Raw genomic sequence first — 42406 nt, forward strand, 5'->3', positions numbered from 1 at the left:
CTACCAGGGCATCCGGCCAGCCCCCGGCTATCCGGCCCAGCCCGACCACACCGAGAAGATCACCCTGTTTAGGCTCCTGGAGGCCGAGAAGGACGCCGGCGTCTCCTTAACCGAGAGCATGGCCATGTGGCCGGGATCATCGGTATCCGGCATCTACCTGTCGCACCTGGATAGCTATTATTTCGGCGTGGGCAAAGTCGAGCGCGACCAGGTCGAAGACTATGCGGCGCGCAAGAGAATGCCGGTCGATGAAGTCGAGCGCTGGCTCGGACCGATCCTGAATTACGTGCCGGCAAATTTCGCGGAGGCTGCAGAGTAGTCTTAACTGTCGTCTGTACCCGGGACGGATCTCACTTTCGTATGTTCACGTTCCCCGACCGATGCTTAAATCATCATGTTCAAGGTGCTCTCCGCCCGCCTCGAAGGCGGTTATGCGCGCGAGCGTGCCGTGCTGCCCTTTGGAGTCCCGGCAATCGACCGGTTGCCGGGAGGAGGGCTGGCGATAGGGGCCCGCATGAGGTTGCCGGGGGTGCCGATGACGCACTGGACGGGGCGGCCCCGCGGCGCTAGTGGCGGCCCAGTCCGCTCGTTCTTGCCACCGGCTAATCCGGCCTTCGAATCGAAATCACGTTCTCCTGCTGGTTTTCCTGCCGCTGTTGGCGCGCCAGCATTTGTGCAGCGATTCGGGCAGACACTGGCCGGCTGAAGAAGAAGCCTTGCAGCTCGTCGGCACATTTTTCCCGATTCAACAGTTCCGCTTTTTCCTGGTTATCGACCCCCTCGACGGTGACTGTCATACCGATTTCCGAAGCGATCTTGGAGACGCCGCGCAGGATGTTCAGCGCCTTTTCGCTCGTGCATGCTTCATCGATAATCGTCTTGTCGACCTTGATCTTGTCGATGATGAATTGACGCAAATAATGAAGGCCGCAATAGCCGGAGCCGAAGTCGTCAAGGGCAATGCGTATGCCCATCCAGCGGAGTTCGCTCAAGATTGGATCAATGAAGGTCGTATCGCTAATCAAGACCGATTCTGTAATCTCGAGGTCCAGCCGATGAGGAGACAGCCCCGTCTTGGTCAGGATTCGTTTGATAGTTGCCAGCAGATCGCTGCGAAAGAACTGTACGGGTGACACGTTGACAGCGACACGCACGTCCTCTGGCCAGTTGTGGCACTCCAGGCATGCCTGCTCCAGTGCCCGTTCGCCTATTTCCACGATCGAACCGGTTCGCTCGGCAACAGGAACAAATTCACTCGGGGAAATCATCGTACCATCAGACAAATTCCACCGAAGCAACGCCTCGACGGCGATGATGCGCTGCGGGCGTGTCCTTTGCACGATTGGCTGAAACACAAGCGACAACTGTCTTTCCGCAAGGGCGGTTGCCAGCCCGACCTCGATTGTCCTTCGCCGGCTTGCAACCATTGCCATTTGAGGTGCGAACAATTCGCCGGTCGTGCCGCGGGATTTGGCTTTGTAAAGCGCCAGGTCGGCAGCCTTGAGAATCTGGGTGGGCTCGTCTGCGTGCAACGGAGCGAGCGCGGTCCCGATTGTAACCTGGACGGCAATCCGATGGGTTTCCAGACCGTAGGTGGTCGAGACCGCCTGCCTAATCCTGTTCGCGAAATCGATAGCTTCCGCCTCAGACGAAACCCTGTTTTGCACGACGACGAATTCGTCTCCGCCGAAACGCGCGACAAAATCCTTTGTCCCAACGCTGTGGCGCAGCCTCTCGGCGATCGCCTCCAACACGGCGTTGCCCACATGGTGGCCGAGCGAATCGTTGACCTGCTTGAACCTGTCCACATCGACAAAGTGGACGGCAAATCCCTCGGGCTGCTGGCGCAACCGCTGCTCCAGCGCATCTGACAATGCAAACGAGTTTGGCAGTTTCGTCAGGTGATCCGTGAAGGCCTGTTGCTTGATGACGCTGTTGGCGAGGCGCAACCGGTGGGAAGTCCTGTAGGACGGGTATAGAAAAATCGGCGCCAATATCGATGCGATAAACAGTGCGGCAAAGATCTGGTACCAGATGTTGGGAAAGTGCACGCCGATCGTGACCCAAAGTCCGGCTGACATCGCCACCGCCAGCAGGGTCACTACGACGGACTGGATGACGGTCAGGCTGGCAGGTTCGGCATCCAGACTGCCGTCGAAAATTGCTTTCGCACTTTTCCACATGGCGATGATTTTGGTTCAAAAGCATTCAATTAAAGGTTGTTGCAGTCATTAAATTCTTAAAAAGGGGTGCCCAAATCGAGTATTTCCACTCGCAGGCAGATTGCTGGCTCACCTCCAGTGAGCGCGGCTATATTTGCAGCGAAGCCCCAATTCGCAGAGCAGCTATGCCTGCTCCACCCGGTCCTGGAACGCAGGTGGCCACTCTCTGCGTTGGCCCGCAGGTGAATGGCTCTGACGGCGTGATAGTCTGCTGATCAAAGGCGCGAACTTTGGCGCCCGCGCCATTTTCTGGGCAAACTTCCGAATGGCTCGCGCAGGTGGCCTTGCTGACCTGGTGTTTCAGAAATCTGGGATCAGAATTCCAAACTGATCGGTGATGGGCGCCTCATCCAAGAGGCTCGACTCGCACCGTCTTGCCCTGGTTCGCGGATTTCAATGCGGCGTCGGCGAGCGTCAGCGCGACCAGCCCGTCATGGCCGGTAGGCGACGGCTTCGCGCGGGAATTCACCGCGGCGACGAAGCTTGCGATCTCGTTGGCGTAGGCCTCAAGGTAGCGGGTCATGAAAAAATCGTGCAGGGGCGGGCGGGTGTAGCCCTGTCCGTTGGCGATCTCGATCGACACGGGGCGCTGGTTCTCGGCGGCGATCATGCCCTTCGAGCCGTGCACCTCGATGCGCTGGTCGTAGCCATAGGTGGCGCGGCGCGAATTCGAGATGACGCACTGCTTGCCCGAGGCCGTCGACAGGATGATGCTGACGCTGTCGAAATCGCCGAGCTCGCCTATCTTCTTATCGACGAGCACCGAGGCATGCGCCGACACCGAGACCGGCTCCTCGCCGAGCAGGAAGCGCGCCATGTCGAAGTCGTGGATGGTCATGTCGCGGAAGATGCCGCCGGAGCGGGTGATGTAATCGTAGGGCGGCGGGCCCGGATCACGCGAGGTGATCGTCACCATCTCGACCTTGCCGATGGCGCCGTCGTCGATCGCCTTGCGGACAGCCATGAAATGCGGGTCGAAGCGGCGGTTGAAGCCGACCATCAGCGTAGCGCCGGTCTTTTTGACCACGGCGAGGCAGTCCTTGACCCGTTTGACGTCAAGGTCGATCGGCTTTTCGCAAAAGATCGCCTTGCCGGCCCTGGCGAAGCGCTCGATCAAATCGGCATGGGTGTCGGTCGGCGTGCAGATGACGACGGCATCCACGTCCGGCGACTTTTCGACCTCGTCAATCGAACGCACCTCCGCGCCGTAGGCTCCGGCGAGGTCGCTGGCCGCCTTTTCGAAAGCGTCGGCCACCGCGACCAGCCGCGCCTGCGGGTTTGATCCAACCGCCTTGGCGTGAACCTTGCCGATGCGCCCGGCGCCCAGCAGTGCAAAGCCGATCGTCATTCCCTCACCTCGTGAAGCAGTGTTGTGCCCTGCTCAGCGCGTCGTTTCGCAACTTTTTACAGCCGAGCTCGAATGAAAGCGATGCTGTCGGCGAGCGCCCGCGCGGGATCTTCGAGCGCATGGACGGTCGGCGAGAACGGCTCGAAGGAGAGCGGGCCGGCATAGCCCGCGCTCCGCAAGGCACGGATCTGCCCGACATTGTCCAGGCGGTCTTTCTCGTCCAGGATTCCATCCAAGGAATGCACGGCTTCGCTTGCGGTGCCGGCGATCACCTCCTGGTGGAGCGGCGCATACCGGTCGGTGACTGTGATGTAGATCTTGACGATTGGGTCTTGCCCGTAATGCGCGTTGACGCCGCCGGCTTCGCCCGGTCCATCGAGAGGCTTGCCCATCCCAGGCACGGGCTGAGGGACGCATCGGAGGCCGCCGCAGGAAGATCGACCCGAACAAACCTCGGGAAAATCGCCGAAAGTGTCTTGTCAGGCCGCGAGCGCCTCGCAAAAATTGGCGTGGCTTTTCGTATCAGCGGGCCGACGGTCCCGTACATAATTGCCGAACACCGCCAGAACCTGGAGAAATTCCATGCCGACCAGCCATGATCTCAAGGGGCTGATGAAATTCCTCGCCCGCGATGATTGGCGCGGCTGTTTCGCGCAGGTATTCGACGATCACTTCGGCCCGGTGCTCGAGGCTGGCGACATGGAATTCGAGGACGTCGCCGAAATCCTCGGCGACGAATGGGCAATGACCCTTTGGGGCTGCGCCTTCGAGGATTTCCTGACGCGAAACTTCGATGTTGCGGGCGGCAATATTGTCGACGAGTATCTCAAGCGGCGCGGCTGGAAGGAAAACGCGCAAACGAAAGCCTACATGAAGGCGCTGCGGACATCGGTCATAAGCCTTTACGAGGTGAGCGACATCGTGCCGGGCAAATCGCTCATGGCGCGCGATCTGATCCTTGGCGGCGATCATATCGCCGTCAGCGAGGGAACGGCAACGAAGACCCTGCAGCAATGGGACAGGGTCGCCGCCCGCATCGTTCCGGTCATGGGCAAGAAGATCTTCGCGGGCGGCCTTTTGCCCTTCACGCCGCAGGCCTCGGAGGCGCTGTTCGAAGGCCTGAAACAGATACTCGGGAAAAAGAACGCAAAGAAGCTCCCCGCCATTCGGGACGAAGACCTTCAGACGGTCGCCCCCATGTTTACGCTCTCATGGTTGTTCGATGCGCTTGATCGCGCCATGGAATTGCCGCCGATGCAAAACTCAGATGGCGACGATCTCCTGTTCCACGATGTCAGGTTCCCGCTGGCAAGCGGCGTGACACAGAAGGATATCGCCTCGCGGGTGAAAGCCATTCCCGGAATGTCGCAGGAGAACGCAAAATTTTGGAACTGGCTTGAGGACAAGCCGAAGGGCAGAGGACAACCGAAAAAAAGCGGTGCGCTTTCCTTCGATACTACCATGGATAGCGGTCAGCGCGTGCTGGGTAATGTGGAGCTGAATGGGCGTTTCCTGCACCTGTCGGCCAATTCCGCCGCGCGCGCGGAGAAAGGAACGGCTCTCATCCGGCACGCTCTCGGTGATTTTGTACGCGAGCCGCTCACCGAAATCCGCACCGTCGAGCAGATGATGGCCGATAGGTCGGCCAAGGACGGCGAAGCTCTTTCATCGGATGTGCCGCCGGAAATCGCTGAACAGCTCGTCCACCAATTCCTGGACCGCCAATATTGGGGAACCCTTGATCAGCCTGTCGGCATGCTTGGGAACAAGACCCCGCGACAGGCAGTGAAATCATCCGCCGGTCGCCAGAAGGTCGCCGAGTGGCTCAAATATCTCGAAAACCAGTCCGCCAGGCAGCCGGACCCCGCCGATCCCATGGCGACCTACAATTTCGAATGGATGTGGAGGGAACTCGGCGTCCAAAATTTGCGCCAATAGTACTTCCTACCGCATTTTTTGGTGACATTGATGCGGAAACGATCGCGCCGGCGCTGATATTTGTGGGTCATCTCGGCCGAGGCGTGACCGAGTTGCTTCTGGACGTAGCGCTCGTCGACCTCGGCCGCGGGTCTCGATGACTTTGCGCGCAAACTGGACGGCGGCGTCCCGCTTCGGGTCGCTGGCGTGGCCCTTCCGAGCGAGCATGATTTCATCGGCCGGCAGCTTGGCCATACGCTCGGCCGTAAAGCTGTGAACCGTCAGGCAATAGTTGCAGCCATTCACTTCGGAGACAGCAAGGCCGATGCTGTCACGCGTCTTCACGTCGAGCGCCTTACTCAAGGAGCCGAGCAGGGCGGCCCATGCGTTGAACGCGATCGGGCTCTGCGCGAAGCTCGCCATCATATTTGGGGTGAAGCCTATGTTCTTGGTGAACATATCGAGAGTCGGCTTCGAATCGACCGGCACTTGTTGCGGTTTTAGAGCTGCGGTTCTTGCCATCGTAGTCTCCGACACAAATAATTAAACGAGATCCAGCACCTCGGCGACCGGACGACGCGGCTTCTGAGCCCAGTTTCCCGGACGCTCCGCGCCTACGGACAAGAGCATGACCGGTACTTCGTCCTTGGTCAGTCCGAACTCGCGGTGTACCGCTTCGGCATCGAAGCCGATCATCGGCGTCGAACCCAAGCCTAACGAGCGGGCCGCATAGATCATCGCCGCCGCGCCGAAGGTGCCGGTGCGAACTGCCTCGTCGCGCTGGCGCTGCGCCAACCCATTTTGGAAAGATCGAGGGGTGGCCAACCAAGCCACCGCGCCAATAGAAAGTCTGCTTGGCAAATCAGCAGGGCGACCCGCAACCTGGCCGGCGATTCCGCGTTTATCCCGGGCAACGGGATCGCCCCTATGGACAAGCTTCAGTTCATTCTGCCGATACGCATCGTGACCGAGTGGGGCGCGCCTGTAACGGAGATCTACAGCGTGGAGGAGGCACTCACCTTTCTTGACAATTATCCCAAAGGGCGAGAAAGCCCGGTCTACCAGCGCGCTCTGAATTCCTGCTTTGCCGCGGGCGCCGGTGAAGATTCCGCCGACAATGCTCGTAAGGCACTTGTTGCCTTTTCGAGAATGATGGGCATTCTCGCCAAGGATTCGGCAGGCCCGGCTTGGTGGGACCGTTCGGACGATTCTTTCAAACCGTTGGTGAACTGAGGGGAGCTCTTGGCGGGCGAGTTGGATACGAAGCGTTGGAAAAGCTATGTCCGTGTGGAACTGGGCGGACGCGATCAAAGGATCAACATCCCCTCCACCCGAGCGGCAGCAGAATGTCTTCTCCGCAGCTGGCCGCAGGAATGGGGCCCACGGCACAAGCAGGCCCGCGAAGCCTGCATTGCGGTCCTGAAGGGCGAGCAGCCGCCTGAATTCGCGCGGCAGGCTTTCGTCGAGGCCGCCCGCGAGGCCGGAATACTGGTCGTGGGCGTTTTTCCCGGCTGACGCGTCTCACGATTCGTTCCCGAGGCGATCGCGGAGGCGGCGATGATCTGGCGCCGCATGATTGCTTCGTCCTGCTCGCCGGAGAGGCGATGCGCATTCCGATAGCCCCGTTCAGTGACGTGCTTGAGCAAAGGCCCACTCTGCGGCTGTCCTTTTTGCGCTTCGTGCAATGCCTGATCATTCAGACCAGCTATACCGCTCTCGCGAACGCCCGGCTGCGGCTCGAAAGCCGGCCGCCCGCTGGCTCCTGATGTGTGAGGATCGCGCCGGCGCCGAGCTGAACATCACGCACGAATTCCTGTCGGTCATGCTCGGGTGAGGCGACGATGCTGCTGGAGCGGCAGCGCGGCAAGCGTTCCCATGATTGTCCAGAACGACAGCTGATCAGCCGATACCTCAACAACCGGATCGAACAGGATCGTCGAAAAGTTACGCGGCGGGTCCGGCCGATGTTGGGCTTCAAGCCAACAAGACCACGCCTGAGACTCTGTCCAACGTTGCGATACCAACAGGCTGGTTAGATACCAACAAAAATACCAACAACTCGCCGCCCTGCATTGAGGAGGCCAGGCGCCTTCGAGAACACGCTGAAAGTGCGCCCAGGATCGAGGGTTCAAGCAAATCAGCGGGTTATGATGGGTGAAGCTATTCAAATACGCCTTAGAAGGAAGTGCCTGGGGAGACGAAATGTGGAATCGCATCAATGTTGCAAGTAACTGAAATAAAAGGATAAAATATGTCAGCACAGGAAATGGTGCCCAGAGGCGGATTCGAACCACCGCCTATGTGGCTGTTTCTGAATACATTTTTGACGCGAAAAGAGCCGCCGATACCAACATAAATACCAACAGAATTTTTCTGTGGATTGGTGCGGTTCCCAATTATTTGCGCGGTAAGGAGATCGACATCCTCGTATTGGCAGCGCTGGGGGGCGACGAGACGCTGTCCCAAGGGTATCTGGAGATCGCAGCGTCGGGGGCTGTCGATGGGACGTGGATGCTGTTCGTATCAACGGCGAGACGGCGCATGACGTTCATCCGGCATCCCGTGCGAGGTCATTTGAGCGTTTGTTGTGGACCAAGCATTTCGACCAAGCTTCCTAACGTCAGCGCGCCTTCAGGCAGTGCCGATATGTCGACAGTCATGCTGTCCATCGAAACGCGACCGACGATCTGTAAACGAACCGCTTCATAATAGACTGCGGCGCGTTCGCTAAGGCTGCGGGGCAGGCCGTCGGCGTAGCCGGCTGCCCGCCGCGGCGGCCCCGACCTGTAAGATCCAACGAGGCGGAAGAGGCGGACAGCGCGCTGATCCGCCTCAAGCACAGCAAGAGGCGAAGGGGCTACCACGACCCCGACCCGCCGGAAGCCTAAATCAGCTTTCGGACCCTTTGCGGCCATTGACAACCGATACGATGGACGACGCGATGGACCCACAGCTGGGCAGATGAGCGTCCGTCAAGTTAAAAGGTCGGCCGTCTGAAACGAGGATGTCCCCATGCGCATGTATCAGGTAGACGCCTTTACCGATCGGCTTTTTGCGGGGAACCCTGCTGCTGTTCTGGTGCTCGACGACTGGCTGCCAGATGACCTGATGCTTGCGATCACCCAAGAGAACAATCTTGCCGAAACTGCTTTCGTCAAAGCGCGGTCGGACGGCGCGTGGGATCTGCGGTGGTTTGCTCCGGCGCATGAGGTCGATTTCTGCGGCCATGCCACCCTCGCGAGGCGCTGCCCCGGTCGCGGCAATCGCTTCCGGCGCGACGACGCCCTGGTAGGCGATGATCACGCTGGCGTTCGGTCCGGGTGACCGCCACCCGGTCCTGCGGACGCAGTGCAGAGTAATAGAGCGCAGTCATGATCGTGCCGAGAGAGGCGGAGGAGGCCTGGTGGCCACCAACCTTGATCTCGTCGCCTTCGCGGACGTGGTTGGCATGGTGGATAGTCCATGCGGCAAGCCACGAGACGCAGCGCTCGATCTGGCTGAGATAGGCGAACTTCGATGTCATCCAAGTCTCCGCAACTGATGCGTCGCATCGGTGCTTCCGGATAGGGAGCTGTCTTCACAGATCGAGTCTCAGCACGCCGGTTGCGCGTGATACGCATGGGATGAACCGATGTGTCCGAGCCTCCTTGGACAGGACAGCATCCCGATGGATCGGCTGCCCTTCCAGAATTCCGCATTCGCAGGTCCCGCAAATCCCGTTCTCGCACGACGCCATGAGCAGTACGCCGGCGGCGCGCAGCGCTGCCAGTGCCGAGGTATCGGCCGCGACAGGAACGACTGTCCCATCGCGGAGGGTGATCGTGAAAGGTTCGGGTGGCGCACCGTCCTGCTGCGGCGGCTGAAAAGCCTCGGAATGCACGGTTCCTTCCGGCCAGTGCTCGGTCGCCCGATCCACGGCCGTCATTAAGCCCGGTGGACCGCAATAATAGAGCTGTGCGTCGGAGGAACGCGTCGATAGCAAGGATTTAAGATCTTGCCTGGTCTTCGGTTCGTCGTCGAAATGCAGCCACACTGTGCTGTAGTCGAGCTCCCGCTCGACGACCGACAACAGAGGCGTGAGTGCTCGGCTGCGGGTGAAGTAGTGCAGCTCGTAAGGCTTACCTTGCCGCTTCAGGGCGCGCGCCATTGCTAGGATCGGGGTGATCCCGATGCCTCCCGCCAACAGCAGGGTTGTCCCTTCGCGTTGGGCAAGCGGAAAATGATTGCGAGGAGCAGAAACCGGGAGTGTGCATCCAACGGCCACTGCTTCGTGGATCCACGCCGAACCGCCGCGACCAACATTTTCGCGCTTCACCGCGATTGTGTAGCGGCTCAGATCTGTCGGATCGCCGCAGAGCGAATACTGGCGCACTTTCCTATCAGGCAGATGAACATCGACGTGGGAGCCCGGTTCGAAGGGTGGCAGCAGAGGTTTGCGCGCGTGTTTCAGGTCGATGACCAGGACGTCGCCTGGCTCCTTGCGGGCGGCGGTCACGGTCAGTTTCATGATAATGCGGGGCGAGGCCATATCGGTTTACCCGTCAATTGGAAGAATCGGATCACCGGGGCGGATCACGCCGCCCACCTCGATCGCGCAGTTCAGGCCGGAGCGGTTCAAAAGCCCCTCGTAGAGACCGGGAATGCCGAGCAGTTGCTCGATATACTTGCAGGGAAAATTCATCCGCGCCGCCCGCAGGACGGTTTCCCCGATCCGGAGACGTTTGCCGACCAGATGACCGAGCGGTACGCCGCGCGCGGTCAGGTTCCGCCGATGATCTTCGGGCGCGAGCACGGCCTTGAAACCCGGAATCTTGGGCTCACCCTGTGCCATGGCTTCCAGAACTTCGACCTCGATCAGCGTCACTTCGCGCACGTCGGGTTTCGGAGAGTAGGTCCCCGTTCCAAGATAGTACCGGTCCCCGACAATGCCGCGCCCGGCAACGAGTTGTGCCTCCATCAACTCCTCCATTTCGTACGATGCGGCTGGCGCGACATGGATGTGGAGCAGCGTTCCTTGCCACGTCATGTTTCTTCGCCCTCTATGACCGCAGTCGCGGCGTCCAGCTTCCAGCCGGATTTGGGGGTATCCTCGAGATGTCCGTTCGCCATGTTTTCTTCCGCGCTCCGGGGCAGGGTCACAGCCTGATCCGGGCGAAACCTCTGCCCGCGAACTGGCCTGACTGACAGAGCCAGTTTTTGCGATTTTGCCTGATCCAGTCATCAATCCCGCAGATCGCCGAACGTCATAAGTCAGGCCCGTTCCGCCGTGCCGGCCGACACATTGCGTGGAGCCGAAGTGTCTTGAGAGTTCCTTCTCACCCGTTCGACAGCGTCCGTGAGGAATCGAACGCCGTTCTCGATTTGCCCTGTGGTCAAGGCGGAATAGCCCATCACCAGCCCGATCCGGTCGGCGCGGCCTTCATCCGTTTCCCGGCCGTAGAGCGGCGATATTGAATGGACACCCACGCCTCCTCGTCGCGCCTCTTCAACCAGCACGTCTTCCAATGACCGACGGAGGTCCTTGAACCAGACGACGACATGCAGCCCGGCATCAGCGCCTTCGATGACGATGCGGTCTGCGAACGCGCGTCGAAGGGCGGCGAGCAAGGTCTCTCGGCGCTCGCCGTTCAGACGGCGGACGCGGCGCACATGGCTTTCATAGCCGCCGCTCTCGATGAGCGAGGCCAGGGCCTCCTGCTCCGCCACCGGAGAATGCCTGTCCAGAAGCTGCTTGGCTGTCGCGAAGACGTCTTGCAATTCCGGCGGAACCACGAGGTAGCCAATGCGCAGCATCGGCGACAGCGTCTTGGAGATCGTGCCTAGATAGATGACGGAACTGCGGTCCTCCAGCTTGTGCAGCGGGGGCACCGGACGAATGTCGTAGCGGTACTCGCCATCGTAGTCGTCTTCGATCACATAAGCTTCGTTGCGCCGGGCCCATTCAAGGAGCTGATACCGGCGCGAGACCGGCAAGACGCCGCCGAGCGGAAACTGATGCGACGGCGTGACATAGGCCAGCCGCGCCGTGATCCCCTCAAGCAGTTCCGTCTTCATCCCATCTCCATCGACGGCGATAGAAACAGGCCTCGCGCCTGTGCTGGCAAAGACCTGGCACGCCATCCTGTAGCACGGGTCCTCGACCACGAAACTGTCGGAAGGATCGAGCAGCAAGCGCGCGCAAAGATCGAGACCCTGCTGCGAGCCGCTTGCGATGATGATCTGCTCCAGGTCGCAGCTCAGCGTTCGGGCGCGCCACAAATATCCCTGCAGCGCCTGGCGCAGGCGAGGCGATCCGCGCGGATCGTCATAAGCCAGGCGCTCAGGGCGTTGCGACATCGCCGTGTTCATGGCGCGCTTCCACATCAGCGCCGGAAAATCGGACGGCGCGAGGTCGCCATAACGGAAATCCACTTTCAACCGGTTGGGCAGGTAATCCGGCCAAGGCGAACTGGCGCGCAGTCTCTCGCCGTAGGCGGAAAGATGAATCGGGCCGGCGCGTTTTGAGACGGTGCTGCTCGCCTCGTGACCGATCAGCGAAGATGCAACGCGAGGTCGTGCGCCTTGACGGACTTCAATGAAACCTTCTGCGGCCAACTGCTCGTAGGCGACAGTGACAGTCGTTCGCGAAACGCCGAGTTCATTTGCGAGGCCGCGCGACGACGGCAACTGACTGCCGGTTTCGTAGACGCCCCCGAGGATCTGCTCGCGAAGAGCTTCGTAGATCTGGCGCGCACCCATACCATGCAAGCGACCCGCAGAACCGGCATCGGAAGACTGGACCATTTCATTCATTACCAACTGGACGTTACATGTGAGCCAGTTTGGCAACTATCTTTCGGAATTCCAAGAGGACTTCAGAGAGAGCGATGACTGGCCCCAATTATCGATCCGAAACCGATGCACCGAAACGGTTCCTGAGCGACCCCGATCTCGGCTTCGCCACCCGGGCGATCCATCATGGCTACGATCCGGCCGGCTTTTCCAATGCCGTTCAGCCGCCTGTGTTTCTTAACTCCACTTATGGTTTCGAAAGTGTCGCGGCGAACGAGGCAGCCGCAGCGCTTGGCGGAAGGCTCTATGCACGCGAATACAATCCAACAACTGAGATCCTTGAAAAACGGCTCGCCAATCTCGAAGGAGCTGAAGCAGGGCTGGTCGTTGCCTCGGGGATGGCGGCTTTCGGCACGCTGATCCTGTCGCTGTTGTCCCAGGGCGACGAACTCATCGTCCACAAAACCCTTTACGCGAACACGCTCGCCATGGTCGAACAGGCGGTCCCGCGTTTTGGGATCAAGGTCGTCGCGGTCGATCTATCAGAGCCAAACAATCTGGATGGCGCGATCACTGACCGGACCCGGCTTGTTTTCTTCGAGACCCCGGTCAACCCGCTGAGCCGCATCCTCGACATCGCGGCAATCGCCGAACGCGCCCATGCACGTGGCGTAAGGGTTGCGGTCGACAGCACCTTCGCCTCGCCGGCGCTGCAGCGGCCGCTGGAACATGGCGTCGACATCGTGCTGCACTCGCTGACCAAATACATCAACGGCCATGGCGATGCCCTCGGCGGGGCGATCCTCGGTGACGCGCAGACACTCCACACACTGCACGAGACCGGCCTGCGCTACATCACCGGAGCGGCGCTGTCACCGCTCTCGGCGTTCCTGATCCTGCGCGGACTGAAGACGCTGACGATCCGCATGGAACGGCACAGTGCCACCGCGCTGACGGTCGCTCAGGCGCTCGAGGTTCACCCCGCTGTGGCGTGGGTGAGTTACCCGTTTCTCGACTCTCATCCTGATCAGGCGATTGCCCGAAAGCAGATGTCTAAGGGATCGGGCATGTTGGCTTTTGGCCTCCACGCAGGGTTCGAGGGGGCGCGCCGGATGATGGATCGGCTCAACCTGATCACTCGAGCGGTCAGCCTCGGTGATGCTGACAGCCTCATCTACCATCCGGCCAGTCTGACACGTGCCCGTAAAAGCATCCGCAAGGATGCTCATCTTGCCGATGGCGTTGGCGAGGACCTCATACGTCTCTCGGTCGGTCTGGAAGACGCCGGCGACTTGATCGCCGATCTGAGGCCGGCGCTGGACGTGCTCTGATAAGCCGGTTCCCATCTCGCTTCCAACACTGGCGCTCATGCAGAAATCTGGAGCAACGCAATGGCATTCCTGAGCGGGCTTTCCGCATTCCCCATCACGCCGAGTGATCCTGACGGCCGCATCGATACTAAGGCCCTGCGCAAGCTGGTTACACGGCTTTGCGCCGCAAAGGTCGATTCCATAGGCCTTCTCGGCAGCACCGGCACCTACCTTTACCTCACGCGTGAGGAGCGGCGAAGGGCCCTTGCCGAAGCTTTGGACGAAGCCGGTGCGCAGACGCCGGTCGTGGTGGGCGTGGGGGCGCTGCGCACCGACGAGGCGGTAAGGCTTGCACAGGACGCCAAGGCCCTCGGTGCTGCCGCGGGGTTGCTTGCAGCTGTCTCGTACACCCCGCTCACCGATGACGAGGTGTTCGAACATTTCTCGGTCGTGGCGCGCGAAGGCGGCCTTCCGGTTGTCATCTACGACAATCCCGGAACGACGCATTTCCATTTCACTCCGGCACTTCTCAGCCGCTTGGCCAAGGTGCCGGGGATCGTCGCTATCAAGAATCCAACCGACAAGAGCGATGCGATCGAGAGCCATCTGGCCGGGCAGAGGAGCATCGTGCCGGAAGGCTTTTCGATCGGCTACAGCGGCGATTGGAATGCCACCGAAGCCATGATCGCCGGAGCCGACACCTGGTACAGCGTCCTTGGCGGCATCCTGCCTGAGGTCTGCATAAAGATTGTCAGATCGTCGCAGACGGGCGATGCGGCCGAAGCACGCCGCCTTGACGCCGCATTGACGCCAATTTGGGATCTCTTCAAACAGTTCTCCAGCCTTCGCGTCGTCTATGTGCTCGCCGAATTGCTCGAAATTTGCCGCGCCGAACCTCCGCGCCCGGTCCTGCCGCTCTCTGCTGTAGCAAAGCGTCAGATCGTCGAGGCGCTGGAACGCCTGCCGGCGGGCACTGCTCGATGAACCGCGAAACCGGACAGTGAAGGAACCGTCATGTATGTACCCCCACATTTCGACGAACCCAGCCAAGAGGCTCTCCACGATCTGATCGAGACGAGCGCCTTTGGCGTATTGATCACCCATGGCAGGAGCGGGCTTGACGCCAATCACATTCCCTTCGAACTCAACCGGGCGCAGGGAAGGCACGGCGCTCTGCACTGCCACGTCGCCCGTAACAACCCAGTCTGGCAGGACGTGTCGACCGGCGATGACGCACTAGTCGTGTTCCGCGCGGCCGACGCTTACATCTCGCCGCAATGGTATCCGAGCAAGCAGGAGTTCCACCGGCAGGTGCCGACCTGGAACTACCTCGTTACACATGCATACGGCCGGATCACCGTCCGTGACGACGAGAGCTATGTCCGTCACAATGTCGCCAGACTGACCCGCAGGCACGAGGCGGCCCACCCTGTCCCATGGAGGATGGGTGACGCGCCTCGGGACTTTATCGACACAATGGTCAAGGCGATCGTCGGGCTGGAGATCGAAATCACCCGGCTAGTGGGCAAAGCCAAGCTCAGCCAGAACAAAGAACCGCGCGACATTCGCAATGCCGGCGAAATGCTGAACGCCCAAGGCGACCGGCGCGTCGGTCAGGCGATGGTTGCAGCTGCTGCCCGGAAGTCCGAACAGGGCTGGGGAAGTTGCCCCATCGCATCGTGACGAATGTCAGTGAAGCTTGGCCCTGCTGGACGCGGAGACCCAATGATGCAAACCGGCCAGCGCGCTGCCCCGAGCTTGATGCCGGCTTCCTGCAGGATTGCCCTGACCACGTTCTCGATCGACCGCATCTCGTTGAGGACCGTGCGGCGCGCGACCAGCAGCGAGCGCCACAACCGGCATTGCCGGCTCTTCACATGCACCTGCCGATACCAGCCGGTGCGCATGATCTGCGCCAGCGCACGGGCGTCGTTGCGGTCTGTCTTGTTGGGCATCGCCTTCATCGCTGCATTGGCCTGCCGCGTTTCGATGCAAATGGCGGGCAGACCGGCCTGCATCAGCCCTTCATGCAGCCATGCCGCCAGAGAGCAGGCTTTCAGGCCGATCCGATCCAGCGGCAGGCCTACCTCTCGCAGAGCCGCAACGAGATCATCCGGCTCGCTGGCGGCTCGAACTTCCTTCACGATGCGACCTATTTCATCGATAACGCAGATCGCGGTCTCTTCCAAAGACACGTCTTCTTGCCCGCGTCTGGTGGAATGAGGCACTTTTGAGTGGGACAACAACATCGAAAAACATTGGAAAAGATTTGAATATTGTGAAGTCCCACTGATTTCTAACTAGCTGATTTTTCTGGCTTTCGGAACACCCTCCGGGCCCACCAAAATCTTTCAATATCAGCAACTTATGGCGAACTTCGCTCTGAAGTGGGCCAATCGAGTTTCGCTATACCCGCAGCACTCAGTTTGATTGTTCTCGCATGAACACGATCCAAGGGCAGGGCGATCTTGTGCGTGTTGTCTATCTTCTAATCTTGCTCCTGTTCGTTGGTCGGGTAGCGTGCAGCCACACATAGCGCAGCTGTTTCAAGGCTGGAAAGGCCCTTGATCCATGCGTGCGGCAAAAGGCGGTTACGGCGTGCGAATAGGATGATTTTGAGCGCCTGGTGGTAATCAAGCTGGCGTGAAATGACAGCATCTATGCTCCACGGTCATTGCAGCGTCGATATCCCGTCTTGCAACCAGACTTCCACCGAACCGGCAATCATGACCCTAGTCGGACATTCCCGGCTCAGATTTGCTCCCGGGAACAGGCGGGTCGGACGGCGGTGTTCCGTATCGTTCGGAGAGCGCTGCTCGGTCGCAGGAGGATCGATGAGCGTTCAATGGCATCGGCCTGCGATAGCGGTGATGTAGCTCAGGCGCGCCATCCAGCCTCGTCATCGCTCTTTGGCGTCGGCGATTTTCGTCCTGCCGATTTGAGCCTCGCCGCGCCGCAGCTCGGCGTCGAGCAGCCGCCCCCTCGGGGTCAGACTATACTCGACATGAAGAGGCAGAGTGCCGAGGTCGCGCCGGACCACAAAGCCCTCCTCTTCAAGAGCTTTCAGCCGATTTGAAAGCACACGGGCGGAGATCTCGCCGGGCAGCGCGCGACGCAGTGCGCCGAAGCGAATCGCGGGATGCTGCGCGAGCGTCCACACGACGTGGCTCATCCAGCGTTGCGCCAGGAAGTTCAGAAAGTCGTCGAGGCGGCAACCGGCAACGCCATCGCTGCCGTCGCGTTCGGCCCTGGTTCGTGCGTCCATGGTAACCTCGCGGTCACTACTGTTCATCTGTTCCGAGTCAATTTAACTAGCATTCCTCGATAGCTGGAAACACCCTGAACAGAGGAACACCGATGCCGAACGCGACCCCGACTCCAGGCAAAGGCTTAATCTCGCCGAATGATCACACGCTCATCATGATCGACTTCCAGTCGCAAATGGCTTTCGCGACGCATTCGATCGACGCCGTCACGCTCAGAAACAACGCAGCCCTGGTCGCCCACGCCGCCGCCGGTTTCGGCGTGTCGACCATCCTCACCACCGTCGCGGAGAAAAGCTTCTCCGGGCCGATGTTCAGCGAAATCACCGACGCCTTTCCCAACCAGGCGATGCTCGACCGCACCTCGATGAACACTTGGGAGGATGCTGCAGTCGTCAAAAGCGTCAACGAGATCGGCAAGAGCCGGCTTGTTTTTGCCGGCCTGTGGACGGGCGTTTGCATTGTCGGCCCGACGCTGTCTGCCCTCGACCAGGGTTTTGAGGTCTATGTCATTGCCGACGCCTGCGGTGACGTTTCTGCTGAGGCGCACAACCGCGCGATGGACCGCATGGTCCAGGCTGGCGCCCGGCCGATGACTTCACTGCAATATCTCCTGGAACTGCAACGCGATTGGGCCCGGGGCGAGACCTACGAACTGACGACCGGCATCGCCAAGAAATTCGGCGGCGCCTATGGTCTCGGCATCATCTACGCCAAGACAATGCTTGGCGAACACGCCAGCGAGGCGGGCTGAGCTGTTTCGCCTGCTGCGATCGATCAAATCGAGTTTATTTTGAGGGACATGAACCATGCCTACCATCGTCACGAAAGACGGCACTGAGATTTTCTACAAAGATTGGGGCACGGGGCAGCCGGTCGTTTTTCATCACGGTTGGCCGCTCAGCGCCGACGACTGGGACAACCAGATGCTGTTCTTCCTGAACAATGGCTACCGCGTCATCGCGCATGACCGGCGCGGCCACGGCCGCTCGACGCAGACCGCCACCGGCAACGACATGGACACCTACGCCGATGACGTCGCGGCGCTTGCCGCTGAACTCGACCTCAAGGATGCGGTGCATATCGGCCACTCGACCGGTGGCGGCGAAGTCGCCCGCTATCTCGGCCGCCATGGCACTTCCCGAGTCGCCAAGGCTGTGCTGATTGGCGCCGTGCCGCCTATCATGGTCAAGTCGGACAAGAACCCCGGCGGCCTGCCGCTCGAAATCTTCGACGGCTTCCGCGCGGCATTGGTGGCAAACCGGGCGCAGTTCTATGTCGACGTGCCTGCCGGACCCTTCTACGGCTTCAACCGCGACGGCGCGAAAGTCTCACAGGGCGTCATCGACAATTGGTGGCGCCAGGGCATGATGGGCGGCACCAAGGCCCATTACGACTGCATCAAGGCGTTTTCCGAAACCGATTTCACCGAGGATTTGAAAAAGATCGACATCCCGGTGCTGGTCATGCATGGCGACGACGACCAGATCGTGCCGATCGCGGATTCCGCGCTGCTCGCTGCCAAGCTCCTCAAACACGGCACGCTCAAGGTTTACAAGGGCCTGCCGCACGGCATGTGCACCACACATCCCGAAATCGTTAATCCGGATCTGCTGGCGTTCGTGCGTGGCTGAGCGGACCCCGCCGAGATTGATTAACTCCGGCACGCCAACAGACGTCGAGGAACACGATGAAGCTTTATCTCATCTCGTTGGGGGTCGGCGTGCTCGTCGGCGTGATCTACGCACTGCTCAATGTGCGCTCGCCAGCGCCGCCGATCGTGGCGCTGGTGGGCTTGCTCGGCATCCTCATCGGCGAGCAGGTCGTGCCGATCGCGAAGCGACTGCTTTCGGGCGAGCCGGTGAACACATCGTGGCTTTCTTCGGAATGCGCCCCGCATATGCTCGGTGAATTGCCCTCGGGGCCGCGTTCAACACCGCAGCGTACGGAGGCGCCGACGTGACCCTGACCCGCCGAACTCTCAATGCTGGCGCGGTGGCGCTAGGCGCATCAGCCTTGATTGGCGGGTCCGTTCGTCGGTCTTCCGCCCAGACGGAGCCTTCGATGAATGCAGATCTGATCTTGATCAACGGTCGTTTTTCGACGCTCGACCGCAGCAACCCGAACCCGCAAGCGGTCGCGATCTCAGATGGCGAGTTCGTGGGCGCGGGAACCGAGCAGGACATGCGGTCGCTGGCCGGGCCGGTTACGCAGGTGATCGACCTCGCCGGCCGGCGCGCCATCCCTGGGCTGATCGACAGCCACATGCACATCATCCGCGGCGGGCTGAACTACAATATGGAACTGCGCTGGGATGGCGTGCGGTCCCTCAGCCAAGCCATGGAGATGCTGAAGCGACAGGTGGCAGTCACCCCACCGCCGCAATGGGTGCGCGTGGTCGGCGGCTTCACCGAACATCAGTTCGCCGAGAAGCGGCTGCCGACGCTGGACGAGATCAACGCAGTTGCGCCCGACACGCCGGTGTTCATCCTGCATCTCTACGATCGGGCGCTGCTGAACGGCGCCGCGCTGCGCGCTGTTGGCTACACCAAGGAAACACCGAATCCGCCCGGCGGCGAAATCCAGCGCGACGGTGCGGGCAATCCTACGGGCCTGCTGCTCGCACGTCCCAATGCCAACATCCTTTATTCGACGCTCGCCAGGGGGCCGAAGCTGCCGCCGGAGTATCAGCTCAATTCGACGCGGCATTTCATGCGCGAGATGAACCGGCTCGGCGTCACTTCGATCATCGATGCGGGCGGCGGCTTCCAGAACTATCCCGACGACTACGCCGTCATCGAGAAGCTGCACGAAGACGGCGAACTGACACTCAGGCTCGCCTACAATCTCTTCACGCAGAAGCCTAAGCAGGAACTCACCGATTTCGCAGGCTGGGCCAAGCAGGTCTCGCCCGGCCAGGGGGATGATCTCTATCGCCACAATGGCGCCGGCGAGATGCTGGTCTATTCCGCCGCGGATTTCGAGGACTTCCGCTTCGAGCGACCGGACATGCCACCGTCGATGGAGCAGGACCTAGAGCCGGTCGTGCGGCTGCTCGCCGAAAACCGCTGGCCGTGGCGGCTACATGCGACCTATGACGAGACGATCACCCGTGCCCTGGACGTGTTTGAAAAGGTGAACAAGGATGTTCCGCTCCAGGGCCTGAACTGGTTCTTCGATCACGCCGAGACGATCTCGGACAAAAACATCGACCGGATCGCGGCACTCGGCGGCGGCATCGCCGTGCAGCACCGCATGATGTTCCAGGGTGAGGATTTCGTGGAGCGCTACGGCGCCAAGGCGGCCGAGCGAACGCCGCCCGTCGCAAGGATGCTCGAAGCCGGCGTGCCGGTCGGCGCCGGAACGGACGCGACTCGGGTGGCAAGCTACAATCCTTGGGTTTCGCTCGCCTGGCTGGTAACGGGTCGGACGCTGGGCGGATTGAAGCTCTATCCTCAGCGTAGCTTGCTTGACCGTGAGACCGCGCTAAGGCTCTGGACGGATGCCAACACCTGGTTCTCCACCGAACAGGGCAAGAAGGGGCAGATCGCGCCAGGCCAGCTGGCAGACCTCGTCGTTCTCGACCGCGATTATTTTTCAGTTCCGGAGGAGGAGATCCAGGACATCGAGAGCGTTCTCACCTTGCTCGGCGGCAAAGTGGTGCACGGTTCCGGCGATTTTGCCGAGCTCGCTCCCGAGCTGCCGCCGGCGATGCCGGACTGGTCGCCGGTCCGTACCTTCGGTGGTTATCAGAAACGGGCCGACGCCGGCGCGACGAAACACGCGTTTGTCGGCTGCGGATGTTCCAGCGCCTGCAACGTGCACGGACACAACCATGCGGACGCGCTCGGCGCGCCTGCGCCGGCCAGCGACGAAGGCGCCTTCTGGGGTGCGCTCGGCTGCTCTTGCTGGGCGTTCTGAGCTTTGAAAGTCCATCGAGGATTCTTCTCCATGTCGCAAGCCGGCCCGACTGACATGCAATCCATGGCCGAGCGTTTCCTCGGCGCGCGATGGGTGGAGCCGGCAGCGCGCTTTGCCGTCGCCGTGCCATTCTTGATAAGCGGCGTCGCGAAGATTCTCGATTTCGAAGGTTCAATCGCCGAAGTGCGCGGACTGACCGGGCTAGAACCGGCGGTCTTGTTTGCTGTGCTGGTCATCCTGACGCAGCTTGGCGGCTCGGTGCTGTTGATCGCCGGCGGACGCTTTGCCTGGATTGGCGCTCTGGCATTGGCCGGCTTCACAACAATCGCTACGCTCAGCGCTCACGCCTTTTGGCTGAAACCTGAGGCGGAGCAGTTTCTCCACCGCAACATATTTTTCGAGCATGTGTCGATCGTTGGCGGACTGGTGCTGCTCGCGATCCTGACGTTCAAGCCCGCGCGGACCCAACATTGATGGAAACAATTCCCAATAAGCCGAGCGGCTCTGCTTTCTCCCCGCTCAAACGGCCGGTTTTTGCCGTGCTGTGGGCGGCGACGGTGCTCGGCAATACCGGCAGCTTCATGCGCGACGTCGCCAGTTCCTGGCTGGTCACCGACCTGTCGGCTTCCCCGGCGGCGGTCGCCATGGTGCAGGCGGCGGGCACGCTGCCGATCTTCCTGCTTGCCATCCCAGCCGGGGTGCTGTCGGACATCCTGGACCGGCGAAAGCTGCTGATCGCCATCCAGCTTATGCTCGCTTTGGTGAGCGGAGCGCTCATGGTCTTGTCTCATGCGGGCCTGCTGACGGTGAGTTCGCTGATTGCGCTCACCTTCGCCGGCGGCATAGGCGCGGCCCTCATGGGGCCGACCTGGCAGTCTATTGTCCCGGAACTGGTGCCCAGGCCCGACCTGAAGAACGCTGTTGCGCTCAACTCGCTTGGCATCAACATTGCGCGTTCCATCGGTCCGGCCGCCGGCGGCCTTCTGCTCGTCGCCTTCGGCGCAGCATTTACCTATGGCATGGACGTCCTGAGCTACGTCGTTGTCATTGCCGCCCTATTGTGGTGGCGGCGTGCACCGGATGCTGACGACGCCCTTTCAGAGCATTTCCTCGGCGCCTTCCGCGCTGGGCTGCGCTACACACGCGCCAGCCGCCCGTTACATATCGTGCTTTACCGGGCCGTGGTTTTCTTCGCCTTTGCCAGCGCCGTCTGGGCGCTTCTGCCGCTGGTCGCCCGAAACCTGCTTGACGGCGATGCCGGCTTCTACGGCATCCTGCTCGGCGCCGTCGGCGTCGGCGCCATCGCCGGCGCGCTGGTTCTGCCGCGACTGAGGCAGCGATTCGACGCGGATGCGTTGTTGCTCGGTGCGTCACTCGCTACCGCGTCCGTTATGGCCATGCTTGCGTTCGCGCCCCCGCAATGGGCGGCAATCCTCGCTTTGCTGCTGCTCGGCATGGCATGGATCGTCGCGCTGACGACCTTGAACGGGGTGGCGCAGGCGATCCTGCCAAACTGGGTGCGCGGCCGCGGGTTGGCCGTATATCTGACCGTCTTCAATGGCGCCATGGCGGGCGGCAGCCTGGGCTGGGGGCTCGTCGCGCAGCAGTTCGGCATTCCGGCAACGCTTGCCGTGGGCGCCGTCGGCTTGGCTCTCGTTGCCGTCGCTCTTCACACCGTCAAACTGCCTGCCGGCGAGGAGGATCTGGTCGCCTCCAACCACTGGCCGGAGCCGCTGACGGCCGAGCCGGTGGCACATGACCGCGGGCCGGTGCTGATCCTGGTCGAATATCGCGTCGCCACAAAGGACCGGATGGACTTTCTCGCCGTCCTGGGGCGGCTGGCAGGAGAACGGCGGCGTGATGGCGCCTATAACTGGGGCGTGACTGAGGACGCGGCCGACCCGGAGCGGATCGTGGAATGGTTCATGGTCGAATCCTGGGCCGAGCATTTGCGCCAGCACAAGCGGGTGTCCAGGGCCGATGCCGATTTGCAGAGCCAGGCACTGAAGTACCACATAGATCCGGAGCCACCGCGAGTCGGGCACTATCTGGCCCTTGAGACATCTGGCTCAAAACGGCAATAGTGACCGATGCCGTCCAGGCATGGGGCCTCTAGTTGGACGTCAAGAGTCCTTCTCTCATCAGTGTGCATGTCTATTGGCTGACCAGCATGTGGCAATGGTTGCTGGTCGGATTAACACACTGATACAGAACTCGCTGTGGAAGGAGGCTCGATGACGAGCGGCATTCATCACATCACCCTGATCACCCGGAACGTGCAGGCCAATGTCGATTTCTATGCCGGCTTTCTTGGTTTGCGTATCGTAAAGCGGACGGGCGGATTTGAAGACGCCGGACAACTGCACCTGTTCTATGGCGACGCCCTGGGATCGCCAGGATCGCTGGTCACTTTTCTCGTCTGGGAAAACGGCTCACCCGGACGCGTCGGGCATGGCCAGGTCAGCGAAATTGCATTCGCCATAGCGCCGGAGAGCATAGGCTTCTGGCTGACACGGGCGCTGAATTTCGGCCTGCAGGCTGAAGGTCCCTTAGAACAGTTCGGCGAGCCAGTGCTTCGCCTTCGCGACCCCGATGGCATCAGCGTGAAGCTCGTCGGAACGAACCTCCGAGCGGCAGAGCCATGGGCGGTAACGGATATTCCCGCCGAGCATACCGTCAGACGCGTCCGTGGGGCGACCATCCTGTCCGAGGCGCCCGGGCAGACCGCCGATTTCATACAACGCCATTTCGGTTACCACCCTCATTCGGAGAGCGCCGCAATAACCCGGCTCGTTTCGGATGCAGGCGACGTCGTCGATGTTCGCGACGCCTCGGGTTTTTGGCCCGGCCTGGCCGGCACAGGAAGCGCCGACCATATCGCCTTCCGTGCACAGGATGCCCGGCAGGTCGCAACAGTCGAGGGCGAACTGGCGCGCCTCAATTCGACTGTGACGACCATCCATGACCGCAAATATTTCACCTCGCTCTATGTCAGGGAGCCAGGGGGAACTTTGCTGGAACTGGCAACCGACGGGCCGGGCTTCACCGTCGACGAGCCTTTGGAAACTTTGGGATCGCAGCTCTTCATACCGCCCTCCGATGCTGAGCGGGCCGATGACATCCGGGTGATGTTGCCGCAGTTCTCGATGCCTGGAGAAGCGCGTGTCATCTATCGCGAGCTGCCCTTTATCCATCGCTTCCACACGCCCGACGACCCGGATGGCAGCACGCTGGTGCTGTTGCACGGAACGGGCGGTGACGAGACGGACCTGATGCCGTTCGGCCGCAAATTCTCACCGCGCGCAACATTGCTCGGCGTGCGCGGCCGCAGCACGGAGGAAGGCGTGCGGCGCTGGTTCCGCCGCTTTTCGGCGACGTCTTTCGATCAGGAGGATATCCGCTTCGAGGCACAAGCTTTCGAGGCGTTCGTGGAAGGCGCGAATGCGGCCTACGGTCTTGACCCCACGCGCACGATTTTCCTCGGCCACTCCAATGGCGCCAACTTGCTCGCCGCTTTTATGTTGCTTCATCCGCATCTGGGGAAGAAGGCCATCCTGCTGCGGGCAGTCTCGGTCCTGGAGAATGTCCAGGACGCCGGTCGCTCGGATGCCGACATTCTGATGATCTCCGGCGCCACGGATCCATACGGACACCTTGCGCCTTTACTCGAACAGGCCCTGCGAGCGAGCGGCGCAAGAGTTGACGCGCGAACAGCCGGCAGCGGCCACGAACTTGGCGCAGAGGATATAAAGGTGGCGACGAACTGGCTGGCGCGTGGATAGCCGGATTCTGCGCTTTCGCGCAGGAGGGCACCACACCACGGTTATCGTCGAAGACGGATGGTGCTGGCGCTCGTTTTGTTCCCCGCGCTCGCTGGTTTCCTGGGCGGCGAGGCAGCCATCGTGCTCGCCTTCGGCTAGGCTCCCGATATCGGCACGCGAAAACTGCTCCACTCTTCCTGTCGGTGTGACATCCAATAGTCGTCTGTCCGCTCAGCGGTAGGACCACCGCTAAGCGGACGCAGCACACCGAAATCGCAAGATCGCGACAGTGGTCGAAACCTGCGGACGGTCACATTGGGCGTTGAAGCATAAGTTCTTCCTGGCGGCAATCGAGCCGCAAGAAGGAGCAAGACCTCATGAAGACGTGGTTCATCACCGGCGCCTCCCGCGGATTCGGCCTGCGCATTGCCCGCCTCGCGCTTGAGCGCGGAGATCATGTCGTAGCGACCGCGCGCCGCGCCGAGGCTGTGACCGATGCGCTCGGCGCCAATGCCAACCTGCTAGCCCTCCCACTCGACGTCACCGACGAAACGCAGGCCCGCGCCGCCGCCGCGGCCGCCATTGCGCGCTTCGGCCAGATCGACGTGCTGCTCAACAATGCCGGCTTCGGCTTGCTCGGGGCCGTGGAGGAGGCGAGCGCGAATGAGGTCGATCGCCTCTATCGCACCAACGTGTTTGGTCTGCTCAACGTCACCCGCGCCATACTTCCCCACATGCGCTCGCGCCGTTCGGGCCGCATCCTCAATATTTCGTCCATCGGCGGCTATCGCGGCGCGGCGGGATTCGGTGTTTACTCCTCGACCAAGTTCGCAGTTGAAGGGCTGTCTGAAGCGCTTCATGCCGAACTTGCGCCGCTCGGCATTCATGTGACGGTGGTCGAGCCGGGTTACTTCCGCACCGACTTCCTCGACGCATCGTCGCTGTCGGTCAGCGCGAACGGCATCGCCGACTATAACGGCACCGCGGGTGCAGTGCGCACTCGCGCGGTGGATCTCAACCATGGTCAGCCGGGCGATCCCGACCGGCTCGCACGCGTGCTCGTCGATTTCGCGGAGGCATCCGATCCGCCGGTCCGCCTGCCGCTCGGCAGCGACACCGTTGCTGTGATCGAGGCAAAGCACGCGTCGGATGCGGCGATTCTGCGCGAGTGGCGCGCGGTGTCGATCTCGACCGACTTTCCCCACGACACGGCAACAGCGGGCTGATGCCGCTTGCCGGTCCGGCCGGACAAACTACCGGGGCGGCACCGGGCTTCCGGTTGCCGCCCATTGCCGATTTAGAGTAAGCTACAGTTCCGCAGCGATCCTCGGAGACCGGCCCGCTTGAGCAGTGCAGCAGCTTTCGGCTATGCGCCCGATGCGCTTGCACGCATTCTCGATCGCGCCCCGCCGGTCGCCGATGCGGCGCTGCGCGGCGACACGCGCCTTACTGCACCCTGGGGCCATGGTGAGTTGCACGACTACCTGCATGGCATGCAGGGCCATGTCATCATCACCTATTATGGCGAGCCGCAGGATATCGTCTGGCGCGTCGGCAAGGAGCGGCTGGCGGGCGCCACCCGCTCGGGAACGATCACGATCATTCCCGAGGGACACGAGGGCCGGTGGGACATTGCGGGCCCGATCGGTGTCAGCCATGTATTTCTGTCCCACGAGCGACTCGCCGCCAGTGCCGAGCAACTGAACGGCGGCCGCCCGGTCGAACTGCTCGGCCGTGTCGGCTTCGAGGATCCGGTTGCCGCGCGCGTGATGGAGTTGCTTGGGCGCGACGCCGCCGCCGCCACCGATCCCGCTGCGCGGCTATTCGTCGAACAGGCGACCGACTTGCTCGTCACACAGCTCGTGCGCGGCCACTCGTCCTTCGGCGCGATTGAGCCGCCCTCCCGTCGCGGCCTTGCCGACTGGCAGGTGCGCAAGGTGACGGGTTACATGCGCGAGCATCTTGACGAACCGATCGGCCTCGACGAACTCGCCGCGCTCGCCGGGCTCAGCCGTTTCCATTTCTGCACCGCCTTCCGGCAAGCGACCGGCAGCACGCCGCATGCGTGGCTGGTGAACCTGCGGATCGAACGCGCACGCCAACTCCTCGGCCATCCCGAGTTGCCGGTAACTGAGGTCGCGCTCGCCGTCGGCTACGAGACGCCATCCTCCTTCGCCGCCGCCTTCCGCAAGATCACTGGCGTCACGCCCAGCGCATTTCGTCGCCAACTGTAGCAATCTTTCGTCGAGCCACCGCAAGATCGCGACAGTCGCCGCAAGGCGCGAAAGGTGCGCTGCGGCGTCGTCGGCTACTCCAACGTCATCGGACGCGATCACCGCGCCGACAAGTAAGGGGAGTAACGACAATGACGACCAAGAAGACCATTCTCATCACCGGGGCCGCGGGCGGCTTCGGCAAGGGCGCCGCGATCGGCATGGCGAAGAATGGCCATGACATCATCGCCACCGTCCATGTCTCCTCGCAGGTGACCCCGCTGCGCGAGGAAATCGAGGCGCTTGGCCTCAGCGACCGCATCAAGGTCTATCGCCTGGATCTCACCGATCCCTACGACATCAAGCAGGCGCTGGCCTGGGACTTCGACATCCTCTGGAACAATGCCGGCATGGGCGAGGCCGGCCCGGTCTGGGAAATTCCGCTCGAACTCGTGCGCAAGAACTTTGAGATCAACGTGTTCCTGCCACTGCAACTGACGCAGGGGGTGGTCCAGCGCTGGGTGCGCGAGGGCAAGAGTCAAGGCAAGAAGGTGGTGTTCACCTCCTCAATGGGCGGCCTGTTCACACCAGCCAACTGGGGCACCTATGTCTCGACCAAGCATGCGCTGGAGTCGGTCGCGGAGGCACTTCAGCAGGAACTGGCCGCCTATGGGATCAAGGTTCAGACGATCAACCCAGGTGCCTATTACACCGGCTACAACGAGACGATGGCGGACAACCCGTTCCGCTGGCTCGACGATGACGTCAACTTCACCAAGCGCGCCGACCTCCGCAAGGGCTTCGACGATTTCTTCGCGACGCCCGAAGGCCGCCTGGACCCCAAGGAAATGATCGACCGCATGATCGAGATCGTCCCGGCGGACGAGGGCAAATTCCGCAACGTCGTGCCGCAGGTGATCGAGGATATGCTGAAGCAGCATCAGCTCCAGGCCTGGGAGAACCGGATCTGACCGACTCCCGCTCGGCCGCGGTACCCCCTCTCGTTATACTGCGGCCGGCACCCTCCCTCGCATTCGAGCAAAGGAAATTCCCATGAGCATCACTCACCTCCAGGCGGACATCGCCATCGCCGCCGCCGTCCGCGAAGCTACTGCGATCGGGGTCCCCATGAACATCGCCGTCTATGACGACGGCGCCAACATGAAGGCCTTCGTCCGGATGGACGGCGCATTCCTCGGCTCGGCCGACATCGCGCAGAACAAGGCACGCACCGCCTCGCTGTTCGGTTTCAACACGGAGGCGCTTTACGAGTTCGTGAAGCCGGGCGGTACCTCGCCGGGCTTCGACCGTACCAATGGTGGGCTGATCGTCTTTGCCGGGGGAATTCCGGTACACGACGGCGAAGGCAGGCTGATCGGCGCGATCGGCGTGTCGGGCGGCGCGGTCGCCCAGGACTATCAGGTGGCGGAAGCCGCCATCACAGCCCTCGCGGCCGGCGGCTTCCAAGAGCAACCGTAGGCGAACTGAATGTTGCGAACGAGGCGCAAGGCAGCCGGCCGCATCGGCCGGTCGTGACCCTAGTCGGACCTTCCCGGCTCACGTTCGCTTCTAGATAGCTGACCTTCAGCGGAACTTACCGAACTGACCCGATCCGGGTCCTTCCCGAGCTCTATCTCCTGATGAAAGCCGACATTGGGGGCGGGCGCTTGAGGGCGGGCATTCCTTTGGCATGTTTAGACTTGGCCGACCAGCTGAGGTCGCCGTGAGCAATTGCGCTATGCTTGGAAGGACCTTGTTGATAGACCATCCCGTTAGAGGCTAACGCCGCGCAGACTGCCACTCGGCGTAGGTGGTTAGGGGAAACGATAATGAACCAAAAGACCTATGTGCCGGATGTCGTAGTACGCGCGCTGATCGCGTGGTTGTTGGTCGGTGTCGCGACGACGCTTCTGCCAAACTCCGCAAGAGCGGAGATTGATTGTAACCTTTCAAATTTTGACCAAACGGATCCCATCAAGCTTTTCGGGTCGAAGAAGAGTTCCGATGGCGAATTCTCTTATGCCTCGGACCTTGATGTTGTGAACGGCACGCTCGTGGCTAGGAACTACGTGAAGAATGAAAGTGCTGCCGTGGGGCTCAGTTTCCGGTGGGAGGGAACTACTTTGCGTCATCATCCGGCGAAACCGCTTCCACCTGGTGAAGTAGCTTGCAACGAATTTCCTGCTCGAAACAGCACAATGCAGGTCGATGACAGGTCCCCGATCTACTACGGTCCCAATGACGCTGAGCAGCCGGCATCGGTTTATGTTTGGTCTAACGGATCAGGTGTGGCAGAGGAGAGTTCCAGCAGTATTCTCAAGTCCTCGTTCATCAATTCTGAAGGGAAAAGGGAGGCCTTTGAGGTCTCGGTCAGCTACGCCGTGTCCGAAAATATCGTGAAGTCAATCGACATTGCGACGTCAGAGAATGTCGTTGCAGCGCTGTCGGCCGAGAAGAACTTTTGGTCCTCCTCAACTATTCAGGACTTCCTCACGAACGCGGCGAGCAGCGGCGTAGAAGCCGGAGTCTCTGATGCCATCAAGTTCGCAGACCTTAGCGTGGAAGATTCTGTTGGCTTCTACGCCGCAGGCAGCTCGATGCTTTTCTATTTAAGCGGGCGAGCAGGCGGTTTTGGGACGGGCGCTAGGAGCTATGGCAGTCTGAATGTCCGGGTGGCGGTGTTCGACTTGCAGCGGCAGCCCATCACGGCCGGCACGGTCGCTCTCCCATTCACGAACGCAGATTAATTATGACGTCTCTGTTGGAATACATTCTTGGGCCTGTGGTCGCGTTCATCACCTATGCCGTTGCGGCTTTTGGCTTGAAAGTACCCAACGACCTTGCGCCCCTACATGGAGTAGCAGTTTTCGCCAGTCTAGCCGGCTGGTACGTCGGTTCAATCGAGCCAGCTAAGGGTTCGACGATGCGGCATTCATTATTGTCTATAGTGCTAACTGCAGTCTTCGGAGGTATCTGCCTGTTCGTCTACGATCTTCGGGGACACATCGTTGGCCCAGGCTGGCTCTATTTAATCCTTTCCTATGTGTCGTTCTTCCTGGTGTTTGCGACCCTCAGTTTCCTGCTTTCTGTCTGCAAGAACATTGTAATTAAGAAGACGCCGGACGAGTGACGCGTGAACCCCGATAATCGGCGGCGCGCCTTGATGGCATTTCCGCCCAGCATGTTAGCTCTGGACTCCGGCAACGCAGGAAGGGCCGGTTTTGGGGATCGCCGGGAAGGTCGGCCGTGGCGCGACCGAGCCGGCCGACGGCGCTGCCGTACAGCCACGGAGCGTTTCTACATTGCGGTTGGGTGGTTCCTGCCGAACGTCTCGTCGACCGAAACGAGCGATGAGCGCATAAGCTGACATTCCGGCATGCGAGCTTCCGAGGTGAAGCGACATCCTGCGCGCCAAGGCGTCATGCGGCGTTCATGATTTTTCATTGAGAAGTTCACCGTACGTTCTATCCTAGAAAAGTGGTTGCGATTCGGCTCGGTCTCGCGATCTGGTCTGGCGAATGCGAGGAGGACCTTGAGATAGAGTGGTGACGAAGTCCGTAGCCCCACCAGCGTCAACGGGTGCAGCTGGGCCACAATTCGAAGCCCAGGTATGCGCATACTATCTGCTGGCGATGTTGCGCGGCGCTGAACCGCGCGGCTTGCCGGGCACGACTTTTGACCGTGTCGAACTGCAGCGTGCCTCTGAGGGCCACCCGCTCGACGACATCATCATTCACTCGCACGACGAGCACGGCGCTCCGGCCGTACTCGAGGTTCAAGTCAAGCGCGCAATCAGCTTTGCGCCGAAGGACCAGGCGTTCAAAGAAATTGTCGGCCAGATCGCGGCTGTAATGCAGGAGCCGAAATTTTGGTCCGGCCGCCACGAACTCGCCGTCGCTACTGCACAGACGACGCGTGTCATCACCGGCTCGTATCAGGAGGTGTTGAACTGGGCGCGGAAAATGGGCTCGGCAGCCAGCTTTATGGCGCGCATCGCGCGGCCGCGCTCCGCCAATGATGACATGCGCGCTTTCGTGGCGACCCTGCGGTCGCATCTTCAGGCAGCGAACGCAGCGCACGACGATGAAACGGTTTGGCAAGTACTTCGCCGCCTGCAAATCCACATCTATGATTTCACCGCGGTCGGCTCGGTGAGCGAAAACCATGCCCGCGATCGCGCAGCCGATGCGCTGCAACCGGACGCGAAAGCCCAAGCCGGTGCCTTGTGGAGCGCGCTGATTGCGTATGCGCTCGACCTTGCCACGGGCGGCGGGGATACCACACGGCGGGGCTTGATCGACGAGTTCAGAGGCGACTTCCGCCTTGAAGGGGATCGCCGCTACGGAACCATCCGCGCAGCAATCGCGGAGGCCTCGCAGCAGGCCCTCGACGACATTTCCGACACCGTGCAAGGCATTGTGCTTGGGCGTGCAGCGCGCATCACCAGCGTCCGCGCCGCCGCCGACGCCGGACGCTTTGTCGAGATTCGTGGCGACGCTGGCGTTGGCAAATCTGGATTGTTGAAGCATCTGGCGGAAGAAGTCGCACGCGAAAGCCGCATTCTCGTCCTCGCGCCAGTGCGCGTGGCGAAACGCGGCTGGTCGGCAATGCGCGCGCAATTCGGCTTCGACGGCACCGTCAGAGAGCTTCTGAGCGATCTCGCAAGCGATGGCGGCGGGTGGGTCTTCATCGACAATCTTGATTTCTTCACAGCCGAGGAGCGGCTCACGGTCAACGATGTGGTACGCGCGGCTGCTGATGTTCCAGGCGTCATAGTGATTACCACGTCCCGTCGCCGCTTCGGGCTCGACGAGCCAAGCTGGTTGCCCGAAGACGCAATCGCTCGCCTTGGGCGTAGTGACGTCGTGCTGGTTGGTGAGCTCAGTGAAGACGAGATTGCTGAATTACGTGAGGCCGAGCCGCGGCTACATGCGCTGCTTGCGACGGACCATCCAGCTCGGGAGGTAACTCGAAACCTTTTCCGTTTGTCGCGCCTAGTGCAAGCGCCCGAGGACAAACCAGAGCCGCGATCAGAAGCCGACATGGCCGAGCTGTGGTGGCGCACCGCCGACGGCGCGGATGACGTCACGCAGCGCGAACGCGCGCGGTTGCTGCGCGGACTTGCCGCTCTCTCGCTCAAAGGCGACCAAATTTTCGATGTCGCGGCGTACCCTCCGGCCGCCATTGATGCCCTGATCGAGACGGAAAGCCTGCTCGATCTCGGCGATGATCGCGTGGCGTTCCGTCATGATGTCCTTCGCGAGTGGGCGATCGCCAACCTTCTCGTAAATCCCGAATCGCTGGACGAGCTGCCTATCGAGCAGACGGCGTCCCCGGCGCTAGCCAGAGGCCTTGAGCTAGCGGCGCGCTTGGCGCTCGAGAAAGCTCGCGATCCCGACCACTGGCGCGTGATTCTAGAAGCCGTGAGCGGCGCGGAGGCCCACCCGTCATGGCGGCGCGCCGTTTTGCTTGCCATCGCCCATTCGGAAATCGCTGGCGAAGTCGTGCCACTGATGGCCGAGACGCTGCTTGTCAATGACGCAGCGCTTTTGCGCGAGCTCATCCCGGTTATGATGTCGGTCGACGTTCTGCCGATGCGCGATATGTACGTGGCGGCGGGCGTCGACGCATCAGCTATTCCGGACACACTCAGTATCCCGAGCAGCCCGGGATGGATATTTTTGGTGCAATGGCTCTTACAGCTCGGCAACGATGTGCCGGCTGCGGCAATGCCCGAGGTAGTCGATCTGTTTGTGGGCTGGTGCAGCATCGGCCTATTCGTCCCCGAGCCGCTTACGCTTGCAGTCCTAGCGCGCTTCGAAATCTGGCTCGTCGAGATAGAAAAGTCGAATGATGCCGAGAGTTGGCGCGAAAATCGCACGGTTTTTGGCGGCGTGCTCGCGCGCAAGGACCTCACACGCATAGAGGAGGACCTGCGAACCTATTTCTCGCTGTTAGCAAATCGCGTGCCCGAGCTAGCCAAGGAATATTTGCGATCTGTGCAGACGCTACGGCGGAAGGAAGACGTTTACGCGAAACTTTTGGAGTTTAGCGGCACGCTGGCCCAGGCCGCACCGGAAGGGCTGGCCGCGATCACTCTCGACGCGCTTGTCCGACCCGAGCAAGATGCGAGTGAGCGCAGCGACCGCTGGTTCGACGACGCGTTCACGCATACCGACCACGAGTTTCTCCCTGCGTCACCGGCGCAAGGGCCGTTCTTTGATTTGCTAACACACGCGCCGACCGTTGGATTGCAGCTTATCCGGAACCTGATCGACAAGGCGATTGAATTTCACGCCAGGGGTGAAGCCGCCGAGGATCACAACCCTATCGTGATAGAACATCCCGACGGCGCGCGGCGCTTTCCGTGGCTGATTACCTACGGGTGGTCGCGCACGAGCCACTACTATTCCATCACGTCGGCGTTGATGGCGCTCGAAGCCTGGGCGCACGTACGTATCGAAAAGGGTGACGCCATCGATGCCGTCATTGCTGACATCATCGGCTCGCCCGATGCACCTGCGGCTTATGTGCTTGTTGTCGTCGACATTTTGCTCTCCCACTGGCCCGCGTCGCGCGCCGCCGCCGTACCGTACGTCGCCTGCCCCGAGCTGTTGTCGATCGATTTGGGACGGCCGATGCAAGAAGGCGTCGAGCTTCCCGATATCTTCGGGCTTAACGCGCTGCAGAAAGAGCCCTCCGGACCGAAGCTTGAGGCGCTTAGAAGACGTGTTTCACGGCGCGTGAGCCTCGACCATCTCTTGCTTCGTTACGCCACCAACGAGGAATGGAACGACCTGCGCGAAAAAGCCACATCGCTCCTGACCAAAGCCGTTGACCGGCTCGGCCCCTATCAGCCAGGGGACGATTTAAGCAATCCACGGTTGATGGCATTTCACGCGCTAAACATGCTCGACCCCGCCAATTACGTCGAAGCGGAGTTGGAGCGGGGCGACGGGTCGAAGGTGCCTGTTCGTCAATTTGTGCCGCCAGAGGCAGAGGCTAAACACTTCGAGCCGCAACAGAAAGAGGCAATTCAGCGCAACAGCGATTTTCAATCAGTGACTACGGTGATCGCCGTCATTGATCATCCCGAGCGGTCATCGTCTGCGACAGCGGAAACGCTCGCCGACTGGGCGCAGAAGGAGAAGTCGCGCGATCCGGACGATGAGGACAAAACCGATGTTGTTGACCAGGCCGTCGTCGGCGCGGCAATGGTTGCGATGCGCGACGGCACTCCGGAGCTTCGCAAGCGCGTTGCCCACTGGGCAGAGGGTGTGTTTGCAAGGGCTCTGGCTGGCGAGCCGGACGTAGGGCGGCGAATCCGGTCCGGCATGCTCTACAATCCCGTCGCCATGGCGTTCGCAGGCCGCGTTTTTGCCCTTCGCGATTGCACTCCGACGCGAGATGACTTTAAACGCTTACTCGACATGGCGAGCGCGGATCCCGCCGCCGCGCATGGAGCAGGGCCAGCGGCCGGCGTGTTGCGAGCGCTCGACGTGAGATTGGCCCGAGCTGTCTTGCGTGTCGCCTTCGCAGCCTGCGTGCGTGTGTGGCATGCATGGAACGCGAGCGATACCGCGAAAGCAGCTGCAGATGAGGCGCTGCGCGTCGCGTTGAACGACACGATCGACGCCGAACTCACTTGGCTTTGTTCTGGCGGTGATGAGCCGGCGTGGCCGACATTTCCACCTGAGGCCGTGCGATCGCGCAGCCGTCGGGGCATTCGTATTGGCGCGCCGCGCGAAGACAAGCTGGCGCATAAGCGCGATCCGCGAAATGTCTTCGTGGATCATCAAGCAGCCGCGCTCTGGCTGCGCACCCTTTGGCAGCCCGCAGAGGCCAATCGGGATTGGCTCCGCGATCTGCACAGCACCTATGCGGCTTGGACCCTTAGCGCAAACGGCGCGGGCTTTGCTGAAGAGGAGGAAACGGCAGAACGGCCGAGCGAGTGGAACAGCATCTTCTTTGCCGTTATGGCCAATTGTCTGCCGGGCTGGCCGCAAGCAGATGTCGAAACCACCATCACGCCGATCCTCGCGCTTCAGGACGAGAGATTTTATGGTGTGAGCGCTGAATTCCTGCGTAGCCTCGATGCCGTCTTCTTCAATAACGCAAGTATCGAGCCTGCCGTGGCCGTCGCAGTGCGGGCAAAATTCGCCGAGCGCCTGGAGCGTAGCTATGGTTGGCGGCGATTGCGCGGCACCAAGTCCGACGGCATTGAGTTGCACTTGGGGCCGGCGGTTGCTGTACATTTCTTCAGCGATCATCACTTTGGCCAGGCACCCAAGTGCTATCTGTTCGAAAAGGCGATCGATCCGTCGCTCGTTTTCGTACCGGTGCTACAAAAACTTGCGGTCACCGCGCCATCGCCGTTCGTCGCTATTATCGCCTTGAACTGGCTTGAGGTCGCGCCGCAGCTCGCGCAAGCGCCTCTTCTCTTGGCTTTGACCGCGGCTGCACTGGAGGTCTATCCGGATGATCGCAGTTTCTGGATCGATCACGGCATAGGGCGGCGGGTCTCCAAGTGGATGGACGCCGTTCGCGTAAGCCACCCCGAAGCTTTCGCGCCTAACGCCGATGCTAGGCCCGAGATCGATCGGCTTTTGGCAAAACTAGTGGCCGTTGGAGTAGTGGAGGCGCGTCGTCTTGAGGTCGTGCTTGATGCAACCGGGAAATAATAGGAACGCAACCTAGACGGCGCGAGCAGGCACAGACAGAAGGCGATCGTATCAATCGTTCCGACCGTCAGCTCGGGGGTTATATTATGGTTCGCCGTAGGACTACTCGAAGGGAAGGGCAGCTCAGGGTAGACGAACGGCGGCTCTGGAGAAGCGCAGGAAGGTCGGCAATTGGCGCAATCTTCCTGTTCAAAAACCGGAGGGATTGACTCTTTCGCGACCGTGGCGCCGGCGTGACTTCTACCTACGCTGGCAGGCGGCGCCGTGCATTCTCAAATGCGGCTCGATCGATCAGGCCCGTCCGCGATATGTCTTTGAGCGTTCATTGGGTCGGCTGGGTGAAATAAAGCGCTGCAAGTGGGACAAAAACATTGAAAAACATTGGAACAGATTTGAAAGCTGCGCGGTCCCACCGTTCCCTAACCAATTGATCTTGCGTGCTTTCCAAACATCCTCCGGGCCCACCATTGTCGTTATTTATCAATGGCTTATTGGACGGTTCGCCAACAGGTTCGCCAAGGAGCGGCCTGCGCGCCACCAGCCGCACGACTCGGTCCATGCCCTGGACGGCCAGACGAACCTGCGATGCCTCACGCGAATACAGCTCGGCATGGTCGATGTCGTCGTGGCCCAGCACATCCATTAGCTGCCTGGTTGAGGCCTCCGCTTCCGCCAGATAAACGCCCAGCGATTTGCGTAGTCCGTGTAGTGTCAGGCCCTTCGGCAAACCGGCAAGCTTGCACCAGTGCGCCATCATCCCGGTCAGTGACTTCGCGGAGAATGGCCCGCCATAGGCCGTTATCAAGACAGTCTCGCCGCGCTTGTCAGCCGCATCGAGGATCTCGGAAAGCATGGGCGTTATTGGCACAAAAAGTCGCTTTCCGCCGGTCCTTCCTTTGTTCTTGGTTTGAATGATGTCGAATCCGTCGAACTCGCGCTCGATGCCGTCGATGAACACATGGCGAGTGACTCTCTGGTCCCATCGCAAGCCGGCGACATCACCACGACGGTTGCCAAGCCAGAGAGCGAGTCCGTAGCAGGTGCGTGCAGCAGTGCCGAGCGGCCAACGCTGCTCAAATTGCTGCATCGCTTCGCGTGGCCATGCTTTCCAGCCGGTGTAGGCAGGCCGCCATTCGATTGCCGCTGTGGGATCTATCTCGATCCAGTCTTGCAGTAATCCGACATAAATCAACTTTCGAATCGCCACCAACAGATGCTTGGCCTTGTGGGGGGTGGCGATATAGCGGCCGAGAAGCTCTTCGACATGGGCTCGTCTGAGATGCTTGATCGGGACGTCGTGCCAAGTGAGTGGATTGTCGCCGACGACCCGCAGCTTGAGAAACTCTTGGACTAGTCGTGTGTTCTTTCGCTTGCTGGCCTCGTCAAGCGCCAACCACTTCACGGAGACTTTCAGCCTTTGAAATGCGGCGCCAAACGTGCCTGGCAGTGCCGCACCAGGCATCTTGACGACTGGCGCTTTGTTGATCTTTCGGCCTTCGACAGCGGCCTGATAAGCCTCCTCGAATCCGGGCTGATCAGGTGCAGGCAGACTGACCACGCGCTCCTTTGTTCGATAGCGCCAGCGAAGCTTGCCGTGGCGATCGGTGTAGGAGGAGAGGCCGGGATATTTGTCCGTCATTGCTGGAATGAGTCTATTCCCTTCGGTGATTCCCCTGCAACAGGAAGTCGACGATATTCTCGTCATCGTCGCCGGGCAGGTCGGCAAACGCAGCCTCAAGTTTGATACGATCCCAAATCACGCGACCGTCGACCTTTTTGGGCTTCGGCATCCGACGGTCAGCAACCATCTGGTCGAACTTGGTGATGCCAACACCAACATACCGGGCAGCTTCTTCGCGTGAGAGACCGCGCGGAGGGTAGGAGAGTGGATCGCTCTTCACAGCTTCACCCCAGCATCACTTTCATCGGTATGCTCTCGTCGAACTCCGAACCAGCCCAAACATCGGACTAATCGTCGCCCTGACCATCATGCGTCAGCTCTCGAGAGCTTTTTTCAAAGGACTGGATCTGACTTCCGGGGTTTCAACTACCTCGGCGAATGGCATTCCCATCCGAGCTTTCCAGTCCGGCCAAGCCGGGAGGACATGATGTCCATGCAGAGCCTAGTCAACGGCGAGCGTGACATCGACTTCTCTGCTCTGGTCATCGTCAGACTGCGTTGTTTTCTTCTGCTCGATACCGCAGCCTACATGTTTGTCCGACATAGCACCCCATCCCAAGTCGCGCTTACAACGTGAGAGAAGGGGAGTGAGGAAGTCTTGTCGCTCAGGGATCGGAGATGTCCGCGAGACGTGACTATGCCTGACATTCTCGTTTCTGCCGAGCGCCGGCGCGTCGACCCGGCGGTGCGGCGCGCTGCTCCAATCAGGCATCGGCGTCGCTCGCCTTCCAGACCTGTGGTGGCGGCGGAAGATGGAGCGGGCGCATGTCACCGATCTCAGTGATCAGTTACTGAACGCCATTGGTCTCACCGCGAGGACGTGGAGCGCGAAGCCAGGCAGCCTTTTCTGGTTAAATCGGTCCGCAAACGGACATATGCCAAAGCCTGCAAGAGGCCAAAAGACAGCGTTCCCATTTTCTGGCTAAACGCGGCAGTACGACGGTCAAGACAAACTAAACTATCGCATGGTCGCTCGCCAGCAGGATACCGTCGAGGTTAGCCCGTCCTATTCATGAGCCTTGTGCTTCGAGCGCCGCTGAGCGTTCGGTCATGCAGGTGTGAGGCGTCTTTTTCACCGCAGCTGGGACTGGACTTTGGAACGCGCTGGAGGGTCAGGGTTTGGGTTTGGGCGGGGCCTTGATGCCCCGGCGCTCATGGTGCTGCGGGCTGCAGCGTGCGAGCGATTTGTCGGAACAGGCTGGCCTCGGGACAGGCGGCGGCGAAGGCCAGGCGGATGCGCGAGACGGTTTCGATGACGCGGGCGCCGAGCTTGAGGAGCCTGAGCCGCAGCGTGGCGAACTCGGCGTTGCTGAGATGATCGGTTTTGGGCACCGCCTCGCGCAGGGTGAGCATCAGCCAGTATGCGGCGGTGTGCAGGACGAGGCGCACCTGGTTGGCAATCGGTGAGCGGCAGCTGGTGCGGTCGGAGGCAAGCTGGCTCTTGTGCATCTTGATCAGGTTTTCGGCCTGGCCACGGGCGCAGTAGATCACGTCGTAGACATGCGCGGCGGAGCCTTTGTCGAGATTGGTGACGACGAAGCGGGTGTCGAGGCCGCGGGTGGTTGCCTCGATGCGGGCGCAGACGCGACGTTGCGTCTTCCAGGATTTCGCCTTGTATCGGATCTCGGCATAACCGCGCAGCACCGGCTTTTGCTCGAGCGCGCGGCGGGTGCGGATGTCGTCGGCGGCTTCATCGACGAGACGCTGGAGAACCTTGTTGCCGGGCAATCCGAAGAGGTAGTCGAGCGCATTGTTCTCGCACCAGGCCATGACCTCGGCCCGGCCATAGTGGCCGTCGCCGCGCACCAGGATGCGGGTGGCCGGCCAGCGGGCGCGGATGCGCCGGACAAGCCGGCGCAGATGGCCGCGGATCTCCTTGCCCGTCGGGGTCTTGCCAGGACGCAGGATCATGGCGACCGGACGTCCGGTCGCGGCGTCGTAGATGTGGATCGGCAGGAAGCAGCGCTCGTCGTAATGGGCGTTGAAGAGCGAGAGCTGCTGATGGCCGTGAACGACATCAACCGTGTCGTCGATGTCGAGCGTCACGCTTTTGGGCGGCGCGGCATAGCTCGACAGCCACAGATCGACCAGCACCCAGCCGAGCCGGATGACGGTGCGCAGGTCGGGCAGGTTCTCCAGGCGCGAGCAGGTCGGCTGCGAGCACAGATCAATCCCGCTGTCGGGCAGCCGCCCGCAGGCGAGCTTGAAGGCCGGATCCGTGCGCAACCGGTCGAGGTCGTTGGCATCCTCGTAGCCGCATGCGATCGCAAAGATGCGGGCGCGCAGAATGTCGGCCATGGCGTGCGTTACCCGCTGTGGGTCGCGCGGATCGTGGATCGCAGCGGCCAGCCTGTCGGCCAGTTGCAGGCGTCGCTCGGCCGCGGCCAAAAGCATGACGCCACCATCCGAGGTGATGCGTCCGCCGTCAAACGCAGCTGTGATCTTCTTGCGTCCAACGGCTGGAAATGAGAGCGGCAGCAACGTATCATCGGTCATGGCGGGTGTGGCTCGCGAGATGTGGTGGCAGGGCTGGCTTAGACAACCGAATCCTACGCCAAATCAATCGCTTACGCTACATCCGCCAACCTCTCAGACGCTCCGTCGTGCATAAGACGGGTTAGTTCACTAGCCGCTCAAAAAGAGGCTGCCACCCCGGCGTCCCGATCCTCGACCTGGAGTGTAGGATAGGAAGGGTGTTGTTCGGCACGGTCATAGGCAAAACTAAGAGGAGCCCTCGGCCACCGTAGCCGAGCGGGTTGTTGGGATAGATCGTCGTGCCGATATCCTCAGCGAGCGCTTTCGCTCGGTCACGGTCGCCGACTGTACCGAATACGCCTGTCTCCCCAGCGAACGCGAACGCGTCCTCGGTCAGGATCTCGCCAGCCCGGAAGTCGATCCGATCATACGCAAGCGCTGAAATTGCTGTGCGCACGCTATCTATGCCTTGCTCAGTAGCGAAAAGGGAATGGACGACAATCAGAGGCTGCGTTTCCGCGAGAAGCGTGACGTGCGCCTGAACGAATTCGGTCACGTTTCTCGCGAGCGATCGCCCGGTGGCAACGACATCATCGATGATCACAATCGCCTTAGGGGGCGCGGCAGCCTTTAGGCTGAATTCTCGAAAAGCCTTCTCGAACGAGGAGGGGGGGTAGAATGGCCGTTCTTGCGATTTTGTTCTCCTCCGCAAAGTCGGAGGCGTAGCGTTGGCCGCTTTTGCCCTCCCCGTCGACATAGGTGACGACTACGTCCTCCCGCCGATCAGTAAGCTTCTTGCGGGTGGGCACCCCGAGTTGCTCACGGAGAACCTGTCCCGCAGTCCGCAGGCGCTGCAGATTTTCCTCCACGCTAACGACCCGAACCGCCTTGAGCAGCGTGAAGAGCAGCCGCTGTTCACGGTTGGTTTGACGTTGCGACAGCCAGGCTCTGACACGTTCCGGACCAACGAGTGTTCCGCGGTATGGCGGCCAACCACTCGTCAGGCTCACGATCTCTTCGGGCAGGACCTGCGCGTCGTCCTCGAGCTGTTGGTCGATGCTCGCCAGTTCCTCTCCAAGACGATCGTTGGCGACACGGCTCAGACCCACGCCCATTAGCCAAAGACGGAAAATGGGCAGCTTTAAATCGTACACGCCCCCCATCTCGCTTAGGACGTCTCGCGCGACCATGTCGCCGAGCAGTGACCCAAGCTCAGCCTTCGTGAGTTGTGTGGCCCCACGCTGGCTCCAGATGCTTTCCAGTGTTGGCTCTTCCCCCGCGCGAAGGCATCGCGCAATAGCGGCGAGCGTACGACGGCGCTTCAGCGCAACGACCTCGCGCTCCTCCATCGGGCTGTAAATCCCGTCCTGCCAGAGATGTGCAAATTGGTTGCTCTCGAACGTCGATATACGCGCGTTGATCGCTGCTCGGACCTCCTCGGCGGTAATGTCTGCATCCCGCTCACTGACGGCGCGTGTCATCACCTCTTTGCAGACAGCTTTCGCGAAGTATGGATTGCCGCTGCTATAGTTGAAAACTTCCGAGATGGCATCCAAATGCCATTCCAGTACTCCCTCCGAGGGTTGCCGGACAAGTCTCTCGAAGTCTTCCCATTCAGCCGCACGCGAAAAATAGGTTAGGTTCACCCGCGAGAAGCGGTTCAGCTTCTGTCCCTGACGGTCCATCACGTATGGCATGTTCTCGCCGCCGACGAGGAGCAAGCAGATGTTCGGCGTGGCAGTGAGAGCCCGGATGTTGGCGAAAAACGTCTCGGCGAGGTTGCCCTGAAGGTAGAGATCTTGGGCGATGTCATCGAACTCGTCGAGGATGATGACGAACCGGCGCTCCTGGTCGAGCCCGTGGACATTCTGCGATAGTTTGACAAGCGGGGCCAGCGTGCCGTCATAGACGCCTGGCTCGAAGCCGCCGCTATCAGGCAAGGCACCAAGGATGAACCGCTCAACCTCGCTGCCGAGGTTCTTAATTGTGGTGCGGGAGTCCTCGGCTGCTATGTTTCCCCAGAGTATGTAAAGCTTGTGCAGTTTGCGGAATGGATCATTCCGCATCGCCTCGTCCGCGGCGGTCTGGGCTAGTGACGTCTTCCCCACCCGCTTTTGTCCATCGATGTAGGTCGGCTCCATTGGGGTTTGGAGGATGCGCGAAACTAGAGTGTGCACCTGCTCCCGACGTCCGATGAACCGCCCACCTTGTGCCGGTGCCTCGGCATATGGGTTGATGTATTTGTAACGGCGCCAATCAATATCCGCCCGCTGGGCCAGCACACGCACCTCGAGCAGATCTTCGCTCGGTTTAGAACTGCCCAGCTCGCCCCAGATGATGTGCAGATCGGCGGCGAAAGTATCGCAGGGCTCAACAACCATCACTTTGAAAGGTATCGAGAACTCGCCAGGCGCGACTGCGCCCAACCCTATCTGCTCGTCCTCGATCAACACATGTTCGCTCGAGCTGGTAATCTTCACGGTTACCCCCGTCGCGGTGCCCGGCCCTCGGTTGCGCATAGGCACTACGACCCTGAGCACGCGCTCGGCTTCGTGGAGAGGGTAGCGCTTTTGCAGCTCAACACCCGCTGTCGCCCGTTCGAGGGTGCACCGAAATTTAGCGCGGACCCCTGCCAGCAAGTCCTCAATCGTTTGGGCCGCATGATCTAAAAATGGAACGAGATGGTCCGAAGTTAGGAATGAGGGACGGTCGGCAGCCATCTGCCTGATCAATACGATCTCTCGCTGGCATGAATCGACATCCTCGCCAAGAGTCCCCTCCAAGCGTTGGATTCGTGCGACACGCGCGATTAGTGCGTCTACGGCTTCGGTGACCTCACCAAT

35 protein-coding genes, 1 tRNA gene and 7 pseudogenes are annotated in these 42406 nt (G+C 60.9%); 25 read left to right on the forward strand and 18 right to left on the reverse strand.

All coding sequences use genetic code 11. The features are described 5' to 3' along the window. Positions 1-319, forward strand: a 319-nt coding sequence (locus tag G6N73_RS24565; protein ID WP_165032431.1) for a vitamin B12 dependent-methionine synthase activation domain-containing protein, incomplete at its 5' end; no start/stop codon positions are given. 283 nt (positions 320-602) lie between these two features. Here G6N73_RS24565 and G6N73_RS24570 read toward each other — a convergent pair. The 3 genes from G6N73_RS24570 to G6N73_RS38035 form a co-directional block, all read right to left on the reverse strand. Next, entirely contained in the window at positions 603-2183 is a 1581-nt protein-coding gene (locus G6N73_RS24570) for a putative bifunctional diguanylate cyclase/phosphodiesterase (RefSeq protein ID WP_165032433.1), read from the reverse strand. Positions 2184-2568: 385 nt separating this feature from the next. Continuing rightward, positions 2569-3570, reverse strand: coding sequence for an inositol 2-dehydrogenase (gene iolG / locus G6N73_RS24575; protein ID WP_165032435.1), 1002 nt, complete (start codon positions 3568-3570; stop codon positions 2569-2571). A 56-nt stretch (positions 3571-3626) separates the two neighbouring features. Further along, a complete protein-coding gene (locus G6N73_RS38035; protein WP_425484132.1) occupies positions 3627-3962 on the reverse strand; it encodes a Tn3 family transposase in 336 nt (111 codons plus the stop codon). 190 nt (positions 3963-4152) lie between these two features. Between G6N73_RS38035 and G6N73_RS24585 the strand changes: the two genes are divergently transcribed. Continuing rightward, a complete protein-coding gene (locus tag G6N73_RS24585) occupies positions 4153-5508 on the forward strand; it encodes a DUF7986 domain-containing protein (protein WP_165032437.1) in 1356 nt (451 codons plus the stop codon). 6 nt (positions 5509-5514) lie between these two features. Here G6N73_RS24585 and G6N73_RS24590 read toward each other — a convergent pair whose 3' ends face one another. Then, positions 5515-6009 (reverse strand): carboxymuconolactone decarboxylase family protein, encoded by a 495-nt coding sequence (locus tag G6N73_RS24590; RefSeq protein ID WP_165032439.1) that lies wholly within the window; start codon positions 6007-6009, stop codon positions 5515-5517. A 21-nt stretch (positions 6010-6030) separates the two neighbouring features. After that, positions 6031-6279, reverse strand: a pseudogene (locus tag G6N73_RS24595) (nitroreductase family protein); the annotation flags it as partial. Positions 6280-6414: 135 nt separating this feature from the next. Between G6N73_RS24595 and G6N73_RS24600 the strand changes: the two are divergent. The 4 genes and pseudogenes from G6N73_RS24600 to G6N73_RS36420 form a co-directional block, all read left to right on the forward strand. After that, positions 6415-6720 carry a DUF982 domain-containing protein gene (locus G6N73_RS24600; protein ID WP_165032441.1) on the forward strand — a complete coding sequence of 102 codons (306 nt, stop codon included), beginning with the start codon at positions 6415-6417 and terminating at the stop codon, positions 6718-6720. A gap of 21 nt (positions 6721-6741) precedes the next feature. Further along, on the forward strand, positions 6742-7002 hold the full coding sequence (locus G6N73_RS24605; RefSeq protein WP_165032443.1) for a DUF982 domain-containing protein: 261 nt from the start codon (positions 6742-6744) through the stop codon (positions 7000-7002). Positions 7003-7040: 38 nt separating this feature from the next. After that, positions 7041-7318, forward strand: a pseudogene (locus G6N73_RS38705) (cyclic nucleotide-binding domain-containing protein); the annotation flags it as partial. A 70-nt stretch (positions 7319-7388) separates the two neighbouring features. Beyond that, positions 7389-7466: pseudogene (locus G6N73_RS36420) on the forward strand (IS6 family transposase); the annotation flags it as partial. A gap of 288 nt (positions 7467-7754) precedes the next feature. On the opposite strand, the gene G6N73_RS24615 reads toward G6N73_RS36420, so the two are convergent. Both G6N73_RS24615 and G6N73_RS37175 read right to left on the reverse strand, forming a co-directional pair. Next, a tRNA-OTHER gene (locus G6N73_RS24615) sits at positions 7755-7847 on the reverse strand. Positions 7848-8035: 188 nt separating this feature from the next. Next, a pseudogene (locus G6N73_RS37175) lies at positions 8036-8252 on the reverse strand (alanine racemase C-terminal domain-containing protein); the annotation flags it as partial. A gap of 247 nt (positions 8253-8499) precedes the next feature. Between G6N73_RS37175 and G6N73_RS24625 the strand changes: the two are divergent. Next, positions 8500-8727 (forward strand): annotated as a pseudogene (locus G6N73_RS24625) (PhzF family phenazine biosynthesis protein); the annotation flags it as partial. A gap of 82 nt (positions 8728-8809) precedes the next feature. Here G6N73_RS24625 and G6N73_RS37180 read toward each other — a convergent pair. From G6N73_RS37180 to pdxR, 4 genes and pseudogenes are all read right to left on the reverse strand, one after another. Continuing rightward, positions 8810-9010: pseudogene (locus tag G6N73_RS37180) on the reverse strand (hypothetical protein); the annotation flags it as partial. Positions 9011-9064: 54 nt separating this feature from the next. After that, the gene (locus G6N73_RS24635) at positions 9065-9994 is read right to left on the reverse strand and encodes a PDR/VanB family oxidoreductase (RefSeq protein ID WP_246252535.1); all 930 of its coding nucleotides are present in this window, start codon (positions 9992-9994) and stop codon (positions 9065-9067) included. Positions 9995-10021: 27 nt separating this feature from the next. Continuing rightward, the gene (locus G6N73_RS24640; protein ID WP_165032449.1) at positions 10022-10513 is read right to left on the reverse strand and encodes an MOSC domain-containing protein; all 492 of its coding nucleotides are present in this window, start codon (positions 10511-10513) and stop codon (positions 10022-10024) included. 224 nt (positions 10514-10737) lie between these two features. Beyond that, positions 10738-12279: a MocR-like pyridoxine biosynthesis transcription factor PdxR gene (pdxR, locus tag G6N73_RS24645; RefSeq protein WP_165032451.1), complete on the reverse strand. Its 1542-nt coding sequence runs from the start codon at positions 12277-12279 to the stop codon at positions 10738-10740. Between the two features lie 74 nt (positions 12280-12353). Between pdxR and G6N73_RS24650 the strand changes: the two genes are divergently transcribed. From G6N73_RS24650 to G6N73_RS24660, 3 genes are read left to right on the forward strand one after another with little or no spacing between them, the layout of a single operon-like run. Next, the gene (locus tag G6N73_RS24650) at positions 12354-13589 is read left to right on the forward strand and encodes a trans-sulfuration enzyme family protein (RefSeq protein ID WP_165032453.1); all 1236 of its coding nucleotides are present in this window, start codon (positions 12354-12356) and stop codon (positions 13587-13589) included. Between the two features lie 60 nt (positions 13590-13649). Then, a complete protein-coding gene (locus G6N73_RS24655; RefSeq protein WP_165032455.1) occupies positions 13650-14552 on the forward strand; it encodes a dihydrodipicolinate synthase family protein in 903 nt (300 codons plus the stop codon). A 30-nt stretch (positions 14553-14582) separates the two neighbouring features. Further along, on the forward strand, positions 14583-15251 hold the full coding sequence (locus G6N73_RS24660) for an FMN-binding negative transcriptional regulator (protein ID WP_165032457.1): 669 nt from the start codon (positions 14583-14585) through the stop codon (positions 15249-15251). Positions 15252-15319: 68 nt separating this feature from the next. On the opposite strand, the pseudogene G6N73_RS24665 reads toward G6N73_RS24660, so the two are convergent. Next, positions 15320-15817 (reverse strand): annotated as a pseudogene (locus G6N73_RS24665) (IS110 family transposase); the annotation flags it as partial. Between the two features lie 650 nt (positions 15818-16467). Next, entirely contained in the window at positions 16468-16833 is a 366-nt protein-coding gene (locus G6N73_RS24670; RefSeq protein WP_008837398.1) for a winged helix-turn-helix transcriptional regulator, read from the reverse strand. Between the two features lie 92 nt (positions 16834-16925). Here G6N73_RS24670 and G6N73_RS24675 point away from each other — a divergent pair, with 92 nt between their 5' ends. The 14 genes from G6N73_RS24675 (at position 16926) to G6N73_RS24740 (ending at position 35407) form a co-directional block, all read left to right on the forward strand. Next, the gene (locus tag G6N73_RS24675; RefSeq protein ID WP_165032459.1) at positions 16926-17585 is read left to right on the forward strand and encodes a hydrolase; all 660 of its coding nucleotides are present in this window, start codon (positions 16926-16928) and stop codon (positions 17583-17585) included. 55 nt (positions 17586-17640) lie between these two features. Beyond that, positions 17641-18465, forward strand: a complete 825-nt coding sequence (locus tag G6N73_RS24680) for an alpha/beta fold hydrolase (protein WP_165032461.1) — start codon at positions 17641-17643, stop codon at positions 18463-18465. A 56-nt stretch (positions 18466-18521) separates the two neighbouring features. Continuing rightward, complete coding sequence (locus tag G6N73_RS24685; protein ID WP_165032463.1) at positions 18522-18794, forward strand: XapX domain-containing protein; 273 nt, start codon at positions 18522-18524, stop codon at positions 18792-18794. A gap of 101 nt (positions 18795-18895) precedes the next feature. Next, entirely contained in the window at positions 18896-20752 is a 1857-nt protein-coding gene (locus G6N73_RS24690) for an amidohydrolase (RefSeq protein WP_165032464.1), read from the forward strand. A gap of 30 nt (positions 20753-20782) precedes the next feature. Further along, a complete protein-coding gene (locus tag G6N73_RS24695; RefSeq protein WP_165032466.1) occupies positions 20783-21226 on the forward strand; it encodes a DoxX family protein in 444 nt (147 codons plus the stop codon). Next, entirely contained in the window at positions 21226-22836 is a 1611-nt protein-coding gene (locus G6N73_RS24700; protein WP_165032468.1) for an MFS transporter, read from the forward strand. The genes G6N73_RS24695 and G6N73_RS24700 overlap by 1 nt, the downstream gene beginning before the upstream one ends. A 150-nt stretch (positions 22837-22986) precedes the next feature. Beyond that, the gene (locus tag G6N73_RS24705; protein WP_165032470.1) at positions 22987-24534 is read left to right on the forward strand and encodes a VOC family protein; all 1548 of its coding nucleotides are present in this window, start codon (positions 22987-22989) and stop codon (positions 24532-24534) included. 356 nt (positions 24535-24890) lie between these two features. Then, positions 24891-25739, forward strand: a complete 849-nt coding sequence (locus tag G6N73_RS24710) for an oxidoreductase (protein WP_165032472.1) — start codon at positions 24891-24893, stop codon at positions 25737-25739. Between the two features lie 117 nt (positions 25740-25856). Further along, positions 25857-26747 carry a helix-turn-helix domain-containing protein gene (locus G6N73_RS24715; protein WP_165032474.1) on the forward strand — a complete coding sequence of 297 codons (891 nt, stop codon included), beginning with the start codon at positions 25857-25859 and terminating at the stop codon, positions 26745-26747. A 131-nt stretch (positions 26748-26878) separates the two neighbouring features. Further along, positions 26879-27697 carry an SDR family oxidoreductase gene (locus G6N73_RS24720; RefSeq protein ID WP_165032477.1) on the forward strand — a complete coding sequence of 273 codons (819 nt, stop codon included), beginning with the start codon at positions 26879-26881 and terminating at the stop codon, positions 27695-27697. Between the two features lie 82 nt (positions 27698-27779). Then, positions 27780-28205, forward strand: coding sequence for a GlcG/HbpS family heme-binding protein (locus G6N73_RS24725; protein ID WP_165032479.1), 426 nt, complete (start codon positions 27780-27782; stop codon positions 28203-28205). Positions 28206-28555: 350 nt separating this feature from the next. Beyond that, positions 28556-29473 carry a hypothetical protein gene (locus G6N73_RS24730; RefSeq protein ID WP_165032481.1) on the forward strand — a complete coding sequence of 306 codons (918 nt, stop codon included), beginning with the start codon at positions 28556-28558 and terminating at the stop codon, positions 29471-29473. 14 nt (positions 29474-29487) lie between these two features. Next, the gene (locus G6N73_RS24735; protein ID WP_165032483.1) at positions 29488-29856 is read left to right on the forward strand and encodes a hypothetical protein; all 369 of its coding nucleotides are present in this window, start codon (positions 29488-29490) and stop codon (positions 29854-29856) included. A 415-nt stretch (positions 29857-30271) separates the two neighbouring features. Beyond that, positions 30272-35407: an NACHT domain-containing protein gene (locus G6N73_RS24740; RefSeq protein WP_165032485.1), complete on the forward strand. Its 5136-nt coding sequence runs from the start codon at positions 30272-30274 to the stop codon at positions 35405-35407. 322 nt (positions 35408-35729) lie between these two features. Here the strand turns inward: G6N73_RS24740 and G6N73_RS24745 are convergent, their stop codons facing one another. After that, complete coding sequence (locus tag G6N73_RS24745) at positions 35730-37046, reverse strand: tyrosine-type recombinase/integrase (protein ID WP_165032487.1); 1317 nt, start codon at positions 37044-37046, stop codon at positions 35730-35732. 13 nt (positions 37047-37059) lie between these two features. Further along, positions 37060-37308: a hypothetical protein gene (locus G6N73_RS37185; RefSeq protein ID WP_343044730.1), complete on the reverse strand. Its 249-nt coding sequence runs from the start codon at positions 37306-37308 to the stop codon at positions 37060-37062. On the opposite strand from G6N73_RS37185, the gene G6N73_RS24755 reads away from it, so the two are divergent. Next, positions 37297-37665, forward strand: coding sequence for a Mov34/MPN/PAD-1 family protein (locus G6N73_RS24755; RefSeq protein WP_165032496.1), 369 nt, complete (start codon positions 37297-37299; stop codon positions 37663-37665). The genes G6N73_RS37185 and G6N73_RS24755 overlap by 12 nt on opposite strands. 575 nt (positions 37666-38240) lie before the next feature. Here G6N73_RS24755 and G6N73_RS24760 read toward each other — a convergent pair. The 3 genes from G6N73_RS24760 to G6N73_RS24770 all read right to left on the reverse strand — a co-directional run. Beyond that, positions 38241-39584, reverse strand: coding sequence for an IS1380 family transposase (locus G6N73_RS24760; protein WP_165032491.1), 1344 nt, complete (start codon positions 39582-39584; stop codon positions 38241-38243). A 121-nt stretch (positions 39585-39705) separates the two neighbouring features. Then, a complete protein-coding gene (locus tag G6N73_RS24765; RefSeq protein WP_165032493.1) occupies positions 39706-40167 on the reverse strand; it encodes a phosphoribosyltransferase-like protein in 462 nt (153 codons plus the stop codon). Positions 40168-40174: 7 nt separating this feature from the next. Further along, on the reverse strand, positions 40175-42406 hold a 2232-nt coding region (locus G6N73_RS24770), incomplete at its 5' end, for a phosphoribosyltransferase-like protein (RefSeq protein WP_206079065.1).

This window comes from Allomesorhizobium camelthorni, from assembly GCF_011045125.1.
GTDB lineage: Bacteria > Pseudomonadota > Alphaproteobacteria > Rhizobiales > Rhizobiaceae > Allomesorhizobium > Allomesorhizobium camelthorni.

Excerpts from the sequence above, each read along its gene's own strand:
- G6N73_RS24675 (WP_165032459.1), top strand. The coding sequence starts at position 16,926 with ATGCCGAACGCGACCCCGACTCCAGGCAAAGGCTTAATCTCGCCGAAT.
- G6N73_RS24670 (WP_008837398.1), bottom strand. The coding sequence starts at position 16,833 with ATGGACGCACGAACCAGGGCCGAACGCGACGGCAGCGATGGCGTTGCC.
- G6N73_RS24705 (WP_165032470.1), top strand. The coding sequence starts at position 22,987 with ATGACGAGCGGCATTCATCACATCACCCTGATCACCCGGAACGTGCAG.
- G6N73_RS24730 (WP_165032481.1), top strand. The coding sequence starts at position 28,556 with ATGAACCAAAAGACCTATGTGCCGGATGTCGTAGTACGCGCGCTGATC.
- G6N73_RS24710 (WP_165032472.1), top strand. The coding sequence starts at position 24,891 with ATGAAGACGTGGTTCATCACCGGCGCCTCCCGCGGATTCGGCCTGCGC.
- G6N73_RS24680 (WP_165032461.1), top strand. The coding sequence starts at position 17,641 with ATGCCTACCATCGTCACGAAAGACGGCACTGAGATTTTCTACAAAGAT.
- G6N73_RS24760 (WP_165032491.1), bottom strand. The coding sequence starts at position 39,584 with ATGACCGATGATACGTTGCTGCCGCTCTCATTTCCAGCCGTTGGACGC.
- G6N73_RS24635 (WP_246252535.1), bottom strand. The coding sequence starts at position 9,994 with ATGAAACTGACCGTGACCGCCGCCCGCAAGGAGCCAGGCGACGTCCTG.
- G6N73_RS24695 (WP_165032466.1), top strand. The coding sequence starts at position 20,783 with ATGTCGCAAGCCGGCCCGACTGACATGCAATCCATGGCCGAGCGTTTC.
- G6N73_RS24660 (WP_165032457.1), top strand. The coding sequence starts at position 14,583 with ATGTATGTACCCCCACATTTCGACGAACCCAGCCAAGAGGCTCTCCAC.
- G6N73_RS24585 (WP_165032437.1), top strand. The coding sequence starts at position 4,153 with ATGCCGACCAGCCATGATCTCAAGGGGCTGATGAAATTCCTCGCCCGC.
- G6N73_RS24655 (WP_165032455.1), top strand. The coding sequence starts at position 13,650 with ATGGCATTCCTGAGCGGGCTTTCCGCATTCCCCATCACGCCGAGTGAT.
- G6N73_RS38035 (WP_425484132.1), bottom strand. The coding sequence starts at position 3,962 with ATGGGCAAGCCTCTCGATGGACCGGGCGAAGCCGGCGGCGTCAACGCG.
- pdxR (WP_165032451.1), bottom strand. The coding sequence starts at position 12,279 with ATGAATGAAATGGTCCAGTCTTCCGATGCCGGTTCTGCGGGTCGCTTG.
- G6N73_RS24650 (WP_165032453.1), top strand. The coding sequence starts at position 12,354 with ATGACTGGCCCCAATTATCGATCCGAAACCGATGCACCGAAACGGTTC.
- G6N73_RS24685 (WP_165032463.1), top strand. The coding sequence starts at position 18,522 with ATGAAGCTTTATCTCATCTCGTTGGGGGTCGGCGTGCTCGTCGGCGTG.
- G6N73_RS24690 (WP_165032464.1), top strand. The coding sequence starts at position 18,896 with ATGAATGCAGATCTGATCTTGATCAACGGTCGTTTTTCGACGCTCGAC.
- G6N73_RS24720 (WP_165032477.1), top strand. The coding sequence starts at position 26,879 with ATGACGACCAAGAAGACCATTCTCATCACCGGGGCCGCGGGCGGCTTC.
- G6N73_RS24600 (WP_165032441.1), top strand. The coding sequence starts at position 6,415 with ATGGACAAGCTTCAGTTCATTCTGCCGATACGCATCGTGACCGAGTGG.
- G6N73_RS24700 (WP_165032468.1), top strand. The coding sequence starts at position 21,226 with ATGGAAACAATTCCCAATAAGCCGAGCGGCTCTGCTTTCTCCCCGCTC.
- G6N73_RS24590 (WP_165032439.1), bottom strand. The coding sequence starts at position 6,009 with ATGGCAAGAACCGCAGCTCTAAAACCGCAACAAGTGCCGGTCGATTCG.
- G6N73_RS24745 (WP_165032487.1), bottom strand. The coding sequence starts at position 37,046 with ATGACGGACAAATATCCCGGCCTCTCCTCCTACACCGATCGCCACGGC.
- G6N73_RS24640 (WP_165032449.1), bottom strand. The coding sequence starts at position 10,513 with ATGACGTGGCAAGGAACGCTGCTCCACATCCATGTCGCGCCAGCCGCA.
- G6N73_RS24725 (WP_165032479.1), top strand. The coding sequence starts at position 27,780 with ATGAGCATCACTCACCTCCAGGCGGACATCGCCATCGCCGCCGCCGTC.
- iolG (WP_165032435.1), bottom strand. The coding sequence starts at position 3,570 with ATGACGATCGGCTTTGCACTGCTGGGCGCCGGGCGCATCGGCAAGGTT.
- G6N73_RS24570 (WP_165032433.1), bottom strand. The coding sequence starts at position 2,183 with ATGTGGAAAAGTGCGAAAGCAATTTTCGACGGCAGTCTGGATGCCGAA.